The sequence below is a fragment of the Nocardia sp. CNY236 genome (assembly GCF_000482385.1).
In the GTDB taxonomy this organism is placed as follows: domain Bacteria; phylum Actinomycetota; class Actinomycetes; order Mycobacteriales; family Mycobacteriaceae; genus Nocardia.
Map to the genome: position 1 here is coordinate 57,672 of NZ_AXVD01000003.1, position 57,671 is coordinate 115,342.

The window sequence follows — 57,671 nt, forward strand, 5'->3', positions numbered from 1 at the left end:
TGCGGGGCCGACATTCGCCCGGACGGCACCTGTCGTCTCACAACGACCGGCCCCTATTCTCCCGCTGGAACTTCCCATCGGCGGAAGTGCTGATGACGAGGCGTCGACGAGGGTTCACGCGATTCACCCGCCCGGCCTTCCCCAGCCTGTAACCCCTGGATGGAACAGGGGTCCTTGGGCCGTGCCCTCGGGCATCGCACCCCACGGTCACCCATGACGCACGCCGAGGCGGGGACGATCCACACGCACGGGATCGGGAACTACGTTATCGGCATCGCCGATCCCTCCTTCTACGAGTTCCACTGTTACTCATGCGACTTCGTGTCGCACGATGCGGTTCAACCACGACGAATAGGTTGGCAGGAACACCAATTCCACCGTGTTGGCGGCGCACCATTCTCGCACTTCGCGCCGCTTGTGGACCGAGTAGTTGTCCAGGATCGGTACAACGTTTCACCCGGCCATCTGGCCGGCAGGGACTCGAGGAACGCAAGGAACTCGGTCCATCGTTTCCGGTCGCGGATGCGGTAGTACAGCTGCCCGGTGGCCAAGTCCAGCGCGCCGAACATGTGCCGCACGCCCTGGGTGCGGTGGTAGGTCGCCCGCAACCGGGCTGGTCGGCGCTTGCCGAACCAGCCGCGGCCGGTCCCACTGGCTTTCAGGATCTGACGCAGCGTGTCCCGGCTGGTGTCGGCAATCTCGTTGATACGCAAAACATCAGCCAGCTTCGATAGGCTCGACGTCGAGAACGGCCAGCCCAGGTCGCGGGGGCAGCACCGGGCGATCTGGCAGATCCGATCACGCGTCGCCTGATCGGTCTTCGCCGGTCTGCCCCCGCTCCATTTTGGGTCCAGCGCCTCGAACCCCTTCTCGTTGAAGTCATGGATCACTTGCCGCACATAGGATTCCGACACCTGCATCAGCTTCGCGATCAGCGGCACCGGCTGATGCTGCGCCGATGCCATCACCACCACCGCGTCGCCGCATCCGCACCGGCTGCCTGCCGCGCCGCGCGATCTGCTGGCGCTTCCGGCCTTCCTCCGGGGTCACCGTTCTGACGAACACATCCGGCTTCCGCGCCACCGGCACCACCTCCACCGGCAGCATCACCGGCCCCGGACGCCAGGGCAAGCCGACACCCGGCTACCGCAACAACCTATCCGGACGCAGCACTAGCCGGCGGCGGAGAGATCAACCGAGTTCAGTCAGATGGCGTTCCACCGACTCGACTTTCGATGTGATTGCGTTTGTTGAACCGGGGCGAACATCACCCTTCAGGACGATGCTGCATCGTGGCGCGACCTCCATCACGGCGTCAATCGCTTGTTTGATCACCGCCATCACTTCATCCCATTCGCCCTCGATGGTCGTAAACAACGCATTGGTTTCGTTCGGGAGTCCACTTGCGCGAATGACGCGCACAGCCTCGGCGACGGCCGCACCAACACTTTCTCCAGAACCTACCGGTGTTACCGAGAAGGCAATAATCACTGTGACTCCTTGCTGTGTTGATGATGTCAACTACGCGTCCCCGAGCAGGTCGGCGATTCCACGTCGCAGTTCGAGCATGCCTGTTGCGTTCTTGATACGGTCTTCACCGGTCGCCCGATACATCTTCTTGAAATGGTCGAGAACGCGTATTGACGATGTGCTGGAAGCGCTTTCGATAGCCTTTGCACCGAGAGCCAACCCCTCGTCTGGATCCCCGTGGCGCAGCTGTAGCGCAGCAAGCTGTGTGAGGCAGAGTTGCCGAGATCGAGCGTGCTCATCTGAAAGCTGTAGCGCGAGCCGAAGGCGATCAATAGTGTTGGATACTCCGGTGTTTCGCTCGTAAGCAAGATCGAACAAGCCGTGTGCGGTATCGCTGTTCAGCAACTGTGCGTTATAGTAGGCGCTGAATCCTTCGTATTCCGTGTCTGGGTGGTTTTGGTCTGCGGCCTCTGAAAAGTATTGCTCCGCTTCCTGAACAGACCTGATGCACTCGACATCATTGCCCAACCGACCGAACGCGCGAACTTGTACGGCGGCTATGTCGGCTCTGCGCAGCAACGAAATGCGATCGGAGCGGACCGACGCGACACCCAGCATGGTGAGTGCATCGTCTGCATTGCCGAGAAATATCGCCTGCCGCGCCATGCAAGTCAGAATCGCGGAGCGCAACCACCATTCGCCAGCTTCATCGGCCATTCGTAAACCCGCTTGGAAATGAGCCCGAGCCGGACCGTGCTGCCCACGATCGTAGTAGGCCCATCCCACCACCCGAAAGAACGTTCCGATTGCTGATAGCATGGCAGTCCGGACGCGCGACGGCATGTCCGCTTCGAGATATCCTACGGCTGTACGTAATTGGGAGGCCATCCCCTCACCGATCCGCAGTCCCGCATCATCCGCAGCACGGAACAGCCCTGCCCATGACCGTATCTGGGCAACGTGGTCCATTCCCGCCCGGCGGGGTACAGGCGGCTCGATAGGCGCGCTTCCGACAGGATCGAGGCCATTGTCGACGATCGCGACAGAGGCCGCTAGCAATCCGCGCAGAAATTGATTGCGGTTCACCTCGTCCTCGCCCTCCTTCATAGCGGTGTCGGGATCCGGAAGATCGCCGGTGTCTTCCGCCGAGATAATAGGACGACTCTCTGAACGAAGGCCGGGTGCGAGGCGCGGGACCAGATCAGCCAACTGTGCTTGAAACCTGGCCAACTGTTCGTCATCGAGCCTGCGCAGCACCGTGTCCATGCCTGCGGCGAATTCACCTGTCAAAGTGATCGTTTCGCGTCGCCGCTCCCATTTCCCAACTGCCGCCTCAGAGAAGCCAGTTATCTCGGCCAGTCTGCGCTGGCTGATCCGCAGGGCATCCCGGCGTAGAGCGCGCACCTCCAACCCGGTCCACCTGGTCACGACAATCACTACGCCTGCCCCTCGGTGTCCGCTGGTTGTGTATAGGCAGCGTAAGGGTTCCGTACGCAGCGCGTGCCTTCAATCGCAGCTCCGCGGACGAAATGCTCATACATAGCCCCGTCGCCGGGCAGACGCCGTGCCTTGATCAGGTCCCCGGCGGCGGGTGCGTACCAATGGGCAACAGAAGGGGAAGCCATGGACCACGAGGAAGTGCCAGAGCGATACCTGCAGCGCTACGACGGGACATGGTCTCTGGTCGGGCCGGATGGATGGGAAATCACACCTGAAGAGCTGACCGAATTTCGAGCCGATGTGACGTCACCCATCGCGGCTTTGGCGCTTCCAGCGATCGATGTAGAACCGATCTCGGTGCGGGATGGAGAGGTTCGATGAACAGTGGATGGACCACGCTCGGGTGGGTAGCCGTGGTCGGTTTGCCCTTGGTGGTGACCGTGGCCGTGATTCTCTGGCCCCAACGCATCGCGAAGGATCGAACTGTGCGTGCGATTCGGCGGCGCGTCGAGGATGAGGCCTCTGCTAACAAGTGACCGTTGTGTACCGTTTCGGTGTTCGTCGGCGTGGAGAGCGTCGCCCGGTGTGGCTGCGCTGGTTCAGGCCAGACGCGACCAGGATTTCAGCTGACCCGGAAAGTCGCTTCGGCGGCGATGAGCTGTGCGAGGTCGTCGGGGCGGCTCCACATGGGCCAGTGACCGGTCGGGAGATCGATGAGGTCGAGGTGCCGAAGGTTCACGACCTCGGCGAACATTGGATGACCGGCGTTGGCCAGCTCCATCAGCTGCGCACTCGGGATCGAGCAGCACACCACCGTGGTCGGGACCTTCAGACGGGCATCGTTGGCGAGTTCCACTGGCTGACGAAGCACGAGACCGGGTTCCGGGACGGCTCGTGCCCGGAAGCGCTCGAGAACGTGACTGCTCAAGCCTTCGAGGCTGGCCTGTTCCTCGAGCACGTCGAAGGGCGGCAGGGGCAGCTCGTCCAAATCGTCGGGCATGTCCGGAGCGAAGACGCTTCCGGGCGCTACCGGCCCGCTGTCGACCCAGACCACACGGCGGACGAGTTCGGGGCGCTGATCGAGCACACGGCTCACCGGAGCGTTGGCTCCGCTGTGCGCCACGATGACCACCGGCTGCTCTTCGGTAGCGGCAGCCTGTTCGATCGCCGCAACCTGGTCGTCGAGCGTCCTGAACGCTCGTTCACGGTCGCCTTCATCCAGGCCGGGAAGGGTCATCGGGATGGCTCGCCGGCCCGCAGCGGTCAGGTGTTCCACCACCTCGTCCCACGCCCATGCCCCCAGCCAGTGGCCAGCGATCAAGATGATGGTCGGTTCGCTCGTGGTGGTTGTCATGCTGCGATACTCGCATACCCCTAGGACAAGGGTGTGTCACCATTTCTGACATGATTTTCGCTGGGGTGCAGAAGTGAAACGAGCAGAGCGGCTCCACGCGCTATCCGAGATGCTGCGCCGGGCTGGTTCCCGCGGATGCACGGCCGAGCGACTAGCGGCGGAGTTCAGCGTGTCGGTGCGGACAGTCAAAAGAGATCTCAGCGCCCTCGAGAACAGCGGTATGCCGATCTGGTCGCGCCCGGGGCCTGGCGGCGGCTACGGTCTAGCCGCTCGGGCGAGCCTCCCGCCGGTCAGCCTGAGCCCCGCGCAGGCGGTGGCGCTACTCGCGGCCGTCTCAGCTGCATCCGACGCCCCCTATGCAGACCTGGCCTGCGCTGGCGTTCAAAAAGTCCTGGACGTCCTCGACCCCAAAACCCGAACGAAAGCACACGAACTCGCAAGTCGCATCTGGGTGGACACACCATCGCCTACCGTGCGCGCGGTCAGATCGGCACTCGAAGAAGCGATGGCCGAGCAACGCGTCGTGCGTATCCGCTACACCTCGCGTGAGGACAGCGAGACGACCCGCGACATCGAGCCGATCATGTTCGCATCCACCAACGACCGTTGGTACCTGATCGGCTGGTGCCGGCTACGCAGTGACATCCGATGGTTCCTCGTAGCGCGAATCGAGCACGCCAGCGTGACCACGATTCCCTGCAGTGGCCACAGTATCCAGGAAGTCGGCACTCCCCCCGCGACGGCAAAGTCCGTGTAGAGCCGAGGGGCGCCATAGGCGTTCACTCGCTACACATGGGCGTCGGCCAGCATTTCTTCGTCGGCGCTCTCGAGACTTGTAGCGCAACGCCAAGAGATCCAGCAGTTTCCCACGGTCGCCGATCCGAAAACAAACCTCACCCGCCTACGGCCCGCGCAGCAGGTTCAATCTGACGATTTCGACGATCGAGTCGGTTGGCCGACCGTGCGTGTCGCGGTCTCGGCAGGTAGATGCCCGGCTGCGGCGAGTGTGCGGAGAATGACCTGCCGTCCACAGATTGACATTCACTCGGGAGGCGCGCAGCAGGGGTGGATGAGGCTACGGTAATGAGGAACACCGTCGAGCAGTTGGTCGGCTGCCGAATCCGACAGGACCTCTTTCGAACTGCCGCAGGCTCGCTATCTCTGGGCGAGGGATTACTCCGCTCGGCCTTCCGGCGCGGAGTGTCGCCGGGTTCGGATGGGTATCCCTGGAAGGCCCGGACTGCACGACCACTCCACCACGGGACGAGCGCCTCGCCCCTGCCCGCCGCGACTCTCACCGGCAGCGCACACCGAAGATCGGAGCACGAACATGCACGACGACAACCCCGGACTATTCAGTCATGCCCCCGCAGAACCTGAGCCGTACTCGATACCGGCCGATGCTCCGCAACCAGTTTTCCTTGCCGCGGTGCCCGAGCCGGACACCGCCAGCTGCCCGGACGTTGGTACCAGATAGGCCGGTACTAGCCAGGGCAGGCGCTCGATGTGTGCGCTGTCCGGCCGGAAGACACGATCACCGACTTCATGTAGCCAGCGCCGGGACAGCTTCCCTCCACGCAAGGCGAACTGCAGGAACACGATCGCGGCCACCACCAGTCTTGGCGCTTGGCTCGCTACGCGGACTCGAGACATGTTTCGGCCGTGGACCTTTTGCCGCGAATTAGGTCGGAAACTGTCCTATACCTGCGACACACTCGACTCATGAGCGAAACTGAATCGACCCTGGATCAGACCGACATCACCGACTACAACGATCCGAACGCGCCGTGGAACTGGGCGTGGGATCAGGAAGACGGCATAGCGGCCTGGAACGATGATGTGATCAAGGAGTTCCGGCAGAACGCGGGCAAGGTGGGCGGCGCTTATGCGGACGGGGACCTCATTTTGCTCACCACCACCGGAGCCAGGAGCGGCAAGCGGCACACGACTCCGCTGGGACCTCTGTACCGGGACGGCACCATGTACGTGAGTTCGTTCTCCGAGAGCAAGTACCCGGACTGGTGGTACAACATCAAGGCGAATCCGCAAGCCACCATCGAGCTTCGGGACAAGACCTACCAGGCGACTGGCAAGGTGCTCGAAGGCGCGGACTACGAGGAGTTCGCAGCCTGGGTGCTGGCCAACAACCCGCTGCTGGCGGACTACCAGTCCAAGGTAGACCTGCCGATGCCGCTGGTCGTGCTGTCCCTCGACGGCGAGGGCTGAGCGAGAGCGACATCCAGCGTTTCGCTCGCGGTTCAGCCCACTGCCGGGTCCATCGACAGAATCGTGATCGTGACTCCGAGTGCGACTCGGGCAGTTGGCCATCGGCGGCGAGGACACGTCTCCTCGGCCTGAGTAGCACTCCGAAGTCACCGGGCAACCCGACCGTCGAAGTGGCTGGCTGTCCGGAAGCGTCGTGCAAACGGTGCGGGTGAGGTACCTGGACGAGAACCAGGCCGTGAGCACCACCCCCGTGTTCGTCGGCGCGGACAGCGTCGTGTCGTCGGGGTGCTGCGCGAGCACCACCAAGGCTGTGTGCGCTACGTGGGCACGAGTGGCCGCGCGGCGGGCGGGAATATCCCGCTCACAGCGACAGCTATCCTTTACTGGTCATGAAGTCGGCTTTTTCGGGTCCGGTCACAGGTGCGGTGCCCCAGACGGTCTACCTCGATCACGCGGCCACCACGCCGATGCTGCCCGCGGCCATCGAGGCGATGACGGCTGCCCTCCGAACGACCGGTAATGCGTCATCACTGCACGGGTCCGGCCGTGCTGCTCGGCGGCAGCTCGAGGAGGCACGCGAGTCGATTGCCGCCGACCTCGGCGCTCGGCCCTCGGAGGTCGTCTTCACCTCCGGTGGAACCGAAAGCGACAACTTGGCGGTCAAGGGCATCTACTGGGCTCGTCGCGCCGCTGAGCCGCACCGCAACCGCATCATCGCAAGTTCGATCGAACATCACGCGGTGATCGACGCTGTCGAGTGGCTCCAGCAGCACGAAGGCGCGCAGGTCACCTGGCTGCCGGCGGATACCGAAGGTGTCGTCGCGCCGAGCGCCTTGCGTGCTGCGCTCGCTGTCGATCCCAGCGATGTCGCGATGGTCACCGTCATGTGGGCGAACAACGAAGTCGGCGCCATCCAGCCGATAGAGGCGCTGTCGGAGGTGGCGCGGGAATTCGACGTGCCGATGCACAGCGACGCGGTGCAAGCAGCTGCCCAGCTGCCCATCGATTTCCGCGCCAGCGGCCTGTCCGCGGCGAGCATCGCCGGACACAAACTCGGCGGCCCGCACGGTATCGGCGTGCTGCTGCTCGGCCGGCAGGTGCCATGCGTGCCGCTGCTGCACGGTGGCGGGCACGAGCGCGACCTGCGCTCCGGGACGTCGGACATCGCAGCGGCTGCCGGGTTGGCCACCGCACTGCGGCATACGGTGGTGGACCTACCGGCTCGTACGCTCGAATTGAGCGCGTTGCGCGACGCGCTGTTCGACGGCATCCGTGCGATCGTTCCGGATGCGCTGGTCAACGGCCCGCTCGGGGAGCGGCGCCTTCCAGGCAATGTGCACGTCACCTTTCCCGGCTGCGAAGGGGATTCGTTGTTGATGCTGCTGGACGCGGCCGGGATCGAATGCTCGACCGGTTCGGCGTGTACGGCCGGCGTCGCCGCACCGAGCCATGTGCTGATTGCGATGGGCAACGACCCGAGGCAGGCTCGCGGGTCGTTGCGCTTCTCGTTGGGGCACACTTCGACGCGGGCCGATGTCGACCGAGTGCTGGACGTGCTGCCACAGGTGGTGGCGCGGGCCGAGGCCGCGGGCCTGGCCGGTTCGAGAGGAGGTGTCTGATGCGGGTACTCGCCGCGATGAGTGGGGGTGTGGACTCGGCCGTGGCGGCCGCGCGTGCGGTGGACGCGGGCCATGAGGTGGTCGGTGTACATCTGGCATTGTCGGCGACCCCGGGCACCCTGCGCACGGGGTCACGCGGCTGTTGTTCGAAAGAAGACGCCGGCGACGCTCGCCGCGCCGCCGACGTTCTCGGCATCCCATTCTATGTCTGGGACTTCGCCGATCGCTTCAAAGAAGACGTGATCGACGATTTCGTGGCCGCCTATGCGGCGGGTGAGACGCCGAACCCGTGCCTGCGATGCAACGAGAAGATCAAGTTCTCCGCCTTGGCCGACCGCGCGATGGCCCTCGGCTTCGACGCGGTGGTCACCGGACACTACGCCCGGTTGCACGACGGCGTCCTGCGCCGCGCGGTCGACGCCGACAAAGACCAGTCCTATGTGCTGGCGGTGTTGACCGCCGAGCAGCTCTCGCGCGCGCTGTTCCCGGTGGGCGACACACCGAAGCCGCAGATTCGCGCAGAGGCCGCGCAACGCGGGCTGGCCGTGGCGAACAAGCCGGACAGTCATGACATCTGCTTCATTCCCTCCGGCGACACCCGCGCATTTCTCGGAGCGACGATCGGCGTTCGACCCGGTGCTGTGGTCGACGCCGGCGGCCACGTGCTCGCACAGCACGACGGCGTGCACGGATTCACCATCGGGCAACGCAAAGGTCTCGGACTGCCCGGGCCGGCGGCCGACGGCAAGCCCAGGTATGTGACCGGCATCGATCCCGATTCCGGGACGGTTCGGGTCGGCTCGGCCGACGACCTGCGGGTCTGGACGGTACAGGCCGAGCGAGCAGTCTGGACCTCGGGCTCCGCGCCCACCGGTCCAGTCGAGTGTGTGGCCCAGGTGCGCGCGCACGGCGGCACCGCGCCAGCAGTTGCCGAGGCGGTCGACGAGGGGATGGTCGTTCGCCTGCACGAGCCCCTGACCGGCGTGGCCCGTGGCCAGGCGGTGGTGCTCTACCGATCCGATCCGCAGGGCGACGAGGTGATCGGCAGCGGGACCATCTCGGCCACGGAGCACTCGATCGCGACCGCGGGGACCCGGTGAGTCGCCGACGCGAGGCCGCGCGCCCTCGATGCCGGTGACGACCGGCGCTGCGGAATTCGACTGAACGGGAGAGTGGCGACGGTGGACGATTTCGGCCCGGCGAGCGTAGCGGAGGGCGACCCGGCCGTGGCGGCGACCGAATACGACGGGATTCCCGGAGGATGCGCGACCGGCGTCGGTTCCTGGCCTGGCGGCGATCCCCGAGAAGCAGCCGCAACGATCGTGGGTGAACTCGCCGATCTGCCGCACCTGGTGGAGCTGCCCGAGCGCGGGGTGGGCGCCGACCTGATCGGCCGCGGCGCCGCGTTGCTGGTGGACCTGCATATCGACAGCACGCCACGGGGGTACCGGTTCGCGTCCCGGCCAGGCGCGGTATCGCGGCGAGCGCGGGATCTGCTGCGCACCGATGTGGACGCGCTGGACGAAGCGTGGCAGAACGCCGGCCTGTCCGGCAGTGACCGCCTGGTCAAGGTTCAGGCGGCGGGCCCGTTGACTCTGGCCGCGCACGTGGAGTTGTCCAGCGGCCACCGCGCGCTCACCGACGCCGGCGCGGTGCGCGACCTGTCGGCGTCGTTGGCCGAAGGGCTGGACCAGCACGTCGCAGAAGTCCGTCGCCGACTCGGCGCACGGGTGGTCCTGCAGTTGGACGAACCGTCGCTCACCGCGGTGCTCGACGGCGCACTGCCAGGTGTGAGCACTTTGAACACCGTCCGCGCGCTGCCCGAGGCGGAAGCCGTGGACCTGCTGGATACGGTGATCAATGGCCAGAGCGTGCCGGTGCTGGTGCACAGCTGCGCGCAGCCACCAGCCCTGGGCCTGTTGCGCCGTACCGCGGCCGTGGCACTCGGCTTCGATCTGAGCACGATCGGCGCCCGGCAACTCGATGAGGTCGGCGAGGCGCTCGACGCCGGCAAGCGACTGGTGCTCGGAGTCGTTCCGCCGGCGCCGCCGTCCGCCCCGATCACCTGGCGGGAGCTCGCACAGCCGGGCGTGCGACTGGTCGACCAGCTCGGCTTCGGCCGCGAGACCCTGGCGCAGCGGGTCGCGGTAAGCGCTACTTGTGGTGTGGCCGGCGCTTCGTCGACCTGGGCTCGCCGGGCCTTGCAGCTGGCCACCGACGTCGCGCGAGCGTACGCCGAGGAGCCGGAGGCGTTGTCGTTCGACTGAGTCCGCCCAGTGGCCGTCAGGGCGCTGTGCTGTCGGATTGCTCGGCTACTGTGCGATGCGTGAGTGACAGCGACAGCGCGGCGACCCCGCAGCAGCGAGTCGAATGGCAGCAGCTCGCGGACGAGGTGCGCGAGCATCAGTTCCGGTACTACGTGCGGGATGCGCCGATCATCTCCGACGGTGCATTCGATGAACTGTTTCTCCGGCTGCAGGCCATGGAGGACGCGCACCCCGACCTGCGCACGCCTGATTCCCCGACGCAGCTCGTCGGTGGCGGGTTCGCGACGGATTTCGCGGCGGTCGACCACCTCGAGCGGATGCTGTCGCTGGACAATGTGTTCGATGTCGAGGAGTTGCGCGCCTGGGCAGCGCGCGTGGAGGCCGACACCGGCCCGGATGTGCACTACCTGTGCGAGGTGAAGATCGACGGCGTCGCACTGAACCTGGTCTACCGCAACGGTCGCCTGGTCCGTGGCGCCACCCGCGGCGACGGGCGCACCGGCGAGGACGTGACGCTCAATGCCCGCACCATCGACGACATCCCCGGTGAACTCACACCGAGCGACGAATTCCCGGTTCCGGGCCTCCTGGAGGTCCGCGGCGAGGTGTATTTCCGATTGGAAGATTTCGAGACGCTCAACACCGCCATCGTGGCCGAAGGAAAGCCGCCGTATGCGAATCCGCGCAACACCGCCGCGGGTTCGTTGCGGCAAAAAGATCCCGCGGTCACCGCGCGTCGCCGTCTTCGGATGATCTGCCACGGACTCGGGCGCATCGACGGCTACACACCCACCTCGCTGCACGAGGCCTACCGCGCACTCGCACAGTGGGGGCTACCGGTGTCGGAACACACCCGTCGAGTGCGGGGCATCGACGCGGTGATCGAGCGGGTCGCCTATTGGGGAGAACACCGTCACGACATCGAACACGAGATCGACGGCCAGGTGATCAAGGTCGACGAAACCGCCCTGCAGCGTCGGCTCGGTGCCACCTCGCGCGCTCCTCGGTGGGCGACGGCGTACAAATACCCGCCCGAAGAGGCGACGACCACACTGGTGGACATCCAGGTGAACGTCGGTCGCACCGGCCGGGTGACTCCGTTCGCGGTGATGCAGCCGGTGACCATCGCGGGGTCCACGGTGGCTATGGCCACGCTGCACAATGCCGCCGAGGTCGTGCGCAAAGGAGTGCTGATCGGTGACACGGTCACCATCCGCAAGGCGGGCGATGTGATTCCCGAGGTGTTGGGGCCGGTGGTGGATGCACGCCCGGACGACGCCCGCGAGTTCGTGATGCCGACCCACTGTCCGGAGTGCGGTACCGAGTTGCGGCCGGAGAAAGAGGGTGACGCCGATATCCGCTGCCCGAACCAGCAGTTCTGTCCCGCGCAATTGCGCGAGCGCGTTTTCCACGTTGCCGGCCGGGGCGCGTTCGACATCGAAGCGCTCGGCTACGAAGGGGCGGTGGATCTGCTGAAGTCGGAGGCGATCGTCGACGAGGGCGATCTGTTCGATCTGGACGCGCAGGTACTGCTCACCACCTCGCTGTATGCCAACAAGGACGGCAGTCTGTCGGCCAACGGCACCCGCCTGTTGGAGAATCTGGCCGTGGCCAAGGACCGGCCGCTGTGGCGAGTCCTGGTGGGTCTGTCGATCCGGCACGTCGGCCCGACCGCGGCGCGTGCCTTGGCCGCCGCATTCGGCAGCCTAAACCGGATACAGCAGGCGTCGGTCGAGGAATTGGCTGCGACCGATGGCGTCGGCGCGACCATTGCGGCTGCGGTGTCGGAATGGTTCACCATCGACTGGCATCGCGCCATCGTGGAGAAGTGGCGAGCTGCGGGCGTGCGGATGGCCGATGAACGCGACGAGTCCATCGCCCGCACCCTCGAGGGGCTGTCCATCGTGGTGACCGGCTCGTTGCAGGGCTTCACCCGGGACGGCGCCAAAGAGGCGATCCTGGTGCGCGGCGGCCGGGCCGCCGGCTCGGTGTCGAAGAAGACCGCGTTCGTCGTGGTCGGTGACATGCCCGGATCCAAGGCGGCGAAAGCGGAGCAGCTCGGGGTGCCGATCCTCGACGAGGACGGATTTCGACGACTGCTCGAACATGGGCCCGACGCAGTTGCGGTGCAGCCACCCCCAACCGATTCCGAAGCCGTGGAGTGAGGAGCGCTCGGACACAGTCGAAATCGCCGAAGTGTGCCGGCCGGTGTCGCGGCGGCGGGGCACAGGCGGAAGTATGACGGCCATGCTGCGCAGTTTTCAGGTGACCAATCACAGATCACTGGCCGAGGAACAACAGTTGCGACTCACCAAGGCAAGCGGTCCGGTGTCGATGCCGGTGACCGCCGTGCACGGTGGGCCGGCGGCGGGCAAAACGAATCTGATCGACGCGCTCGGACAGATGCGTGACGCAGTCTTGCATTCGATCACCCAGTGGGATCCGTACGCGGGTCCGGTGCGGTCGCCGCATCGCGGATTTCCGGATCGGCCATCGCAGTTCGTGGCCGCGTTCGTGGCCGAGGGGGTGCCCTACACCTACGGGTTCGAAGTGGACAACGCCGATGTGACCGCGGAATGGTTGTACACCCATCCGCGTGCGCGCAAGCGAATCGTGTTCGAGCGCAGCGGCGAACAGGTCAAGATCGGCCCGATGTTCGAGGCCGCGCGCTACGGGGTCGCCGCGGTCGCACCGCTGGTCCGTCCGAATGCCTTACTGCTCAGCCTCGCTGGACAGATGTACGCCGAGGCCTTGGTACCCGCTTTCCGATGGTTCGAGTCCATGCTCGAGGTGCAGCGCGGACCCGCCGACCTCGACGCCATCTCCCATCGGCTGGGTGGCCATCTGTCTCGGTCGCCGGAGAACGCGGCCCGCTTGTTGGTGCTGCTGCGCAGCGCGGAGCTGGGGATCAGCGATCTCCTGGTCGCCGAGGACGATCCGATGTATGCCGACTACCTTCGCGAATTGGATAGGGATATCGCCGGTCTGACGCAGCGGATCGATCGGTGCGCCACCTCGGCCGGCTACGCCGAGCAGGTGGCGCGTGACACCGGGATGACCGGTCCGCTACTCGAACGCGAACTCACGAATCTGATGGCCGCGCGTGATGCGTTGTATGCGCGCATGGTGGCGCGCCGCGGAGTCGGACTGAGCTTGGTGCACGATGGCATCGCGAACCCGTTCGACATCGGTGACGAATCCTCGGCAACATTGGCTCTGTTGCGGCTGCTGCCGACCATGCTCGATGCGTTGGACTCCGGGCGGGTACTCGCCATCGACGACATCGGCGCGTGCCTGCCGGCCGAAGAGACCGACCGATTGATTCAGCTGTTCCAGAATCCGGAGACCAATACGCGCGGCGCTCAGCTGATTTTCACCACCGACAACCGGGGACTGATCGACCGGGGCAACGGACGCTCACAACGCACCCGCACCTCGGTGTGGCAGATTCGTCGCAATGACCAAGGCGTCAGCCAGCTGGTGTCGGTGTAGTACGCAGTCCTGAGCAGTTTCTGGGATGTCGGCGGCGTCGACGGCTGGCGCCGACCACGAGTGATGCGCTGAACGCTGGCGGACCAGGGAAGCAGCCAGCTCGTGTCGGGTGTAGAACGGCCCCTAACATGAGCAGATGCTGGAGTTCGCTGCTCTGTTGACCCTGACTGCCGTGTTGGTGTCGCTGATCGTGCTCGTCGTCCGTGATCGCCGCGACCGTCGAGGACGAGTGCGGTCACCGACGAACGCCGAGCGCGGGACGCTGTTCGTCACGGGTGTGAGCCCACGTCCCGATGCCGCGGGGGAGCAGTATGTCACGATCACCGGCGAACTGTCCGGCCCGTCGGTCACCGGCACCGTGGTCTACGGACGGTTCTCGTGGAATGTGAAGACCTGGCCCGAGATCGGGGACATTCTCATGGTGGTCTATCCCGCGGGTCGACCCGAGCGATGGCAGTTGTACCAACCCAACTGATCGGAGTTCGATCGACTGCGGTGTAGCGAGTAGGCGCGCGTCAGCCCAGGACCGTCGCGACGATCCCACCGAGATAGCCGAGTCGGGCGACCTCGGACGGTCGGAAGTCGGGGCCGCCGGGGCGGCCGAGCAGCAGCACTCTGCCCGTACCGCCGAGTGGGGCGGCGGCGAGTCTGGTGTCCATGTCGCGCCAGATTGCAGGCACCCAGTCGGCGTCGGGATCGAGTGCGGTGGGCTTTTCCAAAGGCATCCACGGTGCCGTCGCGGCTTGCGTCTGGGGTGCACTGACGCTTCCGACGACCCGGTAGATGCCGTGCGGACCGATGTCGATGATCGTGCTCCAGCCGACGCGCAGCACTCGGGGCACGCCGTCGACCAGTACTTGTAGTCGATCGTCGCGGGCGGTGGCGACCTGGTCGATGAGCTCGAGCTCGCGAGGGGTGTCCAAGATGCCCGAGTAGGGGCGGATCGAGTCCACACGTACATCGCCGATCGATTCGCAGGCGGTGATCAGGGTGTCGGGCAGGGCGTTGGAGGGTACGTCGACGACCAGGTCGTCGACGGCATACCCGGCGCCGCGCTCGACGACATCGAGGGAGAGGATGTCGCCGCCGACGGAACCCAGCGCGTGAGCGAGTGCACCGAGGCTTCCCGGTCGATCCGGAAGTTGCACGCGGAGTAGATACGACACGTGCTTTCCTTTCCTTGGCGGCCGAGGCTCTGAACGGATACCCGGGTAACGCCATCCTTACACTCTCGACGGCTCGTTATCGAGTTGGAGCCTCGCCGGTGACACACGCCACTGGCGAATTTGCATTCGAGCGGCGTGTCGTCCGGTCTGAGCAGAAATATACCTCCGCCGGCGGCGATTGCCAGTTGCCTGCTGGACGTGACCGGGTGGTCGGTCCAACCCGGTGCGGGTGCCGGATGGAAACGAGGTCGCCGATGGCTAGGCTATGGGGTTGTCGAGTACGCCGCGCTCCGCTGCGAGCGCAACCGGCGTGCATTAGTTGAAATCGAAGCCGAAAGGGGTTCCGCGGTGCCCGCCATCTCCCGCGACGAGGTCGCACACCTCGCCCGGCTGTCCCGGCTCGCGTTGTCCGACGCCGAACTGGATCATTTCGCCGGACAGCTGGATTCGATCCTGAGTCACGTGCGGACCATCTCCGAGGTCGCTGCCGTGGACGTGCCCGCCACGGCATCGCCGAACCCGGTGTCCAATGTGGCTCGCCCCGATGAGGCGGCCCCGTGCTTGACCCCGCAGCAGGCGCTGTCGGGCGCACCGGCGGTGGAGGACCAGCGATTCATGGTTCCGCAGATCCTCGAGGAGGACGAATGACCGACTTGACTACATTGTCGGCGGCGGAGCTGGCCGGCAAGATCCATGCGGGCGAGCTGTCCTCGGTGGAGGTCACTCAGGCGCACTTGGATCGCATAGACGCGGTCGATGGTGAGTACCACGCGTTCCTCCATGTCGCGCGGCGGCAGGCGTTGGCCGCCGCCGCCGAAGTGGACTCTGCCCTCGTTTCGGGCGCTCGACCGGCCTCGTCGCTGGCTGGGGTTCCCTTGGCGCTCAAGGACGTATTCACCACCACCGACATGCCGACCACGTGTGGGTCGAAGATCCTCGAGGACTGGGTGTCGCCGTACGATGCGACGGTCACGACGCGACTGCGCGCGGCGGGTATCCCGATTCTCGGCAAGACCAACATGGACGAGTTCGCCATGGGGTCGTCCACGGAGAATTCGGCTTTCGGCCCGACGCGCAATCCGTGGGATACCACTCGTGTCCCGGGCGGCTCCGGCGGTGGTTCCGCCGCGGCGCTGGCATCGAATCAGGCTCCGTTGGCGATCGGGACCGATACCGGCGGTTCGATCCGTCAGCCTGCGGCTGTCACCGCGACGGTCGGGACCAAGCCGACCTACGGCACGGTGTCGCGTTTCGGCCTGGTCGCCTGTGCGTCATCTCTGGATCAGGGCGGTCCATGCGGTCGAACCGTGTTGGATGCCGCATTACTGCACGAGGTGATCGCCGGGTACGACCCGCGTGACTCGACCTCGCGCGACGTGCCGGTGCCGCCGGTGGTGGCTGCCGCGCGTGCGGGTGGCAATGGTGATCTGCGCGGCGTGAAGATCGGCGTGGTGAAGGAACTGCATTCCGATAGCTACCAGTCGGGAGTGCTCGATTCGTTCGATGTCGCGGTGGCGATGCTCAAAGATCTCGGCGCCGAAGTCGTCGAAGTGTCGTGTCCGCACTTCGAATACGGGTTGTCGTCCTACTACTTGGTGATGCCTTCGGAGGTGTCGTCGAATCTGGCCCGCTTCGATGCCATGCGTTATGGCTTGCGTGTATCCGATGACGGTGCGCACAGCGCGGAGCAGGTGATGGCGGCTACGCGTGCGGCGGGGTTCGGTCCGGAGGTCAAGCGGCGCATCATGCTCGGCACGTATGCGCTGTCTGCGGGTTACTACGACGAGTACTACGGCCAAGCGCTCAAGGTGCGCACGCTGATAGCGCGTGATTTCGCCAATGCCTACGAACAGGTCGACGTTCTCGTCTCGCCGACCAGCCCGGTCACGCCATGGAAGCTGGGTGAGAAGATCGACGATCCGTTGGCGATGTACCTGACCGACTTGTGCACTCTGCCCACCAACCTGGCCGGCCACGCGGCCATGTCGGTGCCGTCGGGCTTGAGCAAGGACGACGGTATGCCGGTCGGCCTCCAGATCATGGCTCCCGCGTTTGCCGACGACCGCCTGTATCGGGTCGGCGCCGCCTACGAAGCTGCGCGCGGACCCATCGGCTGAGTCGATTCGGCCGGCTCCCGATCGGGAGGTGCCCGATCGGGAGGTGCCCGATCGGGAGGTGTGGGCTGCTCAGGTGGTGTGTAGTGACTCGGCTCGCTTCTGGATGCCTTCGGTCATGCCTTCGAAGCCACGGCGCAGACTCGTGCCCAGTAGTGCCACCACGACCGGGTGTAGCCACCCGCCCAGTTCGAAGTGCGATGCGTAGTGGGTGCGATTGTTCGAAAGTGGCGTCACAGTCTGTGAGCGCAGACTGTGCAACGCACCGAGCGGGAGCGGTCGCATGGCATAGCTGAATTCGTGTCCGGGAGTGCAGGAGCGGATCCACTCACGCTGTCTGCGTGGGCGTGAGCCGGACAGGTGGGCGAGCATATCGATCGGTTCGCCGACGACGAGGGAGCTGTGACATTCCGAGACGAAGGGATTCCACTCGCCGTAGCGGGAGAAGTCGGTGATCACATGCCACACCAAGTCGGCAGGTGCATCGATCTCGACAGTGCAGGGGATGACGAAGGCCATACATCAATTTAGAACATGTTCTAGATATGGCGCATCCTTTCCTTGCCGAACGATCAGCAGCTGCCCATTCTGGTCCCTTGGTCGGCGTCGTAGCGATGGCCATGGCCACGCGGAGTATCGAGCGCGGCGAGCAGATCGGCCGAGGCCTGCAGGAAGCTGATTCCCGGAAGCCATCGGGGGATCGGGGCGTCGATGCGAGCAGCGGTCAGATCGGGTGGTCGCCACAGGAGGCTGGGGGACCACCAGATCACCGGATCGGAGCTGTTGGCCAGCACGGTTGCGCCGCCGCGGTGTACTCGGCCGCCCGGCGGTCCGGCCCACAGCGTCGCGCAGGTTCTGCGGTCCTGATCGGCGTCGTCGGCGAACACCGCGCTGCCGCTGAGCGCACCGAGGCTTTGGCCGTAGAGGTACAGCTTCGGCTTGTGTGCCAGGCCCTCGAGGTGATCTTCCACAGCGGTGAACAGACTGCGCGCAGCTATGGCTGCCTCATTGCGTCCGAAGGCGAAGCTCGCCCAACTCGGTAGATACGAATACTGCAACCCGACCAGCGCGACGTCGCCGTCGAAGCGCCGGTCGAAACCCTCGACCGCCTTCGGGTCGATCCAGCCCGATCCGGTCGGCACGACGACGACCAGATGCGAGCGCTCGAAGCCGCCCGACCGCACCAACTCCTGGATCGCCAGTGCCACCCGGCTGTGCAGGTCCGGCGCCGCGGTCACTCCGATATAGACAGCTACGGCGCGTTCGGGGGCACTGCTGACGAACGTGCGTCCGTGCGCGCCCAGTGAGGCCCAGCTCACCACCGACCCGGGTCCGCCCGATCCCGACATCGGTTCGACCACAGTGGGATCCACTGCGGCGTTGGCTCGCGCGTACACAGATTCCCCCCACGTCACCACCGCGGGAACCCCGACGAATTGCAGCACGAGTACAAGCACGATCCCCACGGATGCTGCGCGTGTGAAACCCAGTGTGCGCAGCAACCAGGCGATCGTGTGCGTGATGCCGAGACACACGCCGACCACGACGGCCGCGCCGAGCCCGCATCGCACCCAGTAGTCCACGGCGATTCGGGGTGCACCCATCGCTGCACGGAGTGTGTTCTGCCAGTGGTGCGCGTGTGCTACGGCTCCCACGACGAGCACCGCCATCACGACCGCGACCGGCATACGCGCACGGGTCTGCTGCCGAGTGCCGAGCAGGCCCGGCTGTCGCACGAGAGCACGCAGGATCCCTGCCACCCCGAGCGCGAGCGCTGCAAGCAGCCCGGTCAGCGCGATCTGGGTGCCGACCGAACGAGGTAGTAGTCCTGGCGCCAGAGAGGCCAGCGTCCCGATTCCGATCCCCAGGCTCGTGCCGAGTCGCGGCGGTTGGATTCGAGGCACCAGCACAGTTCGCGCAACGAGAGTTTCTCGGCGCTGGTCGTGTAGCGCCGGGGCCTGTGACACCGTCATCGCACATCTACCGAGGCTCTGGACCTGTACGACGCACCGACCTCTGGTGGGCGCCCGCCCCGCCGCCGATTGCGCGCGAGGAGGACGATGCTCAGCCCGGCGATTCCGGCCGCGAGTGCTGCGAACGGTTTCCACCTCTCAGCGCTGCGGAAAACTGCGGCGTCGAGCAGGGGTTCGTCGACGGGCGCCCCGTAGTTCTGTCGACGGGAGTTCAGGTCGACGGCGAGTTCCGCAATCGATGCCATGGCAGCGCACCGAGTGCGGGCCAGCGACTGCTCTCGCGCTGCACAGGCGCGGTGCATGCGCTGCGCGAGGCTGGCATCCAGGGCCTGCCGCGCCCAAGGCCCCAGCGGTTCGCCGCGCCGATCCGCGTAGCGCAACAGATCGTAGCCGAGGTCGTGGGCCTTGCACGCGACGTCGAATTCAACAGGCAGGCTCACCGGTGTGGAACAGTCGCCCTGTGGGTTGACCAGGAGCCCGTCCACCATCCGCGGGTGATAGCCGTACAAGCGTGGAAAGTCGGGCGGTACGACCGGTTCTCGAGGTAGGTCGTCGGTGAGTCCGACGACGGCGGCCCGTGCCAGCGAGCTCTCGACAGCCGGGTCCGCGGTCGCGACCTGCTGCGGTGTGAGGGTGAGCAATCCGATTGTCACCACGGCGATCCACGCCGTCCCGGCCTGCGTGGCGAACTTGCCAGGGCGCCGAGCGGTGGGATCGGCTGTGACAGCAGAGTTTCGAACTCCGCGGCCAGCGGTGGACGTTGCCGCTGGCTGTGGTTTCGTGCTGGTCGGTGTGCTCATGACGACAACGCTAAAAATCGGATTCTCCGGGCACCTCACGCTCGGGAGGTGCCCGTCGTCCATGCCGTCGTGGCAGTGACCGTGCCGTCTCATCCTGGAGTATCAGACCGATTTCACCCCTGTGGGTGAGGTCTGGCCCACCCGTGGTTTCTACTGTCGTAGGTATGTACCGACGAATTCGTGCCCACATGCGCCGACTGGACGCTGCGACTCGATTCGACGTGGGTACAGCGTTGGTCGTGATCGTCTTGTATGCGGTGGCCTGGCCGACATTGCATGTGACGCACCTCGTGCCCGTCGTGGCCCAGCCCTTCATCGCGGCTCTGGCCGCCTTCCCACTGCTACTCGTGCGGATCAATCCAGCATTGGGCTGGGCGATCTCTGCGGGCTCGGCGTTGGTGATCGCCCTGGCGATTCCGAATCAGCCGAACAACGAGCTGCCCTTCCAGGTCGTGCATCTGTTGTGCCTGCTGGTAATGCTGTTCGCGGTGGCGCTGCGCTCACCGAGCCAGGTCGTGGCAATCGCCTGGGTGGCCACGGCGCTTCTGTTCGGGACGACCTTGACCAGTGACAACGAGGCGTCCGCGACCACCGCGTGGGGCTGGCCGGTCGCGTTGGCGGGCCTGGTGCTGTTCGGACAGCTCATCCGAAGGTTGGCGCTCTCGCGGCGATTGTTGGTGCGGCAAGAAGAAGAGAACGAGCTCGAACGGGCTCGTCGAGCCATCCTGGAGGAGAAGGCTCGCATTGCGCGGGATCTACACGATGTGGTGGCCCACCATATGTCCTTGGTGGTGGTGCAGGCGCAAACTGCGCCGTATCGGATCGAGGACGTCGGTCCGGCCGCGCGCGCCGAGTTCGAGTCGATCGCCGCCACGGCACGGGCGGCACTCAACGAGATTCGCAGCATGCTCGGCGTGCTGCGCAGTGACGGCCAGCTGCCCGAGCACGCGCCGCAGCCGAAGGCGGGCGATGTGATCGACGTGTTCGAGGGCGCACGGCGCGCCGGAGTCGATATCACCTGGACCGTGCATGGCTCACTGGAGTCCGTTCCCGAGACCACAGGTTCGGCGCTGTATCGCATCGTCCAGGAGTCGGTGTCCAATGCCTCTCGGCATGCCCCGGGCGCCGCGGTCCACGTGAGCGTCGAATGCGGAGCGGATCTGGTACTGCTCGTCGGCAACGAACCGGGAGCCGCGCTCGCCCGCGCGAGTGTCGGCGGCGGGCACGGTATTGCCGGGATGCAGGCGCGGGCGGTGGCCGTCGGCGGCGAACTGGCCGCCGGTCCCCGCGCCGACGGCGGTTTCGAGGTACGAGCCCGACTCCCGCTGATCGTGCCCGACAGCGAGACCGTGGCCTCCGCCGCGTCCGTCGACACCCCCGCGGACCGGTGAACTACGCACTACTCGGCTGCCGCGCGGATGGGCCGGCGGCGCGGCGCCGGCTGGCGAATTAGGGTGGCCACGTGGCCATTACCGTATTGATCGCCGACGACCAAGCGATGGTTCGACAGGGGTTCGGCGCGCTGCTCGCGGCACAGCCGGACATCAGTGTGCTCGGTGACGCGGAGGACGGGAAGGTCGCGGTGGCCGAGGCCAAGCGCCTGCGTCCGGACGTCGTGTTGATGGATGTACGCATGCCGCAGATGAACGGGTTGGACGCGGCGCGCGCCATCCTTTCGGCGGGGTTCGACCCACCGATTCGGGTACTGATGCTCACCACCTTCGATATCGACGACTATGTCTACGAGGCGCTGAGTCTCGGCGCCAGCGGGTTTCTGCTCAAGGACGCGCCCGCCGAAGAACTGGTACGTGCGGTGCGCGTGGTCGCCGAGGGGCATGCGCTGCTCGCGCCGACCGTCACTCGGCGACTCATCGCAGATGTCGTGCGTCGCCGTAGTGGTGTGCGCGCCACATCGAACGCACAGTTGGCCCAGTTGACGCCACGCGAGTACGAGGTGCTCGAGTTGATCGCCAAGGGTTTGTCGAACACCGAGATCGCCGCGACGCTGGTCGTTGCCGAACAGACCGTGAAGACTCATGTGTCCAAGGTCTTCTCGAAGCTGAACCTGCGCGACCGGGCTCAAGCGGTGGTTTTGGCCTATGAGACCGGCGTGGTCACTCCCAGCTGACCGACTCGCCGACCGAGGTCGGCGAGGTCGGTGTCGATCAGTCGACAGCGAGCGCCTCCACGACCGCCATTCGGCCCACCCGGATGGCGGGCGGGAACGACCCGAGCAGCACCAGCACCAACACCAACAATCCATAGCCCAGCAGCTGCGGATTCAGGTGGAATTCGACATCCATAGCCAGAGCGTGCCCAGTGGCTGCGTCAACCACGACTTGCATGAGCAGCCCCAAGCCCAAGCCCAGCATCGCCCCCACGAGCCCCATGCCCGCAGCCTCGGCCAGCACCGAACGGATCAGGAACCTACGCGCGGTACCCATGGCGCGCAACACGCCGAGTTCTCGACGCCGCTCCAGAACCGACAGCATCAGTGTGTTCAGCAGCGCGACCGTGGCGGCCACCACGACGATCCAGAGAATGTTCTGACTCACTTGCCAGGATTGACGGATCGCCGAGGTGACATCGCTCACTGCGTCGGTACCGGATTCGACGTTCAGCGTCGGTGGCACCACGTGCCGGATGGCGGCTTGCACCGCCTCGGGATCGGCCTGGGGATCGAAGTGGATGCTCACGAAGGTTTCACCAGGTCGTTCGTACCAGCTGCGCATCAGATCCAGGTCGATCATCACCACCTCGGCGAGTCCGGTGAAGTAGGGAACCACGTCCAGCACGCGTACGGGATGTGGGCCGGTCGGCGTCGGCAGAGTCAGTTCCGCGCCCACAGTTACCCCTAGATCCCGTGCTACGCCGCGGGAGAGCACCACTCCGTCCCCGGCAAACAATCGGGCGGCGGCATCGTCGCTGACCATGTGCATGGTCGCCGTGCGATGTTCGGGAAGGTATCCCTCGAGCAGTACCTTGCTGGCGCCGAGTGTTGCGAATGCCATTTGCGCTGGAACCACGCTGGACACACCCGGTACTTCCGCAATCTCGTCTTTGACAGTCGCGGGCAGTAGCGGGCCGGTCGGGAACTGTGTCAATCGGGTCGGGCTGACGTAGGCGTCGAAGTCGTCCAGTTCGATGAAGGTACGGTCGGCAGCCTGCACCCCGTCGCTGTTGACGCCATGTGTCCCGACGATGGCGCCGAAGACGACCATGACAGTCATCACCGTGGCCCATACGCGCTGCGGCGCACGCTCCAACGTGGTCGCGCCGAGCGCGCCCGGGGCACCGAACCAGCGCGTGATGCCGCTGGCGGCGCGCGTGATCGGCTCACCGAAGGCGAAGCACAAGGGAATCGCGCCCATGAAGAGTATGGGCAGGGTCGCCATCGACACGTTGCCGAGGTCATTGAATGCGATCGGCAGCGAGACGCCGATCAGGACCGCGCCCAGCGCGCCACTCGCCCAGCGCACCCACTGGTGCGTCGTGTCCAAGGGGCTGACCCCGACCGGGGCCAATGCCTCGACGGGCTGGACCCGATACACCTGGCGCACAGCGACTCCGGTCGCCGTCACCGTAGTGACCACGCATGCAGCGGTGACGACCCAGATCACATACCAGGGAACCATGTATTCGATTCGCGCCTCGGTCTCCGCCACGATCGAGGGCGGCAGAATGTCGATCGCGATTCGGCCCATGAGCACACCCAGCACCGTGCCGATCACTGCGCCGAGCAATCCGAGCAGCGCGGCCTCGACCAGCAGATCACGCGCCAGCGGTCCGCGCTTGCCACCCAGCGCCCGTAGCAGCGACAGCATCGGTCGGCGCTGTGTGAGGGCCATGTTCATGACGTTGTAGATGAGGAACGCGGCGACGATCAGCGCAGTCAACGAAGCCAACGTGGTGGAGACCAGAATCGCATGTATCGGACCGTCCACTTGGGCGCTGCGCAAGCTGGAGTCGGCGACCACGGACCGGTCGCCGACGGCCGTGGTCAGTGCCGCCCGCACCGGTGCGACATCGGCGTCATCGGCGAGAAGGATCTCGACCGAGTCCAGTCGGCCGATGCGATCGGACATCTTCTGGGCGAGCCCGAGCGGGGCTACGATGAGGCGCCCGCTGTTGAGTTTGCGGGACGTTCGGGCGTCGAGCACGCCGGCGACCGTGACGGTCGTGGTGCCCACGGTGAACCGGTCGCCCTCGGAGCGACCGAGTTGGTCGCCGACCAGCACGCCATTGGGCACCGACAGCAGCTTTCCCGCCGCGGCGGTTATCGGCCCGGTCAATTCGCTGCCCAGCGCTACGACGTTGGGGCCGGCGCCGACCAGCAGCGTACGGTCCTCGCCGGTACCGAGTTGGGTACGCACCATGGGTACCGCTACTGCGACTCCCGGGGTAGCCGCAATCGTTGGTAGCAACTCTTGATCGAAGCCCGAGTCGCTGAACCCGGTAACTTCCAATTGCGCGTCCCCGCCGAGGCCGCGCGCCAGCTGGTCGACCGAGCCGGAGACCGAGCCGGCGACGCTGAGTACTGCAAACAGCAGACTGGCGGAGACAGCTATGACGAGCAGTGCCATGGCGGTGCGGCCGCGGTGGACCAGCAGCTCACCGATATTGAACAGCCGCAGGCGATCCCATGCAGAGCGGATCATATGTCGACCGCTTGTTCGGCCGCGGTGATCCGTTCCGGTATCTCCGGCTTCGGCATCGCCGTTCCTCGATTCATGGGCCGATCGACCCGAGTGGCGCTACGGCGTTGGGCTGTCGCAGCTGCGGTGACAGTGCTGAGGGGCGACATCCCGCAGACTCCGACCGCGTTGCTATCTGCTGTCGAGAAGGCGTTCCAGCGTCGGTCGCGCCCTGAGGCGGACGTGTCCAGGGTGCCGACCTCCACGGTGAACTGGGCCGATGGTACCGAGAAGACCCACCCTCTGCCATCGTCCCGGGGACCAGTTTTCGTCTCCTACCACGGTAGGAGAGACTTCCGATCCGGCGCCCCGGCACCCGCGGGCCGGGACAGTCGGGTCCCTTGGCCTACGAGACCGGCGTGGTCATGCCGAGCCGAACGCGATCATCGCTCGGGATCGGCGGGCACGACCCGCCGCGCAGCTGGTCGATGTGTCGGCCGAGCAGGTGCGCCAACTGGCTCAACAGTGCGGTGGCGTCGTCGAATGTGCCCGAATCTGCTTGCGCGCCGAGAGCAACTGCAATCGCGCCGGAGCGGACCGGTATCACGCCGAACTGTCGGGCGGTGTAGCTACCGGTCGTATCGTCGGGTCCCCAACCGCCCTTGAACGCCGTCCCTTCCAACACGCCGAGCCCCCACGCCTGATCGGGTGCGATGTCCTGCATCAGATCGGTGACCTGTTCGGTTGCGGGCAAGCAGGGCAGCTGCGCCGCGAATCGGGTTTGACCGGCCAATGTCCATTCGGTGACGCCGAACGCGGTGTGGTCGAGCGTGGCGCGCACTTGCGCGTGGCCGATCTCGTAGCCGGCTTCGTCCAAGATGTTCTGCACCGCGGCGGCAGCAGTGCGTCGGTCACCGAGCGACCGCCACAAAGCTACAGCAGCGGCATTGTCCGACACGGTGATCGCGGCTTCGGCTTGGCGGGCGATGGCGTGGCGTGCGTCGTGCCGCAGCGCCGCAATCGCAAGGGGGACTTTGATGGTCGACCAGGCGATCCCGCTGGTCCAGTCGCCGAAAATGGTCATTCGGCCACCACCGACCGGCATGATCGCCATGCCGACCTGTCCGGCGAGCCGAGACTGCAGGTGTGTGAACTCCGCAGCCAGTGAGTCGGGTAGGGACACCGTGTGATCGAGTCGGTTGGGTGGCGCGGTGGCGGTGACCGCGGCAGGTGATTCGGCCACGATCAAGCGATCGCTGGGAAACAGGGCACAGAATGTCAGCATGAGCAGCACCACTGTTGCGGCTCCCCGCAGCACCGAACCGACACCCATCGACGTCACCACCGCGTCCTCTCCACCACCCCCATCGGTCGCGTGTGCGCTGTTCGTCGGCGGTGCGAAATATGCTCATCGTGCCCACCCGGTTGGCGGCCGGGCGGGAGACCTCGTCGCCGTCACGCGCGCGACGCCTCGCACACAGTCTCGCCGATTGTGTCGGGAATTCGAAACCCGATGGCCACAAAGGGCGAACGGGTGGTCAGTCGACCGCGAGTGCCTCCACGACCGGCATTCGGGCGACTCGAATCGCGGGCGGAAGCGACCCCAGCAATACCAGCGTCAGGGCCAGCAGTCCGTACGCCAGCAGCATCGGACTCAGCCGATAGGTGGCATCGACGGTCAATGCCGCTGCTACGGGGGTCTCGCCCACGAATTGCAGCACAGCGCCGAAGGCCAAGCCCAAAATGGCGCCTACCAATCCGATACCCGCGGCCTCGGCGAGCACCGAGCGGGTCAAGAACCTGCGCCCGGTCCCCATCGCACGCAATACCCCCAGTTCTCTTCGGCGCTCCAGTACCGAGAGCATCAGCATATTCAGCAATGCGATCGCGCCGACCAGCACGACGATCCACAGAATGCTCTGGCTCAGTTGCCATGCTTGCTCGACGGCCGCAAAGCTGTTGGCCACCGCTTCATCTCCGGAATCGATGTTCATGGAGGGTGGTATCGCCTCACGTATTGCCGCGCGCACGGCAGTGGGATCGGCGTCGGAGGCGAACGTGATGCCCACGACCGTTTCGCCCGGCCGCTCGAGCCAAGTTCGCATCAGGTTCAGGTCCATCATCACCACATCCGCGATGGCCGTGAGGTAGGGAATCACCTCCAGCACGCGCACGGTGTGGGGGCCGGTCGCTGTCGGCAGGGTCAGGTCCGCTCCCGCGCCCACACCCAGGGAGTTGGCCACCCCTCGGGAAATCACCACCCCTTTGCCGGCGAACATCTGGGCGGCGGCATCGTCGCTCACCATCGACATCGTCGCGATGCGGTTTTCAGGAAGATAGCCCTCTAGCAGAATCCGACCGCTACCGAGGGTGCTGAAGGCCATTTGCGCCGGCACGACGTCGGCGACGCCCGGCACGGTTGCCAGCGTCTGCTTCAGATCGGCTGGTAGCAGTGGCCCGGTCGGGAACTGCGTCATCGGATTTGCGCTGACATAGGCGTCGAAGTTGTCGAGATGGCCGAAGGTCTCCTCGCCCGCCTCGATCAAGTCGCCTCTGATGCCGTGTGTTCCAGTGATCGCTGTGACCACGATCATCACGGTCATGGCGGTAGCCCATGCGCGCCGAGGCGCACGTTCCAGGGTGGTCGCGCCGAGCGCGCCGGGCGCCCGAAACCAGCGTGTGATGCTGCTCGCGGCCCGGGTGATCGGCCCGGTGAAAGCGAAGCACACGGCAATCGAGCCGAGGAACACCATCGACAGGGCGCTCAGTGAAACGGAGCCGAGGTCGCTGCGCGCAATCGGCACGGAAAGGACCAGTAGTCCGATGCCCAGCGCCCCGGCGAACCAGCGCAGCAGCGGGGGTGAGGTAGCGGCGTGTACAGCGTCGATCGGGCTCAGCGCCTCGATGGGGTGAACTTGGTAGATCTGGCGCACGGCGAGGCTCGCCGCGAACACCGAGACCGCCACGCAGATGGCGATGACGAGCGGAATCACATAGACCGGCACCATGTATTCGATGCGTGCCTCGATCATCGCAACGATCGACGTCGGTACGAAGTCGATCGCGACCCTGCCCATGGCTACGCCCAGCGCGCAGCCGAGCGCTCCGCCGGCCAGCCCCAGCATCGCGGCCTCGATGAGCAGGTCACGCACCATCGGCCGTCGTTTGCCGCCGAGCGCGCGCAGCACCGAGAGCATCGGTCGGCGCTGCGTGATGGTCATGCTCATCACGTTGTAGATGAGAAAGGCCGAAACCATCAGCGCAGTGACGGCGGACATTATGGTGAAGGCCAACACCGATTGCACCGGGCCATTGGCTTGCGCGCTGCGCAAACTCGGGTCGGCGACCACCGCGCGGTCACCCACTGCTGCGGTTAGTGCGGTGCGTAGTTGGTCGATATCGACACCGTCGGCGGGAATGATCTCCACCGAGTCCAGCCGGCCGGGTCGGTCGGCGATGCGCTGTGCGAGCCCGAGTGGGGCTGCGATGAGGTGGCCGCCGTTGAGTTTCCGCGAGGTTTTGGCGTCGAGGACCTCGGCGACGGTCACCGTCGCCTTGCCGACGGTGACCGTATCGCCCTCGGCGTGGCCCAGCGCGTCGCCGACCAGCACGCCATTGGGCACCGACAACAGCTTTCCTATAGCAGAGGTCATCGGAGCCGTCAGTTCGCTGCCGAGCGCGCCGATGTTCGCGCCGGCCCCGACCAGCAGGACGCGGTCGGCGGTGTTACCCATTTCGGCCCGCAGCATCGGCACCGCCGCCGCGACGCCCTCGGTCGCCGCAATTCGCGGGAGCTCCCGCTGGTCGAACCCGGCGTCGGTGAAGCCGGTGACTTCCAGTTGCGCATTGCCGCCGAGGCCGCGTGAGAGCTGGTTCACCGAGCCGGAGACCGAGCCAGAGATACTCAAAACCGCAACCAACAGTCCGGCCGACACCGCGATGACCAGCAGTGACAGCAGAGTGCGGGCGCGATGGACGAGTAACTCACCGAGGTTGAACAGCCGCAGGCGATCCCATAGTGAGCCGGTCATACGTTGACCGCTCCCTCGACAGGGTCGCTGGCGGTGATCCGGCCGTCGAGCAGGGTGACCACTCGATCGCAGTGGGAGGCGGTGCCGACCAGGTCGTGGGTCACCATCACTACCGAGCTACCGGATCTGGCGATACCGGCGAACAAGTCCAGAATCCCGGCGCCGGTCTTGGAATCCAGGTTTCCGGTCGGCTCGTCGGCCAGAACCAGCGGTGGATCCATGATCAGGGCGCGTGCCACCGCGACGCGCTGCATCTGTCCGCCGGACAACTCCGCCGGTCGGTGGTCGGCCCGGTCGACGAGACCGACCAGGTCCAGCAGTTCCATCGCCCGCGGCTTCGCCTTGCGCAGACCAGTACCGTCCAGCAACTTGGGGACCGCCACGTTCTCCCATGCGGTGAGTGTGGGCAGCAAGTTGAAGAATTGGAAGACGAAACCGACCCGGTGGCGCCGAAAGTCCGCCTGCTGTTCTTCACTCAGGGCGCCGATTTCGATGCCGCGGAATCGGATCGAGCCCGAGTCGGGACCGTCCAGCGCCCCGAGCATGTGCAACATCGTGCTCTTGCCGGAGCCGGAAGGACCCACGATCGAGGTGAATTCTCCGTCCATGATGCGCAAGTCGACCCCGTCGAGCGCGCGGACGGGTTGACCGCCGACCCGGTAGGTCTTGGTCACACCGGACAATTCCAATATCACCGACTCAGACATCGCCGTCCCTCGTTTCGTGTGGTCGATCGACCCGGCCGCGGCGCGCTACCGCCCCACGACCTCCGGCTCGTCGTCGGCGACCATGCTGCCTGCCGATGTAGGGCGCAATGCCGGCCGTTTCGCGACCTGCTTCGGTAGTTCTCGCCTGATGCAAACGTGGTCGAGTCGGTGTCGATAGTGCAGTCCAGCGACAATGCGGCAATCCGTGGGCGGAGCACCTCGAAGCGATCGCCGCTTTCCGCGGTGAACTACTTCACATGCTACGGACACCGGCATTGCCCGCCCTCGTTCCGGGGACCAGAATTTATCTCCTACCAGGGTATGAGGTGCTTTCGGGAGTCGGGACGATGCGCCGTCGTGGCAGGCGAGACTAGCCTGGCAGCATGGGCGTGATCGGCGTCTCCGATCCAGCGCCCGGCACTCGACAGGCAAATCGTGTCCGGGTCGCATTGGTGCGCGTCGGGCGGCGGCTGCGCACCTGGGTTCGGCATCCGGCGGCGGCGGTGCGGCGGAATGTCGCGGCGTTGCCGTTCGATTACCCGCCGGCGGTGATCATCACTATCGATCTGGCCGTCGTGGTCGTCGGGTTCGCGGCTGTGGTGCAGCGACACAGCTACTTTCCGACCGCGCTGCCGATCATTGCGCTGCTGCTGACGTACGCCTCCAGTCCATTGGCCGTGTTCCTGCACCGACTGCCCCGTCCGCTGCTGCCCCGTCCGCTGCTGCTCGGGGCGCTGGCCATAGCCGGCGAGGCATTGTTCCTCATGCAACCGGTCGCCGGCGATATCGCGCCGTTCGTCCTGGTGGCGGCCGCCGGACAGGTCGCAGCGGTCGAGCCGATGCGGGTGAGCATTCCGGTCACGCTGGTGATGATGGTGGAATTGGTGGCCTTCGATCTGATCGGCCACATGCCCGAGGGGCTGCCGACGTATCTGATCGGCCTCATGTTCGGCTGGATGGCCGGGCTGATGTTGCAGTACCAGCGCCGCCTCCTGCACCGGGAGCGGGGTTATCACCAGATCCGTGCGGCGCAAGCGGCGGACGAGGAGCGCCGCCGCATCGCCCGCGAGGTCCACGACGTGATCGCGCACTCGCTGAGTATCACCTTGTTGCATCTCACTGCCGCACGACATGCATTGCAAACCGATCGCGACGTGGACGGCGCTGTGGAGGCGCTGACCGATGCCGAGCGCCTCGGCAGGCAGGCGATGGCCGATATCCGTCGCACGGTAGGCCTGCTCGATTCGCGACTGTCGAAGTCGGTCCCGGAACCGGGCGTGCACGACATCGTGGACCTCGTCGGCGACTTCTCCCGGGCAGGGTTGAACGTGCACTGTGACTTCTCCGGCGACCTCACGACGGTATCGCCCGCGGTGGGGCTCGCGCTGTACCGCATAAGCCAGGAATCGCTGGCCAACGTCGTCAAACACGCACATGGCGCGTCTGCGGAAGTGCGGCTGATCGTGGAAATGCCCCAGGCGACCCTGACCGTGCACAACTCCCTGCCCGCCGGGCCACCAGCGCGGCCCGGCGCTGGGATGGGCGTATCCAACATGCGCCAGCGCGCCGAACTGCTCGGTGGTCGAATATCGGTCGGTGCGTCCGAGCGGGGGTGGTCGGTCTGTGCGACGGTTCCGCTGGTGCCCGGTCGCGGTGGATACACCACCCTGCTGCCGCCCAGCGCGGCCACCGCGGGGAATGGTGGACGACCGTGACGTCCGTGACGAGTGCTGCCGTGACGAGTGCTGCACAGCCCACCACAGTGCTGGTGGTGGACGATCAGGAACTCGTGCGCGTGGGCCTGTGCCGCATTCTGCGCCGACGTGACGGTTTCGTCGTGACCGAATGCGCCGACGGCGACGAAGTCCTCGCCGCGGTTGCACAGTATCGTCCGCAGGTGGTGCTGATGGACCTACGGATGAAGCGCATGGGAGGTATCGATGCGACCCGTTTGTTGCGCGCCCGCGGCAGCGGCCCCCCGGTCCTGGTGCTCACCACCTTCGACGACGACCAACTCTTGTCCGGGGCCCTCCGTGCCGGCGCCGCGGGGTTCCTGCTCAAGGACTCGCCCGCCGAAGAGCTCATTCGCGCGGTGCGTACGGTCGCGGGCGGCGGGGCATGGCTGGACCCGGCGGTCACGAGCCAGGTGCTGTCGGCCTATCGGACAGTGCGCCCGGGCGGCGCTGCCTCCGATCACCGATTGTCCGACCTGACCGCCCGCGAGTACCAAGTGCTCGAACTGATCGGGCGGGGTCGGACGAATACGGAGATCGCCGGTGAGCTCGCTGTGTCGGAAGTGACGGTAAAGAGCCACGTCGGCCACATATTCAGCAAGCTCGCACTCCGGGATCGTGCCGCAGCCATCGTGTTCGCGTTTGACCATGGGGTGGTGGCACCCGGAGAATCCATGCTGTGACGGGCAGGCTCGGTCGCGTACCCCGTGATCTCGGTGTGCGCTGCCCGCCCGGGATGTGGAGGATGACGGGGTGCAGCCAGCTGGACCGAGAACCGGAACGCGGTTCGGGCCCTACGAACTGCGGTCCTTGCTGGGCAAGGGCGGAATGGGGGAAGTCTACGAGGCCTACGACACGGTGAAAGACCGGATGGTCGCGGTCAAGTTGCTATCGGAGGATCTCGCCAGAGACCCGACCTACCAGGCGCGTTTCCAGCGCGAGTCGTTGGCCGCCGCACGCCTGGCCGAACCCCACGTCATCCCGATCCACGACTGGGGCGCGATCGATGGCGTGCTGTTCATCGATATGCGGCTGGTGCGCGGGGTGGATCTGCGCGCCGTGCTGCGCAGCCAGGGTCCGCTCGCTCCCGCACGCGCCGTCGGCATCATCGAACAGGTCGCGGCCGCGCTGGATGCCGCGCACGCGGCCAACCTGGTGCACCGGGATGTCAAGCCGGCGAACATTCTGGTGACCGACGCGGACTTTGCATACCTGGCCGATTTCGGAATCGCGCACACCGAGGGCGACAGCGCGGTGACGCTCGTCGGTATGGCCATCGGCTCCTACATCTACATGGCTCCGGAACGGTTCGATGCCGGGCCGGTGACCGGTCGCGCCGACGTCTACTCACTGGCCTGCGTATTGCACGAGTGCCTCACCGGCGCTACACCGTTCCCCGTCGCCAGTATGCCCGTGCTGATCAAATCGCATCTGACCGACCCACCGCCTCGACCGAGCGCGCACATCGACGGCATCCCGCCCGCGCTGGACGACGTGGTCGAACGAGGAATGGCCAAGGATCCGAGTGACCGGTTTCCCACCGCGACTGCACTGGGCAGGGCCGCCCGCGCTGCGCTCGACAACGGGCCGCCTCCGCGGCCGACCCTCGTGGTGCGCGCACCAGAGCGGACGCCGCCGGCTCCGCAGCGGACTGCACCCGGGGCAGTCGTTCCACCGGAATCGACGGGGGAGCTGTCGGTTCCCGCAGTGATCCATCCGAGTGCGGCCACGGCGGTTCGACCCACAGAAACCCAGTTCACGCCGTTGCCACCGGCGAACGAACCCCTGGCCCCGCCTCCAGGGCAGGGGGGACCACCGCCGCTGCGGCCGTTCCCGGACGCACACCTGTATCCGGATTCTCGCCAGCACCCCACGCCGCCGGAATACAGTGGGATACAAGCATATTCGGCGCCGACTTCGCCACCACCGCCACCGCCGGACCCTGCCGAATCCGCAGTGCACTCCTACCCTGCGCACATCGGTGCCGCGCCTTCGCCACTGGAGAATTCCTGGGCAACCGCGCAGTCGGGGCATTTAGACGACCGCTACACCTACGACAACCCGGTCGCGCGTTCGCCGGATCGCCCTGGACATTCGATTGCGGTGCCGATCATGGTCGCTGTGCTCGCTATCGTCGCGGTAGCGGTGGGCGGGGCCATCGCCTGGCAGGTTCTCGGCTCCGGCGGGGTGGACACGACCTCGGCCGAACCGAACAGTGCCCCCGTGGCCCCCGCGGCGCCCTCTCGTGCCGGGCTGCCGAGCACTCCGCCGCCGTCGCCCCGCTCGTCTGCTACCGCCGAGCCGACCGCGGTTGCGTTGCCCGTGGACGCCAGACCGTGCGGTGGGTCTGGGGGGAGTTCCGCGACCTTCGGTCGAGCTGCGGCGGGCAGTGGTGTCACCACATGCGAGTTCGCCGAAGAGGTGCGTCGAGCATTCGCCGAGGGCGCCCAGGTCCAGGACGGGCTGCGCAGCAGCTCCCGCACGGTGGTCGCGACCAGCCCGGTCACGGGACAGGCCTACACGATGGCCTGCCAGGTCGTCGACTCGCTGGTCACCTGTACCGGCGGTAGCAACGCGGTGGTCTACATCTACTGACTCGACATCTTCTGCCGATCTGCTGTTCGCGGTGGATGTCGCCACGGGTCGGAGGGGCTGAGGTCGGCAGAAGTGGGCGAGTCGTCGTGCGCCCAGTACGGTGGCGGGACGCCCCACCGATACCTGGGCCGGGCGCAGTTCGCAATGAGGATATGTCGAAATATGTCTACTGGTCGCTTCAGCAGAGCTCGAAACGTCCTGGGTTGCGCGGCGACCGTCGCAGTTCTGGCTGCCGGGTGCGGGGCCGGCGAGGTCGAAGACTCGGCCGAAGTGCCGTCGCGCATCGCCGAGGCCGCGGCGCGTGCCGATCAAGAGGGCTTGTCCGTCGTCGTACCCGGCACGCTTGCCGCGAGCTACACCGAGTTGGCGGCCGACGTCGACGGGCAGCTCGGTATGGCGATCATGCCGGTTGGCGGCGAGCAGCCGGTGACCTTCGGCGAGTGGACCCGAGGACCCGCCTGGTCGACGATGAAGGTTCCACTGGCCATTGCGGCAGCCCGGCAGAGTTCCGGCTCGTCCAGCTACGCCATGTCGGCGGCGATCACCGCCTCCGACAACGCGGCCGCCGACACTCTCTGGCAGTCGCTCGGCGGCTCGCGAAAGGCGGCGCAAGCCGTCGAGGCGGTGCTGCGGGAAGGGGGTGACAGCAGTACCACGGTTCCGGCCACCGGTTCTCGTTCCGGGTATTCGGCCTACGGTCAGGCGGATTGGTCGTTGGTCGATCAGGTGCGGTTCGCCTCGCGGCTGCCCTGCCTGCCCCAGTCGGAGGGGGTCACCACATCGATGGGGCAGGTCGTCCCGCGGCAGCGCTGGGGCCTGGCCGGATTCGGTTCTGTGGAATTCAAAGGCGGTTGGGGCCCGGATACCGACGGCGACTACTTGGTACGGCAGTTCGGAATCATCACCGTACCCTCGGGGCAGATCGCGATCTCGGTCGCGGCGAAGCCCGACTCGGGGACCTTCGACGACGGCATGAACATGCTCGACGACCTGACCGAGGTCGTCTCCGAACATTTGGACGAGCTGTCGGGAGGACGCTGTACCGGCGCGTGAGCGCATGCTTTCGTGCGTGTTACCCAGTATTCACCGGGGGCGGGGCTGCCGAGAACGCACGCGGCAGGCAAGATAGCGGCCATGCGCATCGGAGTCTTGACGGGCGGCGGTGACTGCCCCGGTCTGAACGCGGTCATCCGCGCGATCGTTCGAACGGCGAACGGCCGCTATGGCGACGCGATCGTCGGCTTCGAGGACGGTTGGCGCGGTCTGTTGGAAGACCGAAAGATCCGGATCCACAACGATGATCGCACCGACCGGCTACTCACCAAGGGCGGCACCATCCTCGGGACCGCGCGCACCAACCCCAGCGTGCTGCGCGACGGTCTGGGCCGGATACGGCAGACCCTGGACGACAATGGAATCGAGGCACTGATCCCGATCGGCGGCGAGGGCACCCTCACCGCCGCGAGTTGGTTGTCCGACGAGGGAGTCCCGGTGGTCGGCGTCCCGAAGACGATCGACAACGACATCGATTGCACCGACGTGACGTTCGGGCACGACACCGCGCTGAGCATTGCCAGCGAGGCGATCGACCGGCTGCACACCACTGCCGAGTCGCACCAACGAGTCATGCTGGTCGAGGTGATGGGTCGCCACGCGGGCTGGATCGCGATCAACGCCGGTATGGCGGCGGGTGCGCATCTGACCCTGGTGCCCGAAGTCCCGTTCGACGTGGGCGAGGTGTGCACCATGATCAAACGGCGGTTTCAGCGCGGTGACAAACATTTCATCTGCGTTGTCGCCGAAGGTTCGCACCCCGCGCCGGAATCCGGATTCGCCTTGCGCGAAGGTGGTATCGACGAGTTCGGCCACGAGCGATTCACCGGGGTCGCCCAACAACTCGGCGTCGAGATCGAACGGCGGATCGGCAAAGAGGTCCGCACCACGGTGCTCGGCCATGTACAGCGCGGCGGCAGTCCCACTCCGTACGACCGGGTGCTCGCCACCCGGTTCGGCCTGCATGCCGCCGAGGCGGTGCACGCAGGCAATTTCGGCCATATGGTGGCGCTGCACGGCACCGCGATCGACCTCGTGCCGCTGTCGGAGGCCACCAAACAGCTCAAGCGGGTGCCCGCCGAACGCTATGGGGAAGCGCAGGCGTTCTTCGGCTGAAGCTGCCGAACTCGTCTGGTGCAAGCGATCGACAGCGATTGGGCCATTGCGCCGCTGAGATCGGATCCTCAGGCCCGGCGGGCATGATCGGCTAGCCTGGTGGGCATGATCGCCTTCGACTGGAAGAAGCTGTTGGTGGGCGCGGTCGGGGTGCAATATGTGCGCGGCGAGTAGTTCCGGTTCGGATCGCAAAGCCGGTGCGGCGCTGCGTCGGCGTGGCTTGCGGCACTTCACGCTGGCTGTGCTCTTGGTCGGGGTGCTGGCGGCCGGATGCGCGCAGCCGGACCGAACCGAATCGGTCACCGGCGACTGGCACGGCACGATCGAAGCGCCCGGCGCGCCTGTCGAGATCGGGGTGAACTTCGCCGCTGATGGGACGGCCACCCTGTTCATTCCTCAGCAGGGAATAGCAGATGTAGGTCTGGGTGAGGTGAATACCGATCACGACGGCATATCGTTCGTTGTCCCCGGCCTGCCGGGCGATCCGACATTTCGTGGCAGCTACGACCGCGGATCCGGCCGGATCACCGGGGATTTCACCCAGGCGGGCCAGACATTCCCACTGGTCCTGCGCCGGGGCAAGGTCGATGGCTCAGCCCGCCCACAGGAGCCGAAGCCCCCGTTCCCGTACACGGCCGAGGAGGTCGCCTACCGCAACGGTGACATCACGATCGCGGGCACGCTGACCGAGCCACCGGGGGAAGGCCCGTTCCCGGCCATCGTGATGATCACCGGAAGCGGCCGGCAGGATCGCAACGAGGAAATCGTTGGTCACAAGCCGTTTCTGCTACTGGCCGACACCTTGACCCGTGCGGGATATGCAGTGTTGCGCACCGACGATCGGGGTGTCGGTGGTACCACCGGGGTGCTGGACACTGCCACGTATTCCGACCTCGCGGCGGATATCGCCGCGGGTGTCGGTTTCCTGCGTGCTCGCCCGAGCATCGACCCGGCCCGGATCGGGCTGTTCGGCCACAGCGAGGGCGGCTTCCTTGCGCCCCTCGTCGCCGCGCGACCCGATAGTGGAGTAGCGTTCGCCATCCTGATGGCCGGCCCAGGTGTTCCCGGTGCAGACGTGCTGGTCGAGCAGGCCCGCACGATCACCACCTCGGAAGGCGCATCCCCCGACCAAGTGGATACCGCGGCGCGTCAAACGAGCGAGTTGGTGGCCGCATTGCAAGTCGGTGACCTGGCGGGTGCCAAGGCGCTGGCCCGCCAGCACAACGAGTCCACCCCGCCCGAAGAGCGGGTACCGGACGACCAGGTGGACGCGGCGATCACGCCGTATTTCGCGGCTCTGGCTGCCTACGACCCCGCCCCCGCGCTCACCGGGCTGCGCATTCCGGTGCTGGCCCTCTTCGGTGGCACCGACGTCCAGGTGCCGCCTGCGCAGAGTGCGCAGCCGATGCGTGAGCATCTCGCTGCCGGCCCGGACGCAACCGTCCATGTCTTTGCAGGTATCAACCACCTGATGCAGCCTTCCGACACCGGTCGCCCCAGCGAGTACGCCTCCATCGAAACGACCATCGCGCCAGAGGTACTGGACTATGTCCTCGACTGGTTACGGCCTCGGTTTCCGACGACATAACGCTTACTTAGACTGATGGCCATGAGCGCACCCACGGTCGACCTGATGGATTACTCGGATGTCATCGCCCGGTTCGAGCCGGTGCTCGGTATGGAGGTGCATGTCGAGCTCTCCACCGCGACGAAGATGTTCTGCGGTTGCCCGACCGGTTTCGGTGCCGAGCCGAACACCCAGGTGTGTCCGGTGTGCCTCGGTCTGCCCGGCGCGCTTCCCGTGGTGAACCACACGGCGGTGGAGTCGGCGATCCGGATCGGATTGGCGCTGAACTGTGCGATCACCCCCTGGGGGCGATTCGCGCGCAAGAACTACTTCTATCCCGACCAGCCGAAGAACTACCAGATCAGTCAGTACGACGAACCCATCGCTACCGATGGGCACCTGGATGTGGTGCTCGATGACGGCAGCACATTTCGCGTGGAGATCGAGCGCGCGCACATGGAGGAGGACACCGGGAAGTCGGTGCACGTCGGTGGTGCGACCGGGCGGATCCACGGCGCGAGCCATTCCCTGCTCGACTACAACCGTGCCGGTGTACCGCTGATCGAGATCGTCACCAAGCCGATCACCGGTGCGGGTGAACGGGCGCCGGAGGTGGCCCGAGCGTATGTGACGGCACTGCGGGATCTGCTGAAGGCTCTCGGGGTCTCCGATGTGAAGATGGAGCAGGGCTCGTTGCGCTGCGATGCGAACGTCTCGCTGATGCCCAGCGGAGCAACCGAATTCGGGACCCGGACCGAAACCAAGAACGTCAACTCGCTGCGCAGCGTCGAGGTGGCGGTCCGGTACGAGATGCGCAGGCAAGCAGCGGCGCTGGCCAGTGGCGCCGCAATCGTGCAGGAGACTCGCCATTTCCACGAGGCCGACGGCACCACTTCGCCCGGACGTCGCAAGGAGACCGCCGAAGACTACCGCTACTTCCCCGAGCCCGATCTCGAGCCCGTCGCCCCCAGTGCGCAGTGGGTCGAGCAACTGCGCGGCACCATTCCCGAGTATCCGTGGCTGCGCCGTGCGCGTATCCAGGCCGAATGGAACCTGTCCGACGAGGTGATGCGGGATCTGGTCAATGCCGGCGCGTTGGACCTGATCATTGCCACGGTCGACGCGGGCGCCCCGGTCAACGAGGCGCGTTCGTGGTGGGTCGCCTACCTCACCGAGAAGGCCAAGGAACGCGAGGTCGCCTTGGAGGAGCTGTCGATTACCCCGCGGCAGGTCGCGGAGGTGATTGCGCTCGTCGAGGCGAAGACGATCAACAACAAGATTGCCAAGCAGGTCGTCGATCTCGTGGTGGCCGGCGAAGGCGACCCGGTGGGGATCGTGGAAGCTCAGGGTCTCGGTATGGTCACCGACGACAGCGCGTTGCGGGCCGAGGTCGACAAGGCGCTTGCCGCCAACCCCGACATTGCCGACAAGATCCGCGCCGGCAAGGTCCAGGCGGCCGGCAAGATCGTCGGTGACGTGATGAAGGCCACCCGCGGCCGAGCAGATGCGGCGCGGGTACGCGAACTGGTGCTCGCTGCGTGCGATTGACACCGATCGCAATCCCACCGGGAATCGGGTGGATCATCGCGGGATCACTGGCGCGGTAGCCGTCTGTGGCCACCGCGCCTGATCTGTCAGCTCTCTTCGGCGGCGTCGGGCGAGTTCTGGAAGTACACGACCCGGTCGTCGAACGGGCCGGGCGAGCCATCGGTCTTGTTCACCGTGGCCACCCAGATCCCGCCCTCGGCGTCGGCGGTGGCGCCCCCGAGCTGTCCGTACTCGTCCTGCGCTCGCAGCGTCGGCGCTGTGGTCACCGCATGAGTCTTCTGATCCGCGACTACGAAAGCAAGGGCTTTCGCGTGAGTCAGCGAGATCGCCACCCCGTTGGTGGTCGCCGCGCAGCCGGCGACCCCGGGCCGGTCGGGCCAGGTCCATGCGGTGTCGATCGTCCCGTCGCCGGCGACGCGCCGCAACCGGTCCTGGGCGCCGCTGCGGTCGGTGATCCAGATGCGGTCCTTGCCGCCCACGCACACGTCCCCGGCTGTGCCGATTCCCGATACGGCGACTTCCGGCGGCGCGGCGCGGCCGGGCACGGGTGAGTCGACTCGCAAGAGTTTGCCTGCCAAGGATTCGGTGGATGCCGCCGCGTCCGGGTTGCCCGCATCGCCGGTCAAGACGAGCATCGTATCGGGAGAGACGAAGTCGATCGCCCCGCGGTTTCCGCTGGGTCCTTTCGGGATTCCGGTCAGGATGGCCTTCGGCGGGCCGTCGTCGGCGAGACGTACCACCCGGTTGTCGGTGGCCGTGGTGATGTAGGCGTACAGCAGACCGTCTTCGCGATAGGTCGGGGATACAGCGATGTCACTGAGCCCACCATCGGCCGAGCCGTCCACGTCGAGTTCGGCGACCACCATCACCTGCTGCCCTTGGACGATCGTAAGAATACGTCCGGTCCGGCGTTCGGCGACCAGGACGTTGCCGCCGGCAGCGACCAAGCCGCCGGTGGTTTCCAGGCAGGTGGCCGCAACCGCCGGGTCGGGATCGGCGCACGGCCCGGTCGGCCGGGACGGCGACTCGAATGGTTGGTTCGGTTCACTCGGTTCGATCTCGGCGCCGTGCACGGTCGGCTCCGGCGTGTATGGGCTGGACGTCGACTCGTCGAATCGGGCGCAGCCAGCCAGCAAGGTGGCGCAGAGCACCACGCTCGCCGCCACGCGACCCACGACAACCACACTCATGCTGGAGACGTTACGGGACATCTCGGCGTGAGTGCGCTCGCCGGGTGCGTAGTCTGCCGACACTGACACGCCGCGCCGCTGCGCTCGGTGCACACAGGTGCGGCATAGGGTGGTGGCCGTGACCGACAAGCCGAATGACGGACCTGGACTTTTGCACGCCGACGATTCTGCGTTGTCCACGGCTGAGCAGTCGAGAGTGTCGTCCACGGGTCGAGGAGGCAGCGGTGGGCGCGAGTCGCCGACCGATCTGCTCGACCGCACGAGGCCGGCCAAGCGGCCCAGATTGACCACGGATGTCCCGCGCACCGAGGAGGAACTCGGGCTCGACCCCGAGGTTCCGGCGTTCATCGAGGCCGGAAAAGACCAGGGCCCAGCCGAATCCGCTGCGACCGGGGTTACCGACACCCGGTCGGCGGACACGGCCTCGGGCGATACTGCGCTCACCGAAGCAGTACCCACCTATGAACCGGCGCCTCCCGATGAACCAGCACACGCATTCGACCATGCAGCGCTCACACTCCAAGACGCGGCGCCCGGACTTCAAGCCACAGCGCCCATTGCCGAAGACACAGCGCCCACACTCCAAGATGCAGCGCCCACACTCCAAGATGCAGCGCCCACATACGAATACGCCAGCATTCCACCCGCTCCGACTCCCCTACGGGGTAGCACTCGGATTCCGCACCCCGACCGGGAGATTCGGCGTGGCACGCTGGATCTCGGCCTGTTCATCATGCGTTTGGTGGTCGGCGGGTCGTTTCTCTACCACGGATTGCAGAAGCTCACCGGCTGGTTTCACGGTTCCGGCCTGGACGGCACCCGAACGATGCTCGAAGGTGGGGGCTGGAGCCACCCTACGCTGTCCACGATCCTGGTCACAGCCGGTGAAGTCGGCGGCGGCGCGCTGCTGATTCTGGGCCTCGCCACCCCGCTGGCCGCAGGAGCGATACTGGCTGTCGTTCTGAATGCGTGGGCGTGGAAACAGGGTTTGGTCCCCGGATTCCAGTATCACCTCGACCCAGGAGCAGTCGAAGTGGAGACTGTCCTGGCAGGCGCCACCCTCGCCGTCGTTCTGACCGGTCCGGGCCGCTGGTCCTTCGACCGCAACCGCGGCTGGGCCACTCGACCCTTCGCAGGATCGCTCGTGGTTGCGATACTTGCGGTCGCTGCCGCGGCAGGTACCTACTGGTATCTGCACGGCGGCAACCCGTTCGTCGGAATCGTGTTCGACTGAGTCGTGCTCGATACCGGCCCGGCCCAGGGTACGCCGCGCCGGTGTCGAGTCGGCGGTGTCGAGTGGGCGGTGTCGAGTCGGCTATGGCACGCGGCGGACGGCGCCCTTGTCGGCCGAGGTGGCAAGCGCGGCATAGGCGCGCAGCGCGGTCGTCACCGGTCGATCGCGACCGATCGGCTGCCACGGTCGTTCGGAGGCTTCCATTTTCGCGCGCCGCTCGGCGAGAACGGCATCGTCGACGAGGACGTCCAGGGTTCGCGAGGTGACATCGATTCGAATCTGGTCGCCGTTGCGCACCAGGCCGATGACTCCGCCGTCGGCCGCCTCGGGGGAGATGTGCCCGATCGACAGGCCGGAGGTGCCGCCGGAGAATCGGCCATCGGTGATCAGCGCGCACTTCTTGCCCAGGCCGGCGCCTTTCAGGAAGGCGGTGGGGTGCAGCATCTCCTGCATGCCGGGGCCGCCAGCGGGGCCTTCGTAGCGGACCACGATGACATCGCCCGGCTCGATCTTCCTGCCGAGAATGATCGACACGGCCTCTTCCTGCGACTCCACCACCACCGCGGGGCCTTGGAAGGAGAACAGCTCCTCGTCGATGCCTGCTGTTTTCAGCACCGCCCCGTCGGGAGCGATGTTGCCGCGCAGGACGACCAGGCCGCCCTCGCTGGTGTAGGCGTGCGCTGCATCACGGATACAACCGCCCGCGGCATCGGTGTCCAGCGCCGACCAACGATTGTCGGTGGAGAACGGCTCGGTCGTGCGCACACCACCCGGCGCGGCGTGGAAAAGTTCCAGGGCTTCCCGGGACGGTGAGTCGGCGCGGACGTCCCATGCATCGAGCCATTCGTCGAAGCTCGGGGTGTGCACGGTGGTGACGTCGGTCTCCAGCAGGCCGGCGCGGCGCAACTCGCCGAGGATGGCGGGGATGCCGCCGGCGCGATGCACGTCCTCCATATGGTAATCGGAGTTGGGTGACACTTTCGACAAGGTCGGCACTCGGCGACTGATCTCTTCGATGGTCCGCAGATCGAAGTCGATCCCGCCTTCCTGTGCCGCGGCCAATGTGTGCAGCACGGTGTTGGTCGAGCCGCCCATCGCGACGTCCAAGGCCATCGCATTGCGAAAAGCTTTGACGTTGGCGACATTCCGCGGCAGGACCGAGGCGTCGTCCTCGCGATACCAGCGATGGGCGATGTCCACGACCACGGTGCCCGCCCGCTCGAACAGCGCCCGGCGCGCGGAGTGGGTCGCGAGGGTGGAGCCATTGCCGGGCAGTGCGAGGCCCAGCGCTTCGGTCAGGCAGTTCATCGAATTGGCGGTGAACATCCCCGAACACGAGCCGCAGGTCGGACATGCCGACAGCTCGACCTCGGTCAGCCCCTCGGGCGACACCGCTGCATTCGCGCTCGCGGAGATCGCGGTGACCAGATCGGTCGGCGCGTGGGCCACTCCGTCGACGACGACGGCTTTACCCGCTTCCATCGGTCCACCGGAGACGAATACCGCCGGAATGTTCAGCCGCATCGCGGCATTGAGCATGCCCGGGGTGATCTTGTCGCAATTGGAGATGCAGACCAACGCGTCGGCGGTGTGCGCATTCACCATGTACTCGACCGAGTCGGCGATGATCTCGCGGGAGGGCAGCGAATAGAGCATGCCGCCATGCCCCATGGCGATCCCGTCGTCGACGGCGATGGTGTGGAACTCCCGGGGCACGCCGCCAGCGGCGCGTACCGCGTCGGCAACGATGTCGCCGACGTTCTTCAGATGTACATGGCCGGGAACGAACTGGGTGTAGGAATTCGCGATGGCGACGATCGGCTTGCCGAAGTCCGTGTCGGTCATGCCGGTGGCCCGCCAGAGAGCGCGGGCGCCCGCGGCATTGCGTCCGACGGTGGTGGTTCGTGAGCGAAGCGGTGGCATTTCGATGATCCTCGGGTCGCGGGGCCGACAAGCGACGGCGCAGAGCGCGCTCGGCGAATGTAGACGTTACCCCTGGCGGGTGGCGCGGTTGGTCGCTCGGTGTCGATCCCGGGGTTCGGGGTGTCGCGGCGAGTGGTGGTCCGAGTGGTGGTCACTGTGAGCGGCCTCGACGGTGTCACCGGAGATGCCGGACCGTCTATGGGGATAGCTACGAAGGAGGTTCACTACTCCGGGAAGATCATCCCATCACTCATCACCCAGCGCCGCGGTTTCGGAGAATATTCCTACCTGCCGGGGTCGGGCTTGTCGGCGTGGGCGTCGGCGTTCGCGCTCGTTGCGGGCGAGGTCGCGTCGGGCGAGTGGTCCGGCGGGGATTGCTCCGGCCGGGCGAACGGATCGGGAATGCGCCCGTCGGAGGCTTCGACCAATTCGCGTAGCCGGTCATAGCTCACTGCTGGCAACTTCACCTCGGTGCCGTCGGTCACATCGACGCGCACATACCCGCGCCGGGGTATCCGTATGCCGTTCACCTGAGCCCAGTCCAGGTGTCGAGAACCGAACAGCGTTCGCAGCTGCAGTCCGGCGGCCGACACCGTGGTTTGGGTCCGCAACACCCATGCCAGCACGACGACCGGGATCAGCAGCAACCACCACAAACCGGCCGGCCAGCCGACGAAGGCGAAGAAAACGCACATCAGCAAGATGAACACGCCGAGGAAAGCGAGCCGGGGAATGCGGATCACTCTGGTGTTCGTCGAGCTACCCGTCTCCGCCGTCTGCGCGGACGTATGGGACGATGCAAAAGGTGGCACGGGCTGATGCGGTGATGACACACCTCCATCCTCGCATCCTGGCGAACGGAGACAAGCATCCGTGCTGTCCCACATAATGGGACGCAACGTGTCAGCTATTTGACTCTGCGGTTCACATCCGCTTAACGTCGTGCGCGTGAACCGAAATGAGTTGCTCGTAACCGGCCGGCGCATCCAGCGTTGAGCCTGACACGCTGAGTCGAATACGTCAGCTCGCGTTGCGACGCGCCACCCTCGATAGGCCCTGTGCTGTCGAGGGCTTTTTTGTGTTCGGGCTACTTTGTGTTCGGACTACATGCCGAGCACGACGAAGCGCAAGCACACCGCATGTGTGGGGCCGGCACGTCCGGCTCGGGCCGCAAGGCTCAAAATCCGGGGTCAGAACGACTACCAGTGAGGAACGAAGACCGTGAGCGCACCTACCGCACGGCCCGGGCCCTCGGCCCGCAGGTCAGCGCCTTCGGCGAATCAGCAGGCCACGCCTGCTGTCAACGTGACGACGGCACCCAACCGCCGCCCGGTACCGCCTGAGCGGATCACCGGCGCGCAGTCGGTGATCCGCTCGCTCGAGGAGTTGGGCGTCGACACCGTATTCGGCATCCCAGGCGGTGCGATTCTTCCTGTCTACGATCCGTTGTTCGATTCGACCAAGGTGCGCCATGTGCTCGTTCGACACGAGCAAGGCGCGGGCCACGCCGCCACGGGTTACGCCCAGGCAACCGGCAAAGTCGGTGTGTGCATGGCGACATCCGGTCCCGGCGCGACCAACTTGGTCACCCCGATCGCCGACGCGCAGATGGACTCGGTTCCGATCGTGGCCATCACCGGCCAGGTCGGCCGCGGTCTGATCGGAACCGACGCGTTTCAGGAAGCCGATATCTCCGGGATCACCATGCCGGTGACCAAGCACAACTTTCTGATCACCGACGGCACGGACATCCCGCGCACCATCGCGGAAGCGTTCTACCTTGCCGCGTCCGGCCGTCCGGGTGCCGTGCTCGTCGACATCCCCAAGGATGTGCTGCAGAACCAGACCACCTTCAGTTGGCCACCGGAGATGCGCTTGCCCGGATACCGTCCGGTCGTCAAGCCGCATGGGAAACAGGTGCGTGAAGCTGCCCGGATGATCGGGGAAGCCAAGGCGCCGGTGCTGTATGTCGGGGGTGGCGTGGTCAAGGCCAACGCCTCGTCGGAACTGCTGCAGTTGGCCGAACTGACCGGCATCCCCGTGGTCACCACCTTGATGGCGCGAGGCGCATTCCCCGACAGTCATCGACTCAACATGGGTATGCCCGGCATGCACGGCACCGTGGGCGCAGTCGCGGCACTGCAGAAGTCCGACCTGCTGATCACTCTCGGTGCGCGCTTCGACGACCGAGTGACCGGTAACCTGGAATCCTTTGCGCCGGGCGCCAAGGTGATTCACGCGGACATCGATCCCGCTGAGATCGGCAAGAATCGCCACGCCGACGTCCCGATCGTGGGTGACTGTCGTGAGGTGATCATCGAACTCATCGAGACGTTGAAAGCCGATCCGACCGCGGGTGAAGCTCCGCTGTTGTCGTTGGACGAATGGTTGACCTACCTCGAGGGGTTACGGGCGGCCTACCCGTTGGGCTGGACTCCGCCGACGGACGGATCGCTGTCACCGGAGTTCGTCATCGAGTCTCTCGGCCGCTTGGCCGGGTCCGATGCCATCTACTGCGCCGGAGTCGGTCAGCACCAGATGTGGGCCGCCCAGTTCATTCGATACGAAAAGCCGCGCACCTGGTTGAATTCCGGGGGTCTGGGGACCATGGGCTACGCGGTTCCGGCCGCGATGGGCGCCAAGATGGGTATGCCGGACACCGAAGTGTGGGCCGTCGACGGCGACGGGTGCTTCCAGATGACCAATCAGGAGTTGGCCACCTGTGCGGTCGAGGGGGTCCCGATCAAGGTCGCGGTGATCAACAACGGCAATCTCGGCATGGTTCGCCAATGGCAGACGTTGTTCTACGACGAGCGGTACTCCAACACCAATCTGGGTACGCACTCCAAGCGCATCCCCGATTTCGTGAAGCTCGCCGAAGCCCTGGGCTGCCACGGCATCCGCGTCGAGCGCGAAGAGGACGTGGAGGCTGCTATTCGCGAGGCGCAGGCCATCAACGATCGTCCTGTGGTGATCGATTTCGTCGTCGGCGCCGATGCTCAAGTGTGGCCGATGGTCGCGGCGGGCACGAGTAACGACGAGATCATGGCCGCTCGGGGTATCCGGCCGCTGTTCGACGACGACGAGCACGCCGCCGAGCCTGCGGTGATCCACACGGCCGCATCGAATCGAGCAACGGTACCGAACCAGGCAGCGGGGTCGAACCAACAGGACAAGGTGAACAACGGATGAGCACCACTCACACCCTCAGTGTTCTCGTCGAGGACAAGCCGGGCGTGCTGGCGCGGGTTGCGGCGCTGTTCTCTCGCCGTGGGTTCAACATCGAATCGTTGGCCGTCGGTGGTACCGAACTTCCCGAGATCTCGCGCATGACCATCGTCGTCACCGTGGAGGACCTGCCGCTCGAACAGGTCACCAAACAGCTCAACAAGCTGGTGAACGTCATCAAGATCGTGGAGCAGGACGGCGACAGTTCGGTGGCCCGGGAACTGATCCTGGTCAAGGTGCGGGCCGATGCCAGCGTTCGTACTCAGGTGATCGAGGCCGTGGGACTGTTCCGGGCCAAGGTCATCGACGTGTCGCCGGACGCGCTGACCGTGGAGGCGACCGGAACCCGTTCCAAGCTGGACGCATTGCTACGCATGCTCGAACCGTACGGGGTGCGCGAGATCGTGCAGTCCGGTGTCGTTGCGGTGGGGCGTGGCCCCAAGTCCATCACGGCCACTCGATGACGCAGCGCGGCGTAGGACCGAATGCGCTGCACTCCCCGCAGATGCGGGACCGATCTCTTCCCGCGCACGCGGTGGCGATCGGATCCAGAACAATGCACATCACCACCGACGCACGCACGGTGCGCCCCGCCTCACAGCGGGGAGGATCCCGGAAGGAACCACAGTGACAATCGAAATGTTCTATGACGACGATGCCGACCTGTCGATCATCCAGAACCGAAAGGTCGCTGTCATCGGCTACGGCAGCCAGGGGCACGCGCATTCGCTGAGCCTGCGCGACTCCGGTGTCGAGGTACGAGTCGGCCTGGCGGAGGGCTCGAAGTCGCGTCCCAAGGCCGAAGAAGCCGGACTGACCGTCGGGACGCCGGCCGAAGTATCGGCGTGGGCCGATGTGATCATGGTGTTGGCGCCCGACACCGCCCAGGCCTCGATCTTCACCAACGACATCGCGCCGAACCTGAAGGCCGGCGACGCGCTGTTCTTCGGCCACGGCCTCAACATTCACTTCGGGCTGATCAAGCCACCGGCCAATGTCACCATCGGTATGGTCGCGCCGAAGGGGCCGGGCCACCTGGTACGTCGACAGTTCGTCGATGGCAAGGGCGTTCCGGCGCTGATCGCCATCGACCAGGACCCGAAGGGCGAGGGTCGGGCGCTGGCGCTGTCCTACGCCAAGGGCATCGGCGGTACCCGGGCCGGCGTGATCAAGACCACGTTCAAAGAAGAGACCGAAACCGACCTCTTCGGTGAGCAAGCAGTGCTGTGCGGCGGTACCGAAGAGCTGGTCAAGACCGGTTTCGAGGTCATGGTCGAGGCTGGCTACGCGCCGGAGATGGCCTACTTCGAGGTGCTGCACGAGCTCAAGCTGATCGTCGACCTGATGTACGAGGGCGGTATCGCGCGCATGAACTACTCGGTGTCCGACACCGCGGAGTTCGGCGGCTACCTGTCCGGTCCGCGGGTCATCGACGCCGATACCAAGAAGCGTATGAAGGCGATTCTCGCCGACATCCAGGACGGCAGTTTCGTCGAGCGTCTCGTCGCGAACGTCGAGGGCGGCAACAAGGAACTCGAGGCGCTGCGTGAGAAGAATGCCGAACATCCGATCGAAGTCACCGGCACCAAATTGCGTGGCTTGATGAGCTGGGTCGACCGGCCCATCACCGAGACCGCCTGATCACTGGATAGGCATATCCGGCGGTCCGCCTCGGTGTTCGCCAGCGGGCCGCCGGCGTTGTCCGGCGGCCCGTAGACTGGTTACCGATGAGTAAGTTGTTTGCTTCGGTCGATGAAGTGACCGGCCGCCTCCGTCAGGTCGGGTACCTCCCCTCGCTCGATATCGCGACCGCCGTATTCCTCGCCAGCCACCTCGACAAGCCCCTGCTGATCGAGGGCCCAGCCGGTGTCGGGAAAACCGAATTGGCCGCAGCCGTCGCGACGGCCACGGCCTCCGACCTCATCCGGCTGCAATGCTACGAAGGCATCGACGAGGCTCGCGCCCTGTACGAGTGGAACCACGCCAAGCAGCTTCTTCGCATCACGGCAACGGCCGACGAAGGCTGGGACAGTGCCCGCGACCACGTCTTCACCGAGGAGTTCTTGCTCGCCCGCCCATTGCTGGCCGCCATTCGCAATCCGCGCTCGACCGTGCTGCTCATCGACGAGCTCGACAAGGCGGATGTGGAGCTCGAAGGCTTGTTGCTCGAGGTACTCGGCGATCATCAGGTGAGCATCCCGGAATTGGGTACGGTTACTGCGGTCGGTACGCCGTTCGTCATCGTGACCTCCAACGCTGTGCGCGAGTTGTCCGAGGCTCTGAAGCGGCGCTGTCTGTATCTCCACATCGATTACCCGACAGCGGAACTCGAGCGGGCCATCGTGCGGATGAAGGTGCCGGAGTTGGACGAAGCACTCGCCGAACCCGTGGTTCGCACGGTCGCGGCCCTGCGTCACATGTCTCTGCGCAAAGCTCCGTCGATAGCCGAAACAGTGGATTGGGCACGGACTCTCGTCGCTCTCGGAACTCGCCGAGTGACCGGTACCGTCATCCGGTCGACGCTCGGCGTGTTGTTGAAGCATCGGTCCGACCACCACACCGCGCTGCAGCGGCTCGAGTTGCTCGACTCGGCCTCCGAGTCGAGGAGCGCCACATGGCCGTGACCACCCAGACGATGACCGAGCGGCTCGTCGAGTTCGTGGGCCTGCTGCGTGACCACGGGATCACCGCAGGTCCGAGCGAGACCATCGATGCAGCCGAGGCGATGGTCGCTCTCGGCCGTTCCGATCCCGAACGCCTGCGCTCCGGCTTGGCTGCCTGCCTCATGCGCCGCGCCGGCCAACGCGCGGTATTCGATCAGTTGTTCGATCTCTACTTCGGCGTCGCGCATCAGCCGCGGCCCGTCGCCGGATCGACCGACACATCCGTCGACGACCTGCGAACTCGACTGGTCTCGGCGCTGGCACACGACGATGTGCAGGCGGTCACCGAGCTCGCTCGCCGAGCGCTGACCGAGCTGGGTGGGTACGGCGGGGCAGGCGCTGGCCAGAGTGCGGGTCGGGTCACCACCGCGTCGGGGGCGGGCTGGTCGTCCTACCTGACGATGAAGGCCCTACGCCCAGAGGATCTGGTCGATCGAATCGCCGAGGGTATGAACGGGGCAGTCCACCTCGAGACCGCCGTGCGAACGATCGAAGCCGACCGCCGTCTCGGCGAGTTCCGTTCGGCGGTGCGCACCGAGGCCCGGATGCGTTCGGCACAGTTGCGCGGGACCGAATACATCGCGCGTCGCGGTGTCCAATCCAGCACCGACCAGATCGACTTCCTCGGCGTCCGCGAACACGACCTGGCCGAAATGCGCCGAGTTGTCCACCCGATGGCCCGGAAGCTCGCCACACGTCTCGCCGTCCGTCGTCGCAAGGCCGTTCGTGGCCAGATCGATATGCGCCGAACCCTGCGTCGCTCGATGTCCACTGGCGGTGTGCCCATCGACCCGGTCCTGCGCGCCCGCCGGCGCGGCCGCCCGGACCTCGTCGTCCTTGCCGATCTCTCCGGCTCGGTCACCGGGTTCTCCGAGTTCACCCTGCAGCTGATCCAAGCGCTGCAGGACCAGTTCAGCAAGGTCCGCAGCTTCGGCTTCGTCGACGCGTGCGACGAGATCACCGATTTCTTCACTCCCGGCGAACCGCCGGCTCCGGGAACGGCTGCCCGAATCGTCGGCGCCACCCGCGTCGCCCGCTTCGGTAGCTCCAACTACGGCGAAGCCTTCGGCATCTTCGTCGACACCTACCTCGATGCCCTCGGCCCGCGCACCTCTGTGCTCGTTCTGGGTGATGCGCGCACCAACCGCACCGATCCGAATCTCGCTGCCCTGCAGACCATGCGCGATCACGCCGCCCATGCGTATTGGCTCAACCCGGAACCGGCCCGTTCATGGTCGACCGGTGACTCCGCCGCCGCGGTGTACGCGCAGTGCGTCACCATGCACGAGTGCCGCAATATCGGACAACTCACCGAGGTGATCGCCCGGCTTCTGCCCGCGTGAGCAGGGGTGTGGCGCACAGGGCGCCGTCGAAGTCGCTCGCGACGACTCGCGCCTGCCGCCCTCGTTCAGCAGGTTCTCGGCTTCGGCCCGCGAGCCCTGCCGGTCGTCGTCGATTCGCCCGTGGAGCGGTGTGTGGCACGCAGAGGTGATCGAATCCAGCGCTGGTGAATCTCGGCCAGTTCCACCACTCTGTGTTCGTGCCGCGACAGTTCGCATGCCTCGGCCACACAAAACGCCTCCAGCGCATCGTGCGGGCCGCAGGGGCTGCCGACCGCACCGGTGACCACATCGACGAAGACGGCGAGTTCTCGGCGGTAGGCGACCCGAAAGCGGTCCATGAATTCCTGGTAGGGACGACCGATCGGCAGCCCGTGGTCGGGCTCGACGGACTCGAGCGGGGATCGGTGGTTCAGCCCCACCACGGCATTGCCCCGCGAGCCCAATGCTTCCAGGCGCACGTCGTATCCGGCGCCGTTGTAGCGCGTCATGGACACCGTGGCGAGAGTTCCATCGTCCAATCGCAGGGACACTGCGGCAGTGTCCACGTCCTCGGCTGCGGCGAAGGACGCCGCGCCGCGGTTGGCGCCCATGGCATATGCCTCGACGATCTCGTGGCCGGTCACCCAGCGGATCATGTCGAAATCGTGCACTCCGCAGTCCCGAAACAGCCCCCCGGATCGTGCGATGTATTCGCTCGGTGGTGGAGCAGGGTCCAGAGTGATGGTACGTATCGTGTGCAGCCAGCCGAGCCTGCCGGAGGCGATGGCCGCGCGTGCGGCGCGGTAGCCCGGGTCGAATCGGCGCTGGAAGCCGATCTGTACGGGAACAGCGGCATGTCGAAGGTGGTCGACCACCGCGACGGTGCCTTCGATGTCGACGGCGACGGGTTTCTCACAGAACACGGGGATGCCCGCGTCGACGGCGCGGGCGATGAGCGCCGGGTGGGAATCGGTGGCGGTGGCGACGACCAGGCCGTCGAGCTGCTCGGCGAACAGCGTGTCGATGTCAGGGGCGAATTCCGCGCCCAGGTCGGTGGCGGCGGCCCGGGCACGGTCGGCGTCGGCGTCGGCGATCACGACGGTGGCCACCGTCGGCAAGGTCGTCAGCGTCTCGGCGTGCACCGCGCCCATCCGACCGGCTCCGGCCAAGCCCAGTGTGACGGCTCGCTCGCTCGGCATCGACACCTGCTTCCCAATTCTCGTGTCGATGGACATATCTGCTGGTAGGGGCGGTACCATCCGGCGTGGGCGATGGTGTCGACCCGCTATGAACCACGCTACGTTGCTGGAGGGTCTCCCAGGCGGAACGAATCTGACATCGGAGGTCGGAGAAGTGTCGATGATCCGGTCGCGCTCTCGAGCGGCACGACATGGCGCCTAGCGGCGCCACCTCGCCCGTCGGCCAGGGCGGTGATGCGGAACGAGCCATGCAGGAGTCGGACTCGTGACCGAACTGGACGTGAGGACTTCGGCGGGACGTGGTGGATTCGGTGCCGCTGATCTGGGTAACCGGTACCGGCAGGACTTGCTGTGTGGTTGAGGTGGCGGGCGATACGACCGGCAGTCACGGAGGCGCGATGACCCTGCACTGGCCCGCGGGAACCTTGCGCCGCAACGGTGACCTGGTTCTCCTGAGCCCGGAGGATGCCGGATGGACCTATGCCGGGTTGTGGGTGCTGCGCATCGGGGCGGGTATGTCGCGCACGGTGAACACCGGGGAATTCGAGGCATTCGTTCTACCGTTGTCGGGCTCGTGCACGGTGCGCGTGGACGGTAGGAGTTTCACACTGGCCGGTCGGGATTCGGTCTTCACCCGGGTCACCGACTTCGCCTACATTCCACGAGATGCCGAAATGGAACTCGTCGCCGAGGGAGCCGGCCTCGAGGTGGCACTACCGATGGCTCGATGTGCGAATCGGCTGGAGCCGAAGTATGGCCCGGCGGAGCGGGTTCCGGTCGAAGTCCGTGGAGCTGGCCGCGCCACCCGGCAGGTCACCAACTTCGGAATACCCGGTGTATGGGACCACGCGGACAAACTGAACGCATGTGAACTGATCACCCCGGACGGCAACTGGTCGTCCTACCCGCCGCACAAGCACGATACCGCCGGCGACCAGGAGGTGATCAACGAGGAAATCTACTACTTCCGGATCGCCGGACGAGACGGGATCACGCCGTCGTCGGAAGGATTCGGCCTACACCGGACATACAGCTGCGACGGCGGCGTGAACGAGAACGTCGCAGTTCGTGACGGTGATGTCTTCCTGATACCGCATGGCTATCACGGGCCGTGTGTTGCCGCGCCCGGCTACCCTATGTACTACCTCAAAGTACTGGCCGGCCCGGCGCCCCAACGGTCGATGGCGTCTTCCGATGACCCGGCGCACAGCTGGGTACGTGCGCATTGGGGCGTCGAACCGGTGGACCCCCGGTGCCCGGTCACTACGCACAACGGGCGGACCGGATGAAGTCTGCGCAGTAGGTGGGATGCACATGTCGACGCATTGCGCTGTCCGACCCGGGTATCCCGAGCTATGCGCAAATCGTGGGCGCGGTCAACGAACTGAGCGGGCCGAGCGACTATGTGATGACCGCATCCGGCGGTCTGCCCGGAGAACTCGTCGGCGGTTGGCGTGCAGTCGGTGGCGCACCCACCATAGACGTGGAATACGGCTTCTCGTGCATGGGCTACGAAATCGCCGGCGCATGGGGTGCAGCGATGGCGCAGCGCGATCGGGCGGTGACGACACTCCTCGGCGACGGGGCGTATCTGACGTCGAACTCGGAATTGTTCTCGGCCGCCTTCGCTGGGCATCCGTTCGTCGCGGTGGTCTGTGACAACGACGGCTCTGCCGTGATCGCCCGTTTGCAGCAGAACCAGGGCTGCGCGGCGTTCGACAATTTCTACGCGAATTGCCTGACCACTCGACAATCTCCGCCTCGTGTGGATTTCGCCGGTCATGCCGCCGCCCTTGGACGTTCGGTTCTCACCGCACACGACGTGGACGAGTTCGGTGACGCTTTGGTGCAGGCGCGCGCGGCGGCGAAGGCCGGGGCGCATACTGCTGTCGTCGTTGTGCGAACCCAGCCGTCGACGTGGACCGAGACTGGGGCCTGGTGGGAGCTCGGGGTGCCGCCGGAATTGCCTGGGCGAGCGGACTACGACGAGGAGAAGCCGCGCCAGGTGCGCTACGTGCGACGGTGAATCACCGGCGATCCTCGGTGAGCGGTACCTCACAGTTGGTAGTGCTGAACGTGAGTAATTCGCCGGATCATGGCATCGTTGATGGACGAGACCAGGTTCATCGACTACACAACCTGGCTCGTCTACAGAAAGTATGAAATGGCTCAAGGCATTGTGAAGTGGTTCAACAGCGAGAAGGGCTTCGGCTTCATCGCGCAGGATGGCGGCGGTCCCGACGTCTTCGTGCACTACTCGGCTGTGAACGGCTCCGGCTTCCGGTCCCTCGACGAGGGGCAGCGTGTGAAATTCGACATCAGCCAAGGACAGAAGGGGCCCCAGGCTGAGGGCGTCACTGTTCTCTGATCGCGACGTGACTTTCGGAAGGCTCCGCACCCTCGAGGGTGCGGAGCCTTCCGCCTTTCTAGGCGTGCGTTCCGGCGTGGGGCGAGTCACCTCACCGGTCGTACCGCGCGACGCGTGTGGCCCTATTCATGTGCGCCTCGCCATGTGGGCCTCGCCATGTTGTTTCGATATGTGTAACGCCTTGTCGTTCGTCTCCGACACGCTTGCTGTAAGTCCAGTTCGACTGGATACCGCCTAGAGGAAGAGATTTTCCATGATCCCCGTAATCATCGACACCGGCAGTGCAGCGCTCAACGGTCTGCTCAACACCGGCAGCGCCGCAGTGCACGGAATTTTCGACACCCTCTGGACGGGTTCCTTCGGCGGCTGACCGATGTGAGGGTTCCCGCCGCTCGGTGGCGTGGACCGCGAAGGCCCCCGCGCCGCACGGCGCGGGGGCCTTCGTTGCTCTGTGGGGTGGGGCCCAGTGGCTGTGTGGGTGGATCCAGGTGCAGGGGGCGGCAGGGGCCGAAAACTCCGCGCACTAAGCTGGTCGGTGGTAATTGCCGCCCATTCACCAGGAGTAACCCACGTGAGCCACGCAGGCCGTCCGATAGTTCTGATCGCCGACAAGCTCGCCCAGTCGACCGTCGATGCGCTCGGTGACGGCGTCGAGGTTCGCTGGGTCGACGGACCCGATCGGCCAGCGCTGCTGGCCGCCGTGCCCGAATGCGACGCCCTGCTCGTCCGCTCGGCGACAACCGTCGATGCCGAGGTGCTCGAGGCCGCAAAGAACCTGAAGATCGTCGCCCGAGCGGGTGTGGGTCTGGACAACGTCGATGTGCCGGCCGCTACCGAACGTGGCGTCATGGTGGTCAACGCCCCGACCTCGAATATTCACTCTGCTGCCGAGCATGCGGTATCCCTGATGCTGGCTGCCGCCCGCCAGATCCCGGTCGCCGACTCGACGCTGCGCGAACACACCTGGCAGCGCAGCAAGTTCACCGGCGTGGAGATTTTCGGCAAGACCGTCGGTGTCGTCGGGCTCGGCCGCATCGGCCAACTGTTCGCTGCGCGGCTGGCCGCTTTCGAAACCAAAGTGATCGCCTACGACCCGTATGTCTCGCCCGCGCGCGCCGCACAGCTCGGCATCGAGCTGTGCAGCCTGGACGAGCTGCTCGAGCGCGCCGACTTGGTTTCCATCCACCTGCCGAAGACCCCGGAGACCAAGGGGCTCATCGGCAAGGACGCCATCGCCAAGACGAAGCCGGGCGTGATCATCGTCAATGCAGCTCGCGGCGGATTGGTCGACGAAGCCGCGCTGGCCGAGGCCATCGAATCCGGACATGTGCGTGCCGCGGGTCTGGATGTGTTCGAGACCGAGCCGTGCACCGACAGCCCGCTGTTCGGTCGTCCCGAAGTTGTGGTGACCCCGCATCTGGGTGCGTCCACTGCGGAGGCTCAGGACCGCGCGGGCACCGATGTCGCCAAGTCGGTGCTGTTGGCGATGGCTGGTGAATTCGTGCCCGGTGCGGTGAATGTCACCGGCGCCGTGAACGAAGAAGTCGCGCCCTGGCTGGACATCGTGCGCAAGCAGGGTGCGTTGCTCGGCGCACTGTCCAACGAGTTGCCGGTCAGCGTCGAGGTGCAGGTGCGTGGCGAACTCGCCGCCCACGAGGTCGCGGTGCTGGAGTTGTCGGCATTGCGCGGCATCTTCTCTGCTCAGGTGGAGGACCAGGTCACTTTCGTGAACGCGCCGGCCTTGGCCGAGGACCGCGGCATCACCACCGAGGTCACCACGGTGTCGGAGAGTCCGAGTCACCGCAGCGTGGTCGACCTGCGTGCCGTGTTCGGCGATGGCAGCGCTTTGAACGTCGCGGGCACGTTGACCGAGCCGCAGTTGGTGGAGAAGATCGTCAACATCAACGGCCGCAACTACGATATGCGCGCCGAGGGTCTGAACCTGGCCATTCTGAATTACGCCGATCGCCCGGGCGCGCTGGGCAAGATCGGCACCAAGCTCGGTGAAGCCGGGATCGATATCCTGGCCGCGCAGTTGACCCAGGATGCGAACAAGGAGGGCGCGACGGTCGTCTTCCGTGTCGCTCGTGACGTGCCCGCCGAGGTGCGGGCCGCGATAGCCGAGTCGGTCGGCGCGGCCAAGATAGTCTTGGTCGATCTGTCCTGACCAGGGTCTCGCGGCCTCGTCGGTCCGCTGCGGTGGTCGCGACCAGCACTATCGAACGGAGCATTGCCATGAAGCTTGCAGTCATCCCGGGCGACGGGATCGGGCCCGAGGTGATCGCGGAGGCACTCAAGGTGCTCGATGTGATCGCGCCCGGTGCGGAGAAGACCGAATACGATCTCGGTGCCCGGCGCTATCACGCGACGGGTGAGACCTTGCCGGACTCGGTGTTGCAGGAACTGAAGCAGCACGATGCGATTCTGTTGGGCGCGGTCGGTGATCCGTCTGTGCCCAGTGGCGTACTCGAACGCGGTCTCCTGCTGCGCACGCGGTTCGAATTGGACCACCATGTCAACCTGCGGCCGTCCAAGCTGTACCCCGGTGTGGCCAGTCCACTTGCGGGCAGTCCGGACATCGACCTCGTGGTCGTGCGTGAGGGCACCGAGGGACCCTACACCGGAACCGGTGGAGCGATTCGGGTCGGCACCCCCCACGAGGGCGCGACCGAGGTCAGCACCAACACTCGATTCGGCATCGAGCGTGTGGTGCGTTACGCGTTCGCCGAGGCGCAGAGCCGGCGCAAGCACCTGACCATGGTGCACAAGACCAATGTGCTGACCTACGCCGGGTCGCTCTGGCAGCGCACCGTGAACGAGGTGGCGACCGAATACCCGGATGTCGAAACAGCCTATGAACATATCGATGCCGCGACCATCCATCTGGTGAACGATCCCGGCCGGTTCGACGTGATCGTCACCGACAATCTGTTCGGCGACATCATCACCGACCTCGCCGCGGCAGTGAGTGGTGGGATCGGCCTGGCCGCCAGCGGCAATATCGACGCGTCGATGACGAATCCGAGCATGTTCGAGCCGGTGCACGGCAGCGCGCCCGATATCGCCGGCCAGTTCACGGCGGACCCGACTGCCGCGATCCTCTCGGTTGCACTGTTGCTCGGTCATCTCGGTGACTCCGTAGCGGCTGCCCGGATCGAGTCGGCTGTCGCCAAGGACCTGGCTGCTCGTTCGGGCGGTGTGTCGACCAAGGAAGTCGGTGATCGCATCGCCGCTGCGGTCTGATGGTCCGCCGACCCGGTTGCCCTGGGTGATCGAACCTTCGCCGAAGTAGCTCTCCGCATGGCGCTCCCCGCGTGCTCGGTGTGCGAGGCGCGTCCGGTGCGGGTGGATGAGTTCTGTTCGAGCATCCGGCCCGAGCGAATTCCGAACCCCTCGGTCGGGCGCGTTCGGGCAGGTGGCGGTGGGTCGATACACTTCCGGGCATGCGTTTAGGTCGAGTTGCCAGTCCCGAGGGAGTCGCGTTCGTCGGTATCGAAGGTGATGGAAGCGACAGTGTGGCCAAGGAGATCGCGGAACACCCGTTCGGCACACCGACATACACCGGGCGGAGTTGGCCGTTGGCCGATGTTCGACTGCTCGCGCCGATCCTGGCCAGCAAAGTTGTCTGCGTGGGCAAGA

Annotated in this window: 49 protein-coding genes and 1 pseudogene (1 of these 50 only partly in view); 33 read left to right on the top strand and 17 right to left on the bottom strand. The window is 65.9% G+C overall.

Going from position 1 to position 57,671, the window contains the following annotated elements; translation table 11 throughout:
* Positions 1–309: 309 nt before the first annotated feature.
* The 4 genes and pseudogenes from K940_RS34080 to K940_RS0103620 form a co-directional block, all read right to left on the bottom strand.
* Positions 310–405 (bottom strand): hypothetical protein, encoded by a 96-nt coding sequence (locus K940_RS34080; protein WP_369797456.1) that lies wholly within the window; start codon positions 403–405, stop codon positions 310–312.
* A 314-nt stretch (positions 406–719) separates the two neighbouring features.
* Positions 720–965, bottom strand: a pseudogene (locus K940_RS33455) (transposase); the annotation flags it as partial.
* Positions 966–1,191: 226 nt separating this feature from the next.
* A complete protein-coding gene (locus tag K940_RS0103615; RefSeq protein ID WP_051406850.1) occupies positions 1,192–1,491 on the bottom strand; it encodes an MTH1187 family thiamine-binding protein in 300 nt (99 codons plus the stop codon).
* Between the two features lie 30 nt (positions 1,492–1,521).
* Positions 1,522–2,880, bottom strand: coding sequence for a hypothetical protein (locus K940_RS0103620; protein ID WP_155980735.1), 1,359 nt, complete (start codon positions 2,878–2,880; stop codon positions 1,522–1,524).
* 213 nt (positions 2,881–3,093) lie between these two features.
* On the opposite strand from K940_RS0103620, the gene K940_RS32840 reads away from it, so the two are divergent.
* Positions 3,094–3,291, top strand: a complete 198-nt coding sequence (locus K940_RS32840) for a hypothetical protein (protein ID WP_028476404.1) — start codon at positions 3,094–3,096, stop codon at positions 3,289–3,291.
* Positions 3,288–3,446 carry a hypothetical protein gene (locus K940_RS32200; RefSeq protein ID WP_155980736.1) on the top strand — a complete coding sequence of 53 codons (159 nt, stop codon included), beginning with the start codon at positions 3,288–3,290 and terminating at the stop codon, positions 3,444–3,446. Before K940_RS32840 ends, K940_RS32200 begins: the two co-directional genes overlap by 4 nt.
* An 86-nt stretch (positions 3,447–3,532) precedes the next feature.
* Here K940_RS32200 and K940_RS0103635 read toward each other — a convergent pair whose 3' ends face one another.
* Positions 3,533–4,264, bottom strand: a complete 732-nt coding sequence (locus tag K940_RS0103635; RefSeq protein ID WP_028476405.1) for an alpha/beta fold hydrolase — start codon at positions 4,262–4,264, stop codon at positions 3,533–3,535.
* Positions 4,265–4,337: 73 nt separating this feature from the next.
* Here K940_RS0103635 and K940_RS0103640 point away from each other — a divergent pair, with 73 nt between their 5' ends.
* The 8 genes from K940_RS0103640 (at position 4,338) to K940_RS0103680 (ending at position 14,343) form a co-directional block, all read left to right on the top strand.
* Positions 4,338–5,021 carry a YafY family protein gene (locus tag K940_RS0103640; RefSeq protein WP_028476406.1) on the top strand — a complete coding sequence of 228 codons (684 nt, stop codon included), beginning with the start codon at positions 4,338–4,340 and terminating at the stop codon, positions 5,019–5,021.
* Positions 5,022–5,986: 965 nt separating this feature from the next.
* Positions 5,987–6,490, top strand: coding sequence for a nitroreductase/quinone reductase family protein (locus K940_RS0103650; RefSeq protein WP_028476408.1), 504 nt, complete (start codon positions 5,987–5,989; stop codon positions 6,488–6,490).
* 389 nt (positions 6,491–6,879) lie between these two features.
* Positions 6,880–8,109, top strand: coding sequence for a cysteine desulfurase family protein (locus K940_RS0103655; protein ID WP_051406851.1), 1,230 nt, complete (start codon positions 6,880–6,882; stop codon positions 8,107–8,109).
* Positions 8,109–9,209, top strand: a complete 1,101-nt coding sequence (gene mnmA / locus K940_RS0103660) for a tRNA 2-thiouridine(34) synthase MnmA (protein WP_028476410.1) — start codon at positions 8,109–8,111, stop codon at positions 9,207–9,209. Before K940_RS0103655 ends, mnmA begins: the two co-directional genes overlap by 1 nt.
* A 150-nt stretch (positions 9,210–9,359) precedes the next feature.
* On the top strand, positions 9,360–10,376 hold the full coding sequence (locus tag K940_RS0103665) for a methionine synthase (protein ID WP_028476411.1): 1,017 nt from the start codon (positions 9,360–9,362) through the stop codon (positions 10,374–10,376).
* 59 nt (positions 10,377–10,435) lie between these two features.
* Positions 10,436–12,541 (top strand): NAD-dependent DNA ligase LigA, encoded by a 2,106-nt coding sequence (gene ligA, locus K940_RS0103670; protein ID WP_036527425.1) that lies wholly within the window; start codon positions 10,436–10,438, stop codon positions 12,539–12,541.
* 82 nt (positions 12,542–12,623) lie between these two features.
* Complete coding sequence (locus K940_RS0103675; RefSeq protein ID WP_028476413.1) at positions 12,624–13,868, top strand: ATP-binding protein; 1,245 nt, start codon at positions 12,624–12,626, stop codon at positions 13,866–13,868.
* Between the two features lie 136 nt (positions 13,869–14,004).
* Entirely contained in the window at positions 14,005–14,343 is a 339-nt protein-coding gene (locus K940_RS0103680) for a hypothetical protein (RefSeq protein ID WP_028476414.1), read from the top strand.
* Between the two features lie 40 nt (positions 14,344–14,383).
* On the opposite strand, the gene K940_RS0103685 is transcribed toward K940_RS0103680, so the two are convergent.
* Positions 14,384–15,034 (bottom strand): amino acid-binding protein, encoded by a 651-nt coding sequence (locus tag K940_RS0103685; RefSeq protein WP_028476415.1) that lies wholly within the window; start codon positions 15,032–15,034, stop codon positions 14,384–14,386.
* 348 nt (positions 15,035–15,382) lie between these two features.
* On the opposite strand from K940_RS0103685, the gene gatC reads away from it, so the two are divergent.
* Both gatC and gatA read left to right on the top strand, forming a co-directional pair.
* Positions 15,383–15,682, top strand: a complete 300-nt coding sequence (gene gatC / locus K940_RS0103690) for an Asp-tRNA(Asn)/Glu-tRNA(Gln) amidotransferase subunit GatC (RefSeq protein ID WP_028476416.1) — start codon at positions 15,383–15,385, stop codon at positions 15,680–15,682.
* Complete coding sequence (gatA, locus tag K940_RS0103695) at positions 15,679–17,151, top strand: Asp-tRNA(Asn)/Glu-tRNA(Gln) amidotransferase subunit GatA (protein WP_028476417.1); 1,473 nt, start codon at positions 15,679–15,681, stop codon at positions 17,149–17,151. The genes gatC and gatA overlap by 4 nt, the downstream gene beginning before the upstream one ends.
* A gap of 69 nt (positions 17,152–17,220) precedes the next feature.
* On the opposite strand, the gene K940_RS0103700 is transcribed toward gatA, so the two are convergent.
* Genes K940_RS0103700 through K940_RS30650 form a run of 3 tightly spaced genes read right to left on the bottom strand, consistent with a single transcriptional unit; the run spans position 17,221 to position 19,921 of the window.
* On the bottom strand, positions 17,221–17,667 hold the full coding sequence (locus K940_RS0103700) for an SRPBCC domain-containing protein (RefSeq protein WP_028476418.1): 447 nt from the start codon (positions 17,665–17,667) through the stop codon (positions 17,221–17,223).
* Between the two features lie 53 nt (positions 17,668–17,720).
* The gene (locus K940_RS0103705; RefSeq protein ID WP_028476419.1) at positions 17,721–19,121 is read right to left on the bottom strand and encodes an alpha/beta-hydrolase family protein; all 1,401 of its coding nucleotides are present in this window, start codon (positions 19,119–19,121) and stop codon (positions 17,721–17,723) included.
* Positions 19,118–19,921: a hypothetical protein gene (locus tag K940_RS30650; RefSeq protein WP_155980738.1), complete on the bottom strand. Its 804-nt coding sequence runs from the start codon at positions 19,919–19,921 to the stop codon at positions 19,118–19,120. The genes K940_RS0103705 and K940_RS30650 overlap by 4 nt, the downstream gene beginning before the upstream one ends.
* Positions 19,922–20,085: 164 nt before the next feature.
* Between K940_RS30650 and K940_RS26850 the strand changes: the two genes are divergently transcribed.
* Both K940_RS26850 and K940_RS0103720 read left to right on the top strand, forming a co-directional pair.
* Positions 20,086–21,312: a sensor histidine kinase gene (locus K940_RS26850; protein ID WP_051406852.1), complete on the top strand. Its 1,227-nt coding sequence runs from the start codon at positions 20,086–20,088 to the stop codon at positions 21,310–21,312.
* 71 nt (positions 21,313–21,383) lie between these two features.
* Positions 21,384–22,049: a response regulator transcription factor gene (locus tag K940_RS0103720; protein WP_028476420.1), complete on the top strand. Its 666-nt coding sequence runs from the start codon at positions 21,384–21,386 to the stop codon at positions 22,047–22,049.
* Positions 22,050–22,086: 37 nt separating this feature from the next.
* Here the strand turns inward: K940_RS0103720 and K940_RS0103725 are convergent, their stop codons facing one another.
* From K940_RS0103725 to K940_RS0103745, 4 genes are all read right to left on the bottom strand, one after another.
* Entirely contained in the window at positions 22,087–24,579 is a 2,493-nt protein-coding gene (locus tag K940_RS0103725; RefSeq protein ID WP_028476421.1) for an FtsX-like permease family protein, read from the bottom strand.
* 382 nt (positions 24,580–24,961) lie between these two features.
* Positions 24,962–25,900: a hypothetical protein gene (locus K940_RS26855; protein WP_231390233.1), complete on the bottom strand. Its 939-nt coding sequence runs from the start codon at positions 25,898–25,900 to the stop codon at positions 24,962–24,964.
* Positions 25,901–26,093: 193 nt separating this feature from the next.
* Entirely contained in the window at positions 26,094–28,586 is a 2,493-nt protein-coding gene (locus K940_RS0103740; protein ID WP_028476423.1) for an FtsX-like permease family protein, read from the bottom strand.
* Positions 28,583–29,293, bottom strand: a complete 711-nt coding sequence (locus K940_RS0103745) for an ABC transporter ATP-binding protein (protein ID WP_196812093.1) — start codon at positions 29,291–29,293, stop codon at positions 28,583–28,585. Before K940_RS0103745 ends, K940_RS0103740 begins: the two co-directional genes overlap by 4 nt.
* Positions 29,294–29,676: 383 nt before the next feature.
* On the opposite strand from K940_RS0103745, the gene K940_RS0103750 reads away from it, so the two are divergent.
* The 7 genes from K940_RS0103750 (at position 29,677) to gatB (ending at position 38,905) form a co-directional block, all read left to right on the top strand.
* On the top strand, positions 29,677–31,008 hold the full coding sequence (locus K940_RS0103750) for a sensor histidine kinase (protein ID WP_028476425.1): 1,332 nt from the start codon (positions 29,677–29,679) through the stop codon (positions 31,006–31,008).
* Between the two features lie 47 nt (positions 31,009–31,055).
* Complete coding sequence (locus K940_RS0103755; protein WP_028476426.1) at positions 31,056–31,709, top strand: response regulator transcription factor; 654 nt, start codon at positions 31,056–31,058, stop codon at positions 31,707–31,709.
* A 70-nt stretch (positions 31,710–31,779) separates the two neighbouring features.
* Entirely contained in the window at positions 31,780–33,621 is a 1,842-nt protein-coding gene (locus tag K940_RS0103760; protein WP_028476427.1) for a serine/threonine-protein kinase, read from the top strand.
* A 162-nt stretch (positions 33,622–33,783) separates the two neighbouring features.
* Positions 33,784–34,674 carry a hypothetical protein gene (locus tag K940_RS0103765; protein ID WP_028476428.1) on the top strand — a complete coding sequence of 297 codons (891 nt, stop codon included), beginning with the start codon at positions 33,784–33,786 and terminating at the stop codon, positions 34,672–34,674.
* An 81-nt stretch (positions 34,675–34,755) separates the two neighbouring features.
* The gene (locus tag K940_RS0103770; protein WP_028476429.1) at positions 34,756–35,790 is read left to right on the top strand and encodes an ATP-dependent 6-phosphofructokinase; all 1,035 of its coding nucleotides are present in this window, start codon (positions 34,756–34,758) and stop codon (positions 35,788–35,790) included.
* Between the two features lie 157 nt (positions 35,791–35,947).
* On the top strand, positions 35,948–37,378 hold the full coding sequence (locus tag K940_RS0103775) for a S9 family peptidase (protein WP_081706135.1): 1,431 nt from the start codon (positions 35,948–35,950) through the stop codon (positions 37,376–37,378).
* Between the two features lie 15 nt (positions 37,379–37,393).
* Positions 37,394–38,905, top strand: coding sequence for an Asp-tRNA(Asn)/Glu-tRNA(Gln) amidotransferase subunit GatB (gatB, locus tag K940_RS0103780; RefSeq protein ID WP_028476431.1), 1,512 nt, complete (start codon positions 37,394–37,396; stop codon positions 38,903–38,905).
* Between the two features lie 86 nt (positions 38,906–38,991).
* Here gatB and K940_RS26860 read toward each other — a convergent pair whose 3' ends face one another.
* Positions 38,992–40,095 carry a PQQ-dependent sugar dehydrogenase gene (locus K940_RS26860; protein ID WP_051406876.1) on the bottom strand — a complete coding sequence of 368 codons (1,104 nt, stop codon included), beginning with the start codon at positions 40,093–40,095 and terminating at the stop codon, positions 38,992–38,994.
* Between the two features lie 118 nt (positions 40,096–40,213).
* On the opposite strand from K940_RS26860, the gene K940_RS0103790 reads away from it, so the two are divergent.
* The gene (locus K940_RS0103790; RefSeq protein ID WP_028476432.1) at positions 40,214–41,329 is read left to right on the top strand and encodes a DoxX family protein; all 1,116 of its coding nucleotides are present in this window, start codon (positions 40,214–40,216) and stop codon (positions 41,327–41,329) included.
* 81 nt (positions 41,330–41,410) lie between these two features.
* Here K940_RS0103790 and ilvD read toward each other — a convergent pair whose 3' ends face one another.
* The gene (gene ilvD / locus K940_RS0103795; RefSeq protein WP_028476433.1) at positions 41,411–43,252 is read right to left on the bottom strand and encodes a dihydroxy-acid dehydratase; all 1,842 of its coding nucleotides are present in this window, start codon (positions 43,250–43,252) and stop codon (positions 41,411–41,413) included.
* Between the two features lie 284 nt (positions 43,253–43,536).
* The gene (locus K940_RS26865; RefSeq protein ID WP_231390234.1) at positions 43,537–43,995 is read right to left on the bottom strand and encodes a PH domain-containing protein; all 459 of its coding nucleotides are present in this window, start codon (positions 43,993–43,995) and stop codon (positions 43,537–43,539) included.
* 478 nt (positions 43,996–44,473) lie between these two features.
* Between K940_RS26865 and K940_RS0103805 the strand changes: the two genes are divergently transcribed.
* The 5 genes from K940_RS0103805 (at position 44,474) to K940_RS0103825 (ending at position 50,486) form a co-directional block, all read left to right on the top strand.
* A complete protein-coding gene (locus K940_RS0103805) occupies positions 44,474–46,444 on the top strand; it encodes an acetolactate synthase large subunit (protein ID WP_028476435.1) in 1,971 nt (656 codons plus the stop codon).
* Positions 46,441–46,944: an acetolactate synthase small subunit gene (ilvN, locus tag K940_RS0103810; RefSeq protein WP_028476436.1), complete on the top strand. Its 504-nt coding sequence runs from the start codon at positions 46,441–46,443 to the stop codon at positions 46,942–46,944. The genes K940_RS0103805 and ilvN overlap by 4 nt, the downstream gene beginning before the upstream one ends.
* A gap of 175 nt (positions 46,945–47,119) precedes the next feature.
* A complete protein-coding gene (ilvC, locus tag K940_RS0103815; protein ID WP_196812099.1) occupies positions 47,120–48,121 on the top strand; it encodes a ketol-acid reductoisomerase in 1,002 nt (333 codons plus the stop codon).
* A gap of 86 nt (positions 48,122–48,207) precedes the next feature.
* Positions 48,208–49,104 carry a MoxR family ATPase gene (locus tag K940_RS0103820; protein WP_028476438.1) on the top strand — a complete coding sequence of 299 codons (897 nt, stop codon included), beginning with the start codon at positions 48,208–48,210 and terminating at the stop codon, positions 49,102–49,104.
* A complete protein-coding gene (locus K940_RS0103825; protein WP_036527431.1) occupies positions 49,095–50,486 on the top strand; it encodes a VWA domain-containing protein in 1,392 nt (463 codons plus the stop codon). Before K940_RS0103820 ends, K940_RS0103825 begins: the two co-directional genes overlap by 10 nt.
* Positions 50,487–50,551: 65 nt before the next feature.
* Here the strand turns inward: K940_RS0103825 and K940_RS26870 are convergent, their stop codons facing one another.
* Entirely contained in the window at positions 50,552–51,664 is a 1,113-nt protein-coding gene (locus tag K940_RS26870; protein WP_155980739.1) for a Gfo/Idh/MocA family oxidoreductase, read from the bottom strand.
* A gap of 398 nt (positions 51,665–52,062) precedes the next feature.
* Here K940_RS26870 and iolB point away from each other — a divergent pair, with 398 nt between their 5' ends.
* The 6 genes from iolB to K940_RS0103870 form a co-directional block, all read left to right on the top strand.
* Positions 52,063–52,953 (top strand): 5-deoxy-glucuronate isomerase, encoded by an 891-nt coding sequence (iolB, locus tag K940_RS0103835; protein ID WP_028476440.1) that lies wholly within the window; start codon positions 52,063–52,065, stop codon positions 52,951–52,953.
* 77 nt (positions 52,954–53,030) lie between these two features.
* On the top strand, positions 53,031–53,690 hold the full coding sequence (locus tag K940_RS0103840; RefSeq protein ID WP_231390235.1) for a thiamine pyrophosphate-dependent enzyme: 660 nt from the start codon (positions 53,031–53,033) through the stop codon (positions 53,688–53,690).
* 138 nt (positions 53,691–53,828) lie between these two features.
* Positions 53,829–54,032 (top strand): cold-shock protein, encoded by a 204-nt coding sequence (locus tag K940_RS0103845; RefSeq protein ID WP_028476442.1) that lies wholly within the window; start codon positions 53,829–53,831, stop codon positions 54,030–54,032.
* A gap of 571 nt (positions 54,033–54,603) precedes the next feature.
* A complete protein-coding gene (serA, locus tag K940_RS0103860; RefSeq protein WP_028476443.1) occupies positions 54,604–56,199 on the top strand; it encodes a phosphoglycerate dehydrogenase in 1,596 nt (531 codons plus the stop codon).
* Between the two features lie 68 nt (positions 56,200–56,267).
* Positions 56,268–57,275, top strand: a complete 1,008-nt coding sequence (locus tag K940_RS0103865; RefSeq protein WP_028476444.1) for a 3-isopropylmalate dehydrogenase — start codon at positions 56,268–56,270, stop codon at positions 57,273–57,275.
* 200 nt (positions 57,276–57,475) lie between these two features.
* Positions 57,476–57,671, top strand: the 5' end (the start) of a protein-coding gene (locus K940_RS0103870) for a fumarylacetoacetate hydrolase family protein (RefSeq protein ID WP_028476445.1). 578 nt of this gene lie beyond the right edge of the window; 196 of the gene's 774 nt are visible here — the first part of the coding sequence; the start codon lies at positions 57,476–57,478; the stop codon falls past the right edge of the window.

Coding starts and splice junctions, on each gene's coding strand:
- K940_RS0103675 (WP_028476413.1), top strand. CDS start 12,624: ATGCTGCGCAGTTTTCAGGTGACCAATCACAGATCACTGGCCGAGGAA.
- K940_RS0103820 (WP_028476438.1), top strand. CDS start 48,208: ATGAGTAAGTTGTTTGCTTCGGTCGATGAAGTGACCGGCCGCCTCCGT.
- K940_RS26850 (WP_051406852.1), top strand. CDS start 20,086: ATGTACCGACGAATTCGTGCCCACATGCGCCGACTGGACGCTGCGACT.
- K940_RS26870 (WP_155980739.1), bottom strand. CDS start 51,664: ATGCCGAGCGAGCGAGCCGTCACACTGGGCTTGGCCGGAGCCGGTCGG.
- K940_RS0103635 (WP_028476405.1), bottom strand. CDS start 4,264: ATGACAACCACCACGAGCGAACCGACCATCATCTTGATCGCTGGCCAC.
- ilvC (WP_196812099.1), top strand. CDS start 47,120: ATGTTCTATGACGACGATGCCGACCTGTCGATCATCCAGAACCGAAAG.
- K940_RS0103865 (WP_028476444.1), top strand. CDS start 56,268: ATGAAGCTTGCAGTCATCCCGGGCGACGGGATCGGGCCCGAGGTGATC.
- K940_RS0103745 (WP_196812093.1), bottom strand. CDS start 29,293: ATGTCTGAGTCGGTGATATTGGAATTGTCCGGTGTGACCAAGACCTAC.
- K940_RS0103825 (WP_036527431.1), top strand. CDS start 49,095: ATGGCCGTGACCACCCAGACGATGACCGAGCGGCTCGTCGAGTTCGTG.
- K940_RS30650 (WP_155980738.1), bottom strand. CDS start 19,921: ATGAGCACACCGACCAGCACGAAACCACAGCCAGCGGCAACGTCCACC.
- K940_RS0103655 (WP_051406851.1), top strand. CDS start 6,880: ATGAAGTCGGCTTTTTCGGGTCCGGTCACAGGTGCGGTGCCCCAGACG.
- K940_RS0103650 (WP_028476408.1), top strand. CDS start 5,987: ATGAGCGAAACTGAATCGACCCTGGATCAGACCGACATCACCGACTAC.
- K940_RS0103680 (WP_028476414.1), top strand. CDS start 14,005: ATGCTGGAGTTCGCTGCTCTGTTGACCCTGACTGCCGTGTTGGTGTCG.
- K940_RS32200 (WP_155980736.1), top strand. CDS start 3,288: ATGAACAGTGGATGGACCACGCTCGGGTGGGTAGCCGTGGTCGGTTTG.
- K940_RS0103845 (WP_028476442.1), top strand. CDS start 53,829: ATGGCTCAAGGCATTGTGAAGTGGTTCAACAGCGAGAAGGGCTTCGGC.
- K940_RS0103750 (WP_028476425.1), top strand. CDS start 29,677: ATGGGCGTGATCGGCGTCTCCGATCCAGCGCCCGGCACTCGACAGGCA.
- K940_RS0103740 (WP_028476423.1), bottom strand. CDS start 28,586: ATGACCGGCTCACTATGGGATCGCCTGCGGCTGTTCAACCTCGGTGAG.
- K940_RS0103770 (WP_028476429.1), top strand. CDS start 34,756: ATGCGCATCGGAGTCTTGACGGGCGGCGGTGACTGCCCCGGTCTGAAC.
- ilvN (WP_028476436.1), top strand. CDS start 46,441: ATGAGCACCACTCACACCCTCAGTGTTCTCGTCGAGGACAAGCCGGGC.
- K940_RS32840 (WP_028476404.1), top strand. CDS start 3,094: ATGGACCACGAGGAAGTGCCAGAGCGATACCTGCAGCGCTACGACGGG.
- K940_RS0103705 (WP_028476419.1), bottom strand. CDS start 19,121: ATGACGGTGTCACAGGCCCCGGCGCTACACGACCAGCGCCGAGAAACT.
- gatA (WP_028476417.1), top strand. CDS start 15,679: ATGACCGACTTGACTACATTGTCGGCGGCGGAGCTGGCCGGCAAGATC.
- gatB (WP_028476431.1), top strand. CDS start 37,394: ATGGCCATGAGCGCACCCACGGTCGACCTGATGGATTACTCGGATGTC.
- mnmA (WP_028476410.1), top strand. CDS start 8,109: ATGCGGGTACTCGCCGCGATGAGTGGGGGTGTGGACTCGGCCGTGGCG.
- ilvD (WP_028476433.1), bottom strand. CDS start 43,252: ATGCCACCGCTTCGCTCACGAACCACCACCGTCGGACGCAATGCCGCG.
- K940_RS26860 (WP_051406876.1), bottom strand. CDS start 40,095: ATGAGTGTGGTTGTCGTGGGTCGCGTGGCGGCGAGCGTGGTGCTCTGC.
- iolB (WP_028476440.1), top strand. CDS start 52,063: ATGACCCTGCACTGGCCCGCGGGAACCTTGCGCCGCAACGGTGACCTG.
- K940_RS0103700 (WP_028476418.1), bottom strand. CDS start 17,667: ATGGCCTTCGTCATCCCCTGCACTGTCGAGATCGATGCACCTGCCGAC.
- K940_RS0103775 (WP_081706135.1), top strand. CDS start 35,948: ATGTGCGCGGCGAGTAGTTCCGGTTCGGATCGCAAAGCCGGTGCGGCG.
- K940_RS0103725 (WP_028476421.1), bottom strand. CDS start 24,579: ATGATCCGCTCTGCATGGGATCGCCTGCGGCTGTTCAATATCGGTGAG.
- K940_RS0103765 (WP_028476428.1), top strand. CDS start 33,784: ATGTCTACTGGTCGCTTCAGCAGAGCTCGAAACGTCCTGGGTTGCGCG.